Raw genomic sequence first — 57671 nt, 5'->3', positions numbered from 1 at the left:
ACATGTACGACGGCTTCCAGAAAGCCGCGCTGGCGACGCCGCTGGGCATTCCGCTGATCTACGGCGTCGACGCGGTGCACGGCCACAACGGCGTGTACGGCGCGACCGTTTTCCCGCACAACATCGGGCTCGGCGCGTCGCGCGATCCGAAACTGGTGGAGAAGATCGGCCGCGCCACGGCGGAAGAGGTGTCCGGCACGGGCATCGACTGGGACTTCGCGCCGTGCCTGTGCGTCGCGCGCAACGACCGCTGGGGGCGGACGTACGAGTCGTTCGGCGAGGTGCCGCAGCTCGCCACGGAGATGACGTCGATCATCACCGGCCTGCAGGGCCGGTCACTGGGCGGGCCGGCGTCGGTGCTGGCGACGGCGAAGCACTACGTCGGCGACGGCGGCACCACCGGCGGCGTCAATGAGGGCAACACGCAGCTCAGCGAGCAGGAGCTGCGCGCGATCCACCTGCCGCCGTTCAAGGAGGCGGTGAAGCGCGGCGTCGGCTCGGTGATGGTGAGCTACTCGAGCTGGAACGACGTGAAGCTGCACGCGAACAAATACCTCGTCACCGACGTCCTCAAGAACGAGCTCGGTTTCGACGGCATCGTCGTCTCGGACTACAACGGCGTCGACAAGATCGACGGCCAGACCGGCTTCACCCCCGACGAGGTCGAGGCGTCGATCAACGCCGGCATCGACATGGTGATGGTGCCCTACGACTGGCAGAAGTTCATCGACACCCTGCGCACCCTCGTGCAGGACGGCAAGGTGCCGATGTCCCGCATCGACGACGCCAACCGCCGCATCCTCACGAAGAAGTTCCAGCTGGGGCTTTTCGAACACCCGCTGACCGATCGGCGTTACCTCAGCACCATCGGAAGTCAGGAACACCGCGATCTCGCGCGCCAGGCGGTGCGGGAGTCACAAGTGTTGTTGAAGAACGAACACAACGTGTTGCCGCTCGACAAGAGCCGCAACAAGATCTTCGTGGCCGGCAAGAGCGCCGACGACCTGGGCAACCAGGCCGGCGGCTGGACCGTCGGCTGGCAGGGCACGTCGGGACCGGTCATCCCGGGGACGACGATCCTGCAGGGCATCGAGAATACCGTGAAGAAGTCTTCCACCGTCACCTTCAGCAAGGACGGCAGCGGGATCGACAAGTCCTACGACGTCGCCGTCGCCGTGGTGGGGGAGACGCCGTACGCGGAAACCAAGGGCGACCGGCCGGGGGACATGGGCCTCGACGCCACGGATCTCGCGACGCTGCAGAAGCTGCACGACTCGGGTGTGCCCACGGTGGTCGTGCTGGTTTCGGGCCGTCCGCTGGACATCGCGAAGCAGCTGCCGGACTGGGCCGGCCTGATCGAATCGTGGCTGCCGGGCAGCGAAGGCCAGGGCGTGGCCGACGTGCTCTTCGGCGACTACAACCCGACCGGCAAGCTGCCGGTCACCTGGATGCGCAGCGCCGACCAGCAGCCGATCAACGTCGGCGACGGGAAGCCCGCGCTGTTCCCCTTCGGCTACGGGCTGCGCTACCACCAGCGTTTCCCGTGGTGATGCACCAGAAGTAACCCTTCCTCCGCTCCCCATCCCCCACCGGAAGGATCGCCCATGTTCGCCAAACGACGCCCGTTCGGGCTGGTCGGGAAAGCACTGGTGTTCTTCGCCGCGTGCCTCGGCCTCGCGTACGGTTCGCCCGCGCTGACGCCGCACGCCGCTGCCGCGACACCGTTCAAAGTGCTCGCCTTCTACAGCGGCACGTACGACGCGGCACACATCAGCTTCGAAAACGAAGCGCGCCCGTGGTTCCAGCAGCAGGCGGCGGCCAACGGCTACACGTTCACGGCCACCAACAACTGGAACCAGCTCACGTCGCTGACCACCTCGCAGGCCGCGGTGGTGATGTTCCTCGACGACCAGCCGCAGTCGCAGGCGCAGTTCGACGGGTTCAAGCGCTACATGGACTCCGGTGGCGGGTTCTTCGGCTTCCACGTGACGGCGTACAACGACAGCTCGACGCCGTCGTACGCGAACTGGTTCCACAACGACTTCCTCGGCACCGGCCGCTTCGTCTCCAACTCGTGGGGCCCGACCGGTGAGACGCTGAAGATCGAGAACCGCACGCACCCGTCCACGGTGAACCTGCCGGCGACGATCCAGTCGTCGGTGAGCGAGTGGTACTCCTGGCAGAACGACCTGCGCCAGAACCCGAACATCTCGATCCTGGCCTCGCTCGACCCCGGTACGTTCCCGGTCGGCGACGACCCGTCCCAGACGTGGTACAGCGGGTACTACCCGATCATGTGGACGAACAAGAACTACAAGATGATCTACGCGAACTTCGGCCACAACAAGATGAACTACGACACGAACACCGCGCTGTCGTCGACGTTCGCCAGCCCCGACCAGAACCGCTTCGTGCTCGACGGCCTGCGCTGGCTCGGCGGCGCGACCGGTGACGGCGGCACCACGCCACCGGCCGGCGGGATCTCGCCCTCCGCGTGGTACCCGGTGGTGAACAAGGCCACCGGCAAGTGCGTCGACGCGGCCGCGGCGGGCACGGCCAACGGAACCGTGGTGCAGCAGTACACCTGCAACGCCACCAACGCGCAGCAGTACCAGTTCCAGCCGACCAGCGACGGGTACGTGCGCGTGAACAACCGCGGCAACGCGGCCGAAGTGCTCGACGTGCAGGATGTGTCCACTGCGGACAACGCCGGCATCCAACTGTGGTCCTACAGCAACGGCGCGAACCAGCAGTGGCTGCCGGTGTCCGAAGGTGGCGGCTACTACCACCTGACCGCCCGGCACAGCGGCAAGTGCCTGACGGTGCCCGGCGGCTCGACGGCCGACTCCGTGCGGCTCGTGCAGTCGACGTGCAACGGTGGTGCGGCGCAGTCGTTCAAGATCGCTTGAGTTTTCGGTACGTGCCGGGCCTTCGTTGACGCGGCGGTTGGACCGGCGCACGGCCGCCTCGGGGTTTCCTGCCCCGGGGCGGCCTTTCACGCCGGTCGCCAGGTGGTCTGGGCGCGGATCACGACCACGGCGAGCGCCAGGAGCGCCACGGCGATCACGACGGCGGCCCAGCGGCCTTGTTCGTTGGCAGACCACGCCGCGGCGACGGGGAGCAGGACGAGGGACGTCGTGAGGTAGGCGAGGTGGGTGCCGAGCTCGGCCGGGCGGTCTCCGGTGAGGAGGCCGATGACGTCGGCGACGGCCTGGACGATCAGGGCCAGCTCCACGACGGCGAGCGCGGGGAGGGTCCTGCCGCGGCGGTAGCGGCCGGCGAGCCCGGTGCCGAGCACGGCGAGCCCGCCGGCCACGCAGACCACCGTGGTGGCGAAGGCCAGGGTTTCGATCACGCCGTTGCCTGGCGTGTGTTCGGTTGTGCTTCGCGTTGTGCCCGGGCTTTGCGACGGCGGCGTTTCGAGCCGGAGCGGAACAGCCAGGTCGAGATCCCCGTGAGCATCAACGCCAGCGGCGCGAGCCCGAGGACGAACCAGACGATCCGCCACCAGCCACCGACGAGCCAGCCGAAGTGGGCGGGCTCGAAAACCTTGTCGTAGAACGAGTTCGCGCCCGGCTGGGGTTTCGCGTCCACATCGGACACGTGGGTGGCGTCGTGGCTGTCGACGTACACGGTGTGGTCGCCGCCGAAGAACGCGCGAGCGCCGTAGGGCTGGTAGCCCTCACTGGCGATGGAGACGGTGTAGTAGCCGTCTTGCGGTGTGGTCAGGTAGCGGATTTCCCCGGGGGTTTCGGCCAGGGCTGCCTTCGCTGCGCGGTCGATGCCGATCTCCGGCGTGCCGGGCGCGGCGGCGTTGGCGGTGAACGAGTACTTCTGCGGGTCGGCGGCCGTCCCGCCGGTGACCGCGAGCCACGCGTCCTTGACCGGCGGCAGGGAGAACGCGGCGCCCGTGACGCCCCACATCAGCACGAACGGCACCGCGACGATGCCGATCACGTTGTGCAGGTCGTAGTCGCGCGCGAAGCGGCCTTTGCCCGTGCGGACGCGGAAGCCGTGGGAGAAGCGCCGGAAGCCGGGCCACCACACGACGATGCCGGTGATCGTGAGCAGCACCATCAGCAGCCCGAGCACGACCAGGAGCAGCAGCCCCCAGTTCGTGCCGGGCGGCCAAGCGAACCCGACGGTCGGCACGGGTTTCGCGAGCCACGACACGTAGCCCGGGTAGCCCTCGCAGGTCAGGCCGCAGTCGTGGAGGTTCGCGAGGAATCCCATTACCCCGCTCTCGAGGCGGGCGCGGCCGTTGACGTGCCCGGTCCCGGGGTCGACCGCGTACGCCTCGGCGAAGTCCGGGTCGCCGACCGCGATCACGCCGCCGTCGTTGCTCACCCACGCGGGGGAGAAGCCGGGGTTCGCGGTGGCGACGATGTCCCGCGCCTGCTGGAGGCTGATGGGGTGTTCGGTGGGCGTCTGGTGGTAGAAGTCGTTGTGCGTCGCGCGGAAGTAGTCGCCGCGGTACAGCAGGATCGCCCCGGACGTCGTCTCGAGCACCAGGAACAAGCCCAGCACCAGCGACGTCCACCGGTGCGTCACGACCAGCCCGCGTCGCACGGGCTTGCGCCTCAGCCAACGTCGGAACCTGCCGGAGCGGGCAGGCGCCTGGGCGCGCGTCAGCTCGTCGGTGCTCATCCGTCCCCCTCGATCCGGTGATCGAAGTGAGGTTAGCCTTGCTTAAAGCTCACGTAAAGGGTCGACGTGAACTCGGGGTGTGACGAAGACTGCTCAAGTGGCTTTGCTCGTCCTCCGGGTTTGGACGGCGAGCGCGGTTCCGGTGATGGCAAGGGCTCCGATTACTGCCCAGGCGATCGGAACGAGGTGTCCGATGAGGCTGGGGAGGGTGGCCAGGATGGCGATCGTGACGATCGTCGCCGCGGCCAGCCAGGTCGCGCGTGCGGCCGGTCGGGCGGTGGTCAGCAGGATGAGGCCGGTGGCGACTGTCAGGACTCCGGCTACCGCGACTTCGTCCACGACTTCCAGCCATTGCACGGTGAACGCTGCGATGGCAGTGATTCCGGTGGCGGTCAGCCACTGTCGGGTGTGGACGGTCGCGGGTTTGGGGTAGGTGGCGATGGCCGCGAGTGTCGCGACTTGGAGCAGGATCATGCCCCAGCTTCCGGGGCCCAGAATTGTGCCGATGGTTGCCGCGGTGATGAACGCTGCGGCGGTTTTCCTGCGTCCGGTCAGTAGTGCGGCCAGTGCGGGTAACCACAGGAGTTCCAGGATGAGGGTGGTCGTCGGTGCGTCGCGCACGAGTGGTGGTGGCCAGGTGAGGCGGAGGATTCCGGTGATCAGTGCCAATGAGGCTTGGAAGACTGTGCCCGCCAGGGCCAGTCGTCGGACTACTTCACCGGCGAGTGCGTAGCGGGGTGGTCCTTCGCTGCTCAATCGCAGCCGTAGTGCGAGGGCGAGGATGCTTGCTGTCTCTCGGGCGTCTGGGCGGCCGTAGTCGAGTTCGTACTCGGGGTCTTCGGAGTGGGTGGTCGTGGCTTCGAGGAATGTGGAGACCATGTCGTCCTCCCACGCCTGGCGGTAGTGCGCCGGTAGTACGCGGGTGAGCCGGCGATACCTGAGTTCGAGGGGTTTCACGTCGTCACCGCCTTGCTCTTGGGGTTCGGCTCGGCGTGCTGCGCACACCGTTGCCGGTGATCGGTCGTGTGGCCGGTACCCCGATCTTTGATTGTCACGACGGTCTGGATCACCTTGTCAAGGCGGGAAAGCGTGCCTTGACAAGGTGATCCAGACCGCGTCAAAGCTGGGGATCGAGGTCCAGGGGGGGCTGGGTACGCGGTTGGCTTGGTGGTGTTGCCGGCGGTTGGGGGATGTGGTGACGATGCGAAATTTCGTGGACGGGGTCGGTTTCCGCGCTGACCCGGGTCGGTACGTGTGGGTGCGCAGCGCTGCTGGGCCGGCGTGGCCACTCACGACGAGCCCTCCCCGGCAAGGCCCAGTCCCAGCCGTCGGTGGGCCACGCGGGCATTGGCCGCCTGTCGTTCGGCCTCCAAGGACAGTGCGGTTCGGCCGTCCGGGGTCAAGCGGTAGTAGCGGCGCAGGCGGCCGTTGATGACCTCGTCGTGGTCGGGCTCGACGAGGCCCTCGGTGGTCAGGCGGTCGAGGGCGCCGTACAGGGTGCCGACGCGGAGGGTGAGGCGGTGGGAAGACAGGGTCTTGACCTCGCCGACGATGCCGTAGCCATGGAGCGGGGCGTCGACGAGGGCGGTGAGGATGAAAAACGCCTGTTCGGACATGCCGCGCGTGGTGACCATGACTCCAATGTATCGCAGGGCGATATATAACGCATCGCACGATCGAGGGACACGAAAAAGCGGGGCACCCGCCACTTGGCAGATGCCCCGCTCCGGCAGGACTCAGTCTCGCTCGATGGTGTGGCCCACGACGTCCGGGCCGGGGTGGGCGTGGCCGGAGCCGTCGCGGCGGAGGTCGACCTCGGGGAGCTCCACGGGGTCGCCGTTGCGGGCGGCGCCGGCGGGGCGGGGGCCGATCCAGGCGACGGCCACCGAGTCCTCGCCCTTGAGGAAGCGGTGGGCGCGCACGCCGCCCGTGGCGCGGCCCTTCGCGGGGTACTCGCTGAACGGCGTGACCTTCACCGACTGGCCCGTGGCCGTGACGACCATGGGCTCGCCGTGGTCGTCGTCATCGGTGCGGACGGCGCCGAAGAACACCACCGAAGCACCGGCGCCCAGGTTGATGCCGGCCATGCCGCCGCCCTTGAGACCTTGCGGCCGCACCAGTGAAGAGGGGAAGCGCAGAAGTGACGCTTCGGACGACATGAACGCCAGCGTTTCCTGGCCGTCGGTGAGCCAGGTGGCGCCGACGATCTCGTCGCCGGCCTTGAGCGTGATGATCTCGAACTCGTCGGACCGCACCGGCCACTCCGGCGCGACCACCTTCACCACGCCCGCGCGTGTGCCGATCGCCAGGCCCGGCGAACCTGTCGCCTGCTCGCCCAGCGGGGCGACGCCGACCACCGTCTCGCCCTTCTCCAACGGCACCAGCTCGCGCGCCGCCATGCCGCCGCGGAGCGAGACCGTGCCGGCTTGCTCCGGGAGCACGGGCAACGGCAGCACGTCCGTCTTGAAGGCGCGCCCGCGGCTGGTCACCAGCAGCACCTGGCCGCGCGCGGTCGTGTGCACGATGGCGGACACGGCGTCGTGCTTCACGCGGCCGTTGCGGCGGCGCACCTCGGACGACTCCTCGGACTCCGCCGCCGTCCGCGCGACCAGCCCGGTGGCCGACAGGATGACCTGGCACGGATCGTCGGCGACCTCCAGCGGCCCGGACGGCTTCGACGCCGCCAGCACCTCCTTGAGGTCACCGTCGATCAGCGCGGTGCGCCGCTCCGTCGGGAAGTCCTTCGCGATCTTCGCCAGCTCCGACGACACGAGCTTCTTCAGCACCGAGTCGTCCTCGAGGATCTTCGTGAGCTCCGCGATCTCCTCGCGCAGCCGCTCCTGCTCCGACTCCAGCTCGAGCCGGTCGTACTTGGTCAGGCGGCGCAGCGGCGTGTCCAGGATATAGGTCGCCTGGATCTCGGAGAGCTTGAACCGCGTCATCAGGCCGTCCTTGGCCGCCTGCGCGTTCTCGCTTTCGCGGATGAGCTTGATGACCTTGTCGATGTTCAGCAGCGCGATCAGCAGGCCGTCGACGAGGTGCAGCCGCTCCTCGCGCTTGCGGCGGCGGAACTTGGTGCGCCGCGTGACCACGTCGTAGCGGTGGCGGAGGAAGACCTCCAGCAGCTCCTTGAGCCCGAGCGTCTGCGGCTGGCCGTCGACGAGCACCAGGTTGTTGATGCCGAACGACTGCTCCAGCGGCGTCAGCCGGTACAGGTCCGCCAGCAGCGCCTGCGGGTTCACGCCGACCTTGCACTCGATGACCAGCCGCGTGCCGTTCTCGCGGTCGGTGAGGTCCTTGACGTCCGCGATGCCGGTGAGCCGCTTGGACTTGTTGACCTCGTCGGTGATCTTCTCGATCACCTTCTCCGGACCCACGCCGTAGGGCAGCTCGACGACCGTGATCGCCTGCCGCCCGCGGCTGCCTTCCAGCGGCCCCGTCTCGACGTTCGCGCGCATCCGCACCACGCCGCGCCCGGTCTCGTACGCGCGCCGCACCTCGTCGAGGCCGAGCAACTTGCCGCCCGTCGGCAGGTCGGGGCCGGGCACGAACTCCATCAGCTTGTCGAGCGTCGCCGTCGGGTGCGTGATCAGCCACCGCGCCGCCGCGATGACCTCGCCGAGGTTGTGGGGGATCATGTTGGTCGCCATCCCGACCGCGATGCCGGACGTGCCGTTCACCAGCAGGTTCGGGAACGCGGCGGGCAGCACCGAGGGCTCCTCGAGGGAACCGTCGTAGTTGGGCCGGAAGTCGACGGTGTCTTCACCGAGCTCGCCGACGAGCTGCATGGCTTCCGGGGACATGCGGGCTTCCGTGTAACGCGAAGCTGCCGGTCCATCGTCGGGGCTACCGAAGTTGCCATGCCCGTCGATCAGTGGAACGTTGAGCGAGAAGTCCTGCGCCAACCGCACCATGGCGTCGTAAATGGCGACGTCACCGTGTGGATGGTACTTGCCCATGACGTCGCCTACGACGCGCGAGGACTTCACGTACGCGTGCGTCGGGCGGTAGCCGTTCTCGTTCATGGAGTACAAGATCCGCCGGTGCACCGGCTTCAACCCGTCCCGTGCGTCCGGCAGGGCGCGGGAGTGGATGACCGAGTAGGCGTACTCCAGGTAGGAGTCTTCGATCTCCGTCTTGAGCGAGTTGTCGAAGACGTTGGCCCCGGCGGAGTCGAACGCGCTGGGATCGACCTTGGTGGTGGTGCCCTTGCGGCGTGCCACGGTAGAACTCCTTGGTAGCTAAGGAAAGTCAGACGTCGATGGCGTCGCGGTCGACGCGGTCGGAGGAGGCGACGAGCCAGTTGCGGCGGGGTTCGACCTTTTCGCCCATGAGCAGCTCCAGGGCGCTCTCGGCGGCTTCGGCGTCGTCCATGGTGATGCGGCGGACGGAGCGCGTGGAGGGGTTCATGGTGGTTTCCCAGAGCTCGTCGGCGTCCATCTCGCCGAGGCCCTTGAACCGCGGCACCGGCGTGACGATGCTCTTGCCCGCCTTTTCCAGCTCCGCGAACTTCGTCTCCATCTCGCGCTGCGTGAAGGTGAAGTGCGTCTCCGGGTTGCGGCCCTTCGTCACGAGCTTGTGCAACGGGGGCATCGCCGCGTACAGCCGGCCGTCTTCGATCACGGGGCGCATGTACTTCGCGAACAGCGTGATCAGCAGCGTGCGGATGTGCGAGCCGTCGACGTCGGCGTCGGCCATCAGGATCACGCGGCCGTAGCGCATCGTCGTGAGGTCGAACGTGCGGCCGGTGCCCGCGCCGAGGACCTGCACGATCGACGCGATCTCGGCGTTCTTCAGCGTGTCGCCCAGCGACGCCTTCTGCACGTTCAGGATCTTGCCCCGCAACGGCAGCAGCGCCTGGTACTCCGACACACGCGCCATGCGGGCCGAACCGAGCGCGCTGTCACCCTCGACGAGGAACAGTTCGCTGCGGGAGACGCCCGTGGTGCGGCAGTCGACGAGCTTCGGCGGCATCGCCGCGCCCTCGAGCGCGGTCTTGCGTCGCGCGGCGTCCTTCTGCTGCTTCTGGGTGAGCCGCACGCGCGCGGCGTCGACCACCTTCTGCAGCACGACCTTCGCCTCGGACTTGGTCTTGCGGTCGTCGACCCACGCCTTCACGTGCTTGTCGACGATGCCCTGGATCACCCGCGTGATGCCGGCCGTGGACAGCTCGTCCTTGGTCTGCGACGTGAACTGCGGCTCGGGCAGCCGCACGTGGATCACGGCGGTCATGCCCTCGAGCACGTCTTCGAGCGTCGGCGGGTCCTCCTTGGGCTTGAGCAGCCCGCGGGTCTTGCCGATCGCGTCCTGCAGCGCGCGCGTGACGGCGCGGTCGAAACCACGCCGGTGCGTGCCGCCGTGGACGTTGCGGATGGTGTTGGTGAAGCACTCCACCGTGCGCTCGTAGCCGGTGCCCCAGCGCAGCGCCACCTCGACCTCGGCGAGACGCTCCACATTGGACTGCATCACGCCGTTGGCGTCGGCCGCGTTCTCCTTGTACGTGCCCTCGCCGGTGATCACGAGGGTGCCGCACACCGGCTTCTCGCCCGACGGCGTGAGGAAGTCGACCATGTCCACCAGCCCGTGGGGGTAGTGGAAGGTCTCCTCGTTGATCGTGTCCTCGATGGCCGTGCGCAGCACGTATGTGACGCCGGGCACCAGGAATGCCGTGTTGCGCAGCTTCGCGCGCACGCCCTCGACGTCGAGCGCCGCGCCCGTCTCGAAGTAACGCGCGTCGTACCAGTAGCGGATCGATGTGCCGCTGCGCTCGCCGCGCTTCATCTTGCCGACGAGGTTCAGGCCGGAGTGGCGCGTGAACTTCGCTTTGGGCCCGGGCGCGTCGAACGTGCCGGGCACCCCGTGCGCGAACGACATCTGGTGCACTTTGCCGTTCTGCTTCACCGTGACGTCGAAGCGGTGCGACAGCGCGTTGACCGCCGACGCGCCCACGCCGTGGAGGCCGCCGGAGGTCTTGTAGCCGGAGCCGCCGAACTTGCCGCCGGCGTGCAGCCGCGTGAGCACGAGTTCGACGCCCGAAAGGCCCGACTTCGCGTGGACGCCGGTGGGGATGCCCCGGCCGTCGTCGTCGACCTGCACGCTGCCGTCGGCGTGGATGGTGACGACGATGCGCGTGGCGTGTCCTGCCACGCCCTCGTCGGTGGAGTTGTCCACGATCTCCGAGAACAGGTGGTTGATGCCACGGCTGTCGGTGGAGCCGATGTACATCCCGGGGCGCTTGCGGACGGCTTCGAGGCCCTCGAGGTGCGTGAGGTCGTCGGCCCCGTACAGAGTCTCAGCAGTCACGAGGTCGCTCTCCCGGATCTTGGCTCGCTGTACGGCGTTGTTCAGGCTGGTTGAGGCACGCATGTGGTCAGGGACCGTGCCTGCGGACGGTGGCGTCCCGGGCAGGCCCCGAGCCGACACCGTACTGCAGGATATCCGCACACCCCGACAGCTTCCGCGCGCTCGGGCCCCGGTGTGGCGAGAGTCCCGTGGTTCAGGGGTGCCGAGAGGGGAGTGCGCCGGGTCACCCGCATGGTCACTATGGAATACTTCTTTCCCGCGAGCAGTTGTGCAGGCAAGGAAGCAAGAACCACGAACTACCCGGCTGAGGAGCGGTCATGCAGTTCGGAATCTTCTCGGTGGGCGACGTCACGACCGACCCCACCAACGGCACCACGCCGTCGGAGCACGAGCGCATCAAGGCGATGGTCCGGATCGCCCTCAAGGCCGAAGAGGTCGGCCTCGACGTGTTCGCGACCGGTGAGCACCACAACCCGCCGTTCGTCCCCTCGTCGCCGACGACGATGCTCGGTTACATCGCCGCGCAGACGAAGACGATCACGCTCTCGACGTCCACGACGCTGATCACCACCAGCGACCCGGTGAAGATCGCCGAGGACTTCGCGATGCTGCAGCACCTGGCCGACGGTCGCGTGGACCTGATGCTGGGCCGCGGCAACACCGGCCCCGTGTACCCGTGGTTCGGGCAGGACATCCGCCAGGGCATCCCGCTCACCATCGAGAACTACGCGCTGCTGCGCCGCCTCTGGCGCGAAGAGGTCGTGGACTGGGAAGGCAAGTTCCGCACGCCGCTGCAGGGCTTCACCTCCACGCCGCGCCCGCTGGACGACGTGCCCCCGTTCGTGTGGCACGGGTCCATCCGCAGCCCGGAGATCGCCGAGCTCGCCGCGTACTACGGCGACGGGTTCTTCGCCAACCACATCTTCTGGCCGACGTCGCACTACCAGCAGCTGATCGGCTTCTACCGCCAGCGCTACGAGCACTACGGTCACGGCAAGGCCGACCAGGCCATCGTCGGGCTGGGTGGGCAGGCCTTCATCCGGCCGAAGTCGCAGGACGCGTGGAACGAGTTCCGGCCGTACTTCGACAACGCGCCGGTGTACGGGCACGGCCCCTCGATGGAGGACTTCACGTCGCAGACGCCGCTGACCGTCGGCAGCCCGCAGGAGGTCATCGACAAGACGCTGACCTTCCGCGAGCACTTCGGCGACTACCAGCGCCAGCTGTTCCTCATGGACCACGCCGGCCTGCCGCTGAAGACCGTGCTGGAGCAGCTCGACCTGCTCGGCGAGCAGGTGGTGCCGGTGCTGCGCAAGGAGCTCGAGTCGATGCGCCCCGCGCACGTGCCGGACGCGCCGACCCACGAGTCGCTGAAGGCCGCCCGCGACGCCGAAGAAGCGACTGAAGAAGCCGCCGAAGAAACCCGCGTCTGAACCCCTTTCCCGGAAAGAAGAAGGCAGAAATGACCGCACGCACCATCGCCGTGGTCACCGCCGGGCTGAGCCAGCCGTCGTCGACGCGGCTGCTGGCCGACCGGCTGGCGGACGCGACGCGCACCGCACTGGGTCCCGACACGGTGGTCGAGGTGATCGAGCTGCGCGACACCGCCGTGGACGTCACCAACAACCTGCTCACCGGTTTCCCCAGCCCGAAGCTGAAGGAAGTCATCGACACGGTGACGCACGCCGACGGTCTCATCGTCGTCACGCCGGTCTTCACCGCCTCCTACAGCGGGATGTTCAAGTCCTTCTTCGACGTCCTGGACAAGGAAGCACTCGACGGCAAGCCGGTGCTGATCGCCGCGACCGGTGGTACGGAACGGCATTCGCTCGTGCTCGACTTCGCGCTGCGGCCGCTCTTCGCTTACCTGCGCGCGATTCCCGTGGCGACGGGCGTGTACGCCGCTTCGTCGGACTGGGGCAGTGCGAGCGCGACCGGCACGCTGCAGCGGCGCGTCGAGCGTGCGGCGGGCGAGCTGGCGGCGGCCGTTTCGGCCGCACCCGAGGCGAAGGCTTCGGACGAGCTGACGTCGCTGCCGTTCGAGCAGCTGCTCGCCGGCGAGGGCTTTTAGTCGACCTTCCGTGAAGGGCGCCTCGAGGGATTTCCCCCGAGGCGCCCTTCACGGCGTTCCGGGGGAGATCTCGGTCAGCCGGCGGCGCAGGAAGCGGCGGTCGGCTTCGTTGCCGGCCAACGCGAGCGCCACGCGGTAGGCGTCCGCGGCTTCTTCGCAGCGGCCCAGCCGGCGCAGCAGATCGGCGCGCGTCGCCGGCAGCAGGTGGTAGCCGTCGAGGTCGCCCGCCATCGCGTCGACGAGCGCCAGGCCGGCGGCCGGACCGTCGGCCATCGCCACGGCCACCGCGCGGTTGAGCTGCACCACCGGCGACGGCACGCGCTTCGCGAGTTCCCCGTACAGCGCGGCGATCTGCGGCCAGTCGGTGTCCGCCGCGGTGGCGGCGGCCGCGTGGCAGGCCGCGATGGCCGCCTGGAGCTGGTACGGGCCGGGGGAGCCGCGGTGCAGCGCCGTGTCCACGAGGGCGAGGCCTTCGTCGATCGCCGCCGCGTCCCAGCGGGCGCGGTCCTGGTCCTCCAGCGTCACGAGGTCTCCGTCGGCGTCGAGCCGCGCGCCGCGGTGGGAGTGCTGGAGCAGCAGCAACGCCAGCAGGCCCTCGATCTCGGGCTCGGCGGGCATGAGCTCCAGCAGCGTGCGGGTGAGCCGGATGGCCTCGACGCACAGGTCGTGGCGTGCGGCCGCGTCGCCGGCGGTCGCGGCGTAACCCTCGTTGAACAGCAGGTACAGCACGCCGAGCACGGCCGCGGTGCGTTCCGGCAGCAGGTGCGCGGGTGGCACGCGGTACGGGATGCCGGCTTCGCGGATCTTGCGTTTCGTGCGCACGAGCCGTTGCGACATCGTCTGCTCGCTCACGAGGAACGCGCGGGCGATCTCCGCCGTCGTCAGGCCGGCGAGCGTCCGCAGCGTGAGCGCGACGCGGCCTTCGAGCGGCAACGCCGGGTGGCAGCACGTGAACATGAGCCGCAGCCGGTCGTCCTGGACACCGCTGGGGTCGGCTTCGGGTTCCTCCGTCGGCGCGAGGGCGGCGACTTCGCGCAGCTTCGCAGCTTCCGTCGCGCTGCGTTTGAGGCGCGTGAGGGCGTGGTTGCGTGCGGTGGTGGTGAGCCACGCCGCCGGCCGCCGGGGCACTCCGTCGCGCGGCCAGCGTTCCAGTGCCCGCGCCAGCGCCTCCTGCACGCACTCCTCGGCCAGGTCCCAGTCGCCCGTCAGCCGGATCAGCGTGGCCACCACACGGCCGCCCTCCTCGCGGAAGGCGGCCGTGACCGCGGCTTCGACGCTCAGGGCGTTTCCCCGGGCCAGAGCCACAGCGGGCGGACCTCGATCGGCCCGTACTTCGCGGCGGGGTGCTTCGACGCCACCTCGACGGCCTCGTCGAGGTTTTCGCACTCCAGCAGGTCGAAGCCGAGGATCTGCTCCTTCGTCTCGGCGAACGGCCCGTCGGACAGCAGCACCTCGCCGTCGTTCACGCGCACGGTGGTCGCCATGCTCGCGGGCCGCAACCGGTTGCCGGTCAGGCGCACGCCCCGCCCGTCCATCTCCTTCACCCAGGCCTCGGTGGCCGTGTCCATCGGTTCGTCGGGCACCGGCCGGGAGTCCTCGTGGCTCCGTCCGCAGATCAGCATCATGTAGCGCATCGGCTAGCCCTTCTCTCTGGTGGTTTCCTACCGCGCCGTGGGCGCGGGGTCGAGCTGTTTCGTCTCTGCGACCACCGGGGAGCGCCTGGACCGACAGGGCTCCGCGAGATTTTTAGTTAAGCATCTACTTGACTATTGGGCGAGCCGGGCGCATGGTTAAGCACATGGTTGACCATCAGCTCGACCGGGTGTTCCAGGCGCTCGCCGACGCGACCCGGCGCGAGCTCGTGGCGCGGCTGGTCACCGGACCCGCCGCGGTGAAGGAGCTGGCGCAGCCGTTTGCGATGTCGCTGCCCGCCGTGATGCAGCACCTGCGGGTGCTCGAGTCGTGCGGCCTGGTGGCTTCGGAGAAGGCCGGCCGGGTCCGCACGTACCGGCTGGAACCGGCAGGCCTGCGCTTGGCCGAGCAGTGGCTGGGCGAGCAGCGCACCGGCTGGGAACACCGGCTCGACCGTCTCGGTGGCTTTCTGACCACCGACCGACAGGAAGGGAACACGTCATGACCGACGTCAAACATTCCACGTTCACTTTCGAACGCCGTTACCCTGCGCCGCCAGCGCGTGTCTTCGCCGCGTGGGCCGATCCGGCCGCGAAGGCGAGCTGGTTCGGCGCGGCCGAGCACTCGCTGGACTTCCGCGTCGGCGGCCGGGAGACCAACCGCAGCGGCGACCTCAGTTTCACGGCCGACTACCACGACATCGTCGACGGCGAACGCATCGTCTACTCCGGGGCATTGAGTGGTCCCGCGGGCCTGGCGACGGTCTCGGTCACCACGGTCGAGCTCGTCCCGGACGGCGACGGCACGCGGTTGGTGCTCACCGAACAGGGCACGTTCCTCGACGGACACGAGGAGCCGGCGTGGCGCGAGCAGGGCACGGGTGACTGGCTCGACAAGCTCGGCGCGCACCTCGGCGCGCAGGCCTGACGCCGGGTCCTCGGCCGGTCCCAGCCGTTCACGGTCGGTCCACTTCGGACGCGTGCGCTGGGGCGGTCCGGAGTTTCTCCGGGCGCCCGGTCCGTGAGCCAGGCACACTGGCTGAAACGGACAGGAGGGGGCCGCGTGGAACTCGGCAAACCGGTGAAGCAGGCGTTCGCCGCGGTGGTGGGCGGCTTGCTGTTCCTCGTCGGGGTCGCGTTGCTGGTGCTGCCGGGACCCGGGTTGCTGCTGGTGCTCGCGGGTCTGGTGGTGCTGGCCTCGCAGTTCCCGGCGCTGGAACGGTTCGTCGACCCGGTGCGCACGCGGGCGATGAAGGCCGCCGAGGACAGCGTGGCCTCGCCGCTGCGGATCGCGGGTTCGGTGCTCGCCGGCCTGGCGCTCTTCGCCGCCGGCATCGTGTGGGGCACGGTCGACTGGCTGCCGTTCAGCGGCTGGAGCACCGGGTCGAGCATCATCCTCTCCGGGGTCATCCTGTTCGCCCTGCTGATCTGGAGCTACCGGCGGGTCAAGTCCCGTGAGGGGGAGGCGCGTCCGGCGCCCGCCGGGCAGAATCCGGGTATGACCACTTCGGACTCCCCGCAGGTGCCGGCCGCGATCCAGCAGTTCGTGGACGCCACCAACAAGGCCGACGCCGAGAGCTTCGTCGACGCCTTCACCTCCGACGCGTTCCTCGAGGACTGGGGACGCAAGTTCCACGGCCACGAAGGTGTGCTGAGCTGGAACGAAACCGACAACATCGGGGTCGGGGCGAACTTCACCGTGAAGGGCATCAAGCCCGGCAAGGGCGCGGACAACTACGTCCTCACGCTCGGCGTGAAGAGCAACCGCTTCAACGGCACCGGCACGATGACGATCGACCTGCGCGACGGAAAGATCGCCAGCCTCGTCATCTCCTGACCCGTTCTTACCCAGGCTCGCGGGCGTTCGGGAAGCCGGACGCCCGCGAGCCGGTGCGAGCTGGGCCACAGTGTCCGGCTCAACAGACCGATGGTTCTTTATCGCCCTCTCGGCGGGTTAACAGACTGCTGGGCTGCTAACCTCAGGCCTGTGAGCACCGGTTTTCAGCGCGCCCGCCGCCCCGAGCAGGTCGAGGCCCGGCGCGCCACGATCCTCGCGACGGCCACGGCGATGCTGCGCGAACGGCCGGTCGCCGACATCAGCCTGCGGGAGCTCAGTGACCGCGTCGGGCTCGCGAAGTCCAACGTGCTGCGCTACTTCGACAGCCGCGAAGCGATCTTCCTCGAGGTGCTCGACGAGGTGTGGCAGCGGTGGCTGGACGCCACTGCGCGGGCGCTCACCGCCGTGTCGGTCGACGGACCCGGTTTCGTGCGCGAGGAACGCGTGGCTGCGACGATCGCCCGCACGCTGCGGGAAGACCGGCTGCTGTGCGAGCTGGTCAGCTCCATGGCGTCCGTGCTGGAGCGCAACATCTCCGTGGACACCGCGCGCAGCTTCAAACACCGCGCGGCCGCCAACATCGACCGGCTGGCCGGCTTGGTGCGCGACGAGGTCCCGGAGCTCTCGCCCGCCGGCGCGGCGCACTTCGCGGGCGCGGTGTTCGTGATCGTCGCCGGTCTGTGGCCCTACGCCAACCCGACCGAGGCCGTCGCGACGGCCAGCGCGGAGCTGGGCGTCGCGCCGGGCGCCGACTTGTTCGCGGAGAACCTCACCGAGGGCCTGGCGAACCTCCTGGCCGGTCTCGTCGCCCGACGTCGTTGAGGTCGCGAGACTCCAGGATCCGCCGCGGGTAGCCGTCGGCCGCGACGGAGATCATCGCGCGCCCGAGCACCTCGGTCGTGATGAACATCGATGGGAACCGTTGGAGCAGTGGGAAAAGCGGCGTCGTGACGCGGTACATCACGCGGTACAGCGGCGTTTTCGACGTGATGCCGTGCTGCGGCTGGATGAACCCGGGCCGGAACGCGTACGCGTCGAGCGGCAGCCGCGCCAGCGCGTTTTCGGTGGCGCCCTTGACCCGCGCCCACCGCACGCGGCCGCGTTCCGTGCTGTCGGTGCCGGCGCCCGAGACGTAGATGAAGGTGGCGTCGGGCCGTGCCGTCGCGTAGGTGCGGCCGACGGAAAGCGTGAGCTGATAGGTGATCCGCTCGTACTCCTGCGCCGGCATCCCGGCCGAGGAGACGCCGAGGCAGAAGAAGCACGCGTCGTACTCCGCGAGCTGCTCGGCGTGCGGGCCGAGGTCGTCGAGATCGTCGGGCACCAGCTCCGTCACCTTCGGGTGCTCGGTGCCGGTCGCCGTCCGCCCGACGGTGAGCACCCGCTCCACGCGGTCGTCCAGCAGGCACTCCCGCAGCGCGCCCTGGCCGACCATCCCGGTCGCCCCGAACAGCACGACCTTCACGCTTCACGCACCGGCAGCAGCCCGCGCTCGCCGAAGACCTTCTTCGCCACGGCGGTCGCGTTGAGCGCCTTCGGGAACCCGCAGTACCCCGCCGACTGCAGCAAGGCCTCGACGATCTCCGCGGGAGTCAGGCCGACGTTCAGCGCCGTCCCGATGTGCAGCTCCAGCTGCGGCTCGCACCCGCCCATCGCGGTCAGCATGCCGATCGTCAGCAGCTGCCGGTCCCGCGGCGCGAGCGCCGGCCGCGAGTAGATCTCGCCGAACCCCCACGACACGATCTGCCGCGCCAGCTCGGGCGCGACGTCACCCAGCCCGTCCAGCACCTTCTGGGCACTGCCTTCGTTCACGGCGTTCATGGTCTCGAGGCCGAGTGCGTAACGCTCTTCTTCGGTCATGCTCCGACCGTATGGGATCGCCGGTTACCGCGCGGCGGATTGCACGGCGAGGTTCGCCCTCCGGGCCACCGCGAAGTCGAGCTTGCGGACGCGGCGGTCGTAGGTGAGGAAACCGTTGACTTCCTTCTCGACGTCGGTGAGCTGCGTGTAGACGGCGGCGGACAGGCCGCGGCGGACCTCGGTGCCGAGCCGCTGCTGGAGCTCGACGTAACGCCTGGTCAGGGCCGCGCTGTCGGGTTCCATCTCGTAGGCGAAGCTGCCGGGCGGGTCGAACTCGTGGCCGCGGACCTTCAGGCCCAGGCCGCCGTATTCGCCGTCGACGGTGGCGCGGACGGGGTCGAGCGGTGGGGTGCCGGGGCCGGGGTAGGTGTGGTCGTCGAGGAGGTCGCCGTGACCGGTGTCGGGTTGGGAGCGGCAGCAGTTGACGCCGGATTCGGCGTCGACGAGGCGCGTGGGGTCCCAGGCGGCGATCTCGTCGGCGACGCGGGCGACGTCGAAGTCGCCCCAGCCCTCGTTGAAGGGGACCCATGTGACGATGGACGGGAACGAGCGGTGCTGGTCGATCACCCGGTGCAGCTCGATCTCGAAGTTCGCGCGGGCCTGGGGTGCCGGGGTGACGTTCTCCGTCATCGCCGGCATGTCCTGCCAGACGAGGAGGCCGAGGCGGTCGGCGTGGTAGTACCAGCGGTCGGGTTCGACCTTGAGGTGCTTGCGGACCATCGTGAAGCCGAGGGCTTTTTCCTGCTGCAGATCGAATTCCAGGGCGGCGTCGGTGGGGGCGGTGTAGAGGCCGTCGGGCCAGAAGCCCTGGTCGAGCGGGCCGAGCTGGAAGAACGGCTTGCCGTTGAGCAGGATGCGGTGGTTTTCGACCGCGACGGACCGGGCGCCGAAGTAGGAGCCGACGGTGTCCCCTGTGGACAGTGTGACGCGCAGGTCGTAGAGGAACGGGTCGTCGGGTGACCACAGCCGGGGGTGGCCGACGGTGAGCGTGGTGGGGTGGCCTGCGGTGCCTTCGGCCTTGGCGACGACGTGGCCGTGGTCGGAGGCGGTGGCGCGGAAGGGCGTGCCGTCGGCGCCTTGGACGGTGAGGGTGACCTCACCGGTCGTGGTGTTCGAGGTGGTGTCCACGCGGGTGATGTGCACTGGTCTCACCGGTTCCAGCCAGACGGTCTGCCAGATTCCCGACGACGGCGTGTAGAAGACTCCGGCGCCCGGCGCGCGTTGTTTGCCGAGGGGCTGGCCATCACCGGTCGTGTCCGTGACGCCGACGACGAGCTCCTGTGGGCCGGTGGTCAGGGCGTCGGTGATGTCGGCGCTGAAAGAGTCGTAGCCGCCGGCGTGGCGAGTGACTTCGTGGCCGTTGACGTACACGGTGGTGTCGTAGTCGACGGCCTGGAAGTGCAGCAGGATCCGTTGGGAGCGCCAGGGTTCCGGGATGTCGAAGGTGCGGCGGTACCACATGTGGGTCTCGTGGCGCATGATGCCGGAGAGGGCCGATTCGACGGGGTAGGGGACGAGAATCTTCTCGTGCAGCTGCCGTCCGAAGGGTGGCTCGGCGGTGAGGGCCGGCTCGAATTCCCAGACGCCGTTGAGGTTCTGCCACGCGTCGCGGGTGAGCTGCGGACGCGGGTACTCGGGCAACGCATTGGTGGGGGAGACCGCGTCCGTCCACGGTGTACTCAACGGCGGCGCCTGCCGGTGCCACTCCGGTTGCGCGACGGGGGTGACGCCGGAAAGTCCGAACAGCAGCACCGCGAGAACTACGGCAGGACGCACCATCGTCGGAACCTCCGGGTCGCTTGATGATCATCTCTACCGGGCGCGGCCGCGGATGTAAATCGCTCAGTCCGGCACGACCAGCCGCACGGCCAGCACGACGATCACGACGCTCGACACCAACGCGGTCCCCAACCGTCCCCGACGGCCGGCGAGCACGCGGCCCAGCAACACCCCGCCACCCGCGAGCAGCAGCTGCCAGCTCGCCGACGCGACGAACGCGGCCAGCGCGAACACCGCGCCCGACGCCGTACCGCCGACCACGATGGCCGTGAAGTACACGATCGTTGCCGGATTCAGCAGGGTGAGACCGAGAAAACTCAGGTACGCACGAGCTGGTCCCGGCGGCGCGGCCTCGGCTTCAGGCGTTTCGCCGGCGCGATACCTCCGCCACCCGCCCACCGCGGTGTGCGCCGCGAGCACCACGAGCACCACCACCGACGCCCACCGCAACGGCCCCGCCACCGGCACCAGCACCGGAGCGAGCGCCGCCCCACCACTCACCGCGACGACGGCGTAGACGCCATCCGCACTGGCCACCCCGAGCGCCGCCGCGACGGCGACCCGCACCGACGTCCTCGCCGCCAGACCCACCAGCACCGCCCCGACCGCCCCCACCGGTACGGCGATCCCGTACCCCGCGAGCGCCCCGGCGACCAGCGCCGCCGTCACGACCGCGCCCGATCACACCCCCGTGGCGCGCCCTGCTGCCCACGCCGCACCCGGACGGGGCGAGGGGCGTGGCGTGCGGCGCGGTGGTTGTGGTCATGCGGGGAAGCCTGACCGTGGAGGGGGTGGTGGGCAACCGATTTTCACCGTGCAGGGCCACGATGGTGCCGGTGCCTGACGGGTGTGCGGAGCCAGAGATCGTTCCTGTGTGGGACTTTCCGCGGCTGCCGTATTACCGCTTCGGCCAGTTCCAGAAGGTGGTGAGCCCTGTGTTCGGAAAGGACGCTGGCGCCGGACCTCGCTGGTCGCTCGGGTATTCGGGCGGTGCGGGGGATCGGCCGATGATGTCGGAAGGTTGTGCTCGCTGCGAGCGGTGCTGGGCTGCTTACACCCGACGGCGTGCTTTGCCCGGCAGCGCTTCCGCTGCGACCAGTCCAGCGCGCCGTGATCGAAGCATCGACCGCCGAGGTGGCCGCCGCCTTACCGCTTCGGCCAGTGCCACGAGGGCCGGTCCAACCGCCCCTGTCCGGAAAGGACAGTGGCGCCGAAGTCCTTTTCCAGTTCCAGCAGGTCCGCGCCCGTGGAGTCCAGGGCGCGGACCAGTGGCTGGGAGTGTGACACCACCACAAGTTGCGCGCGGCGGGCTGTTCGGGTGATCAGCGCCGCCAGGGCCGGCAGGAGTTCCGGGTGCAGGCTTGTCTCGGGTTCGTTGAGGACCAGCAGTTCCGGCGGCCGTGGGCTCAGCAACGCGGCGACCCACAGCAGGTACCGCAACGTCCCGTCCGAAAGTTCGGCCGCCGTGAGGGGGCGAAGCAGCCCGTGCTGCTGGAACCGCAGTTCGAAACGGCCGTCGGCTGACGTGATGTCCACCGAGGCGCGGGGGAAGGCGTCCTGAACGGCGGACTCCAGGGCCCCGGCGTCGCCCGACTCCTGGATCGTACGCAGGGCCGCGGCGAGGTCGGCGCCGTCGTGGTCGAGGACGGGGGTGCGGGTGCCGATGCGGGATTCGCGGGCCGGGGCGGTGGCGTCGGTGCGGAAGTGGTCGTAGAAGCGCCACGCGCGGATGCGTTCGCGCAGCAGGAGGAGCTCCGGGGCGGGGAAGGAGCTCAGCATGCTGTCCGTCAGGCCGATGGGCTGCGGCTCGGGCGGCCACGCGCCGGTCGAGTCGCGGACGCGCAAGGTCGGGCCCGCGCGGTCGGCGAGGAGGGTGCGCGGGGACAAGGCCGGGCCGGACCACACGCATTCGCGCTTGAACTCCGGGTCGAGGGAGAACATCGACGAGCTCGGGATCGGCAGCCCGAGGTCCAGGGCGTAGCCGAACTCGTCGCCCGAGAACCCCAGCCGCAGGCCGACCGCCTGGGTGCGGCGCGTGCCCTGCACGGGAGAGCGCCCGGAACGGACCGCGCGCCCGATGGCCTCCGGGCCGGCCCACAGCGTGGAGGGCAGGCCGCCTTCGCGGGCCAAAGCGGCCACGGCGCCGTTGTGCGCGGCGTCGGCCAGCAGACGCAGGGCGCGGTAGAGGCTCGACTTTCCGCTTCCGTTCGCGCCCGTCACCACCGTCAGCTCCGACAGCGGCAGCACCAGATCACGCAACGACCGGTAGTTCTCCACGGCAAGGGTTTTCAGCACCCGGCCGACGCTATCCGCCGCCACTGACAGATAACGATCGTGACTACGAAGCGGCCGACCCCGGGTGCTCCCACCTGCGGCTCTCACGGTCAGTTGTCAAATTAATTCTGCCCGTGTTCGCGGCCGCTGGACTCCGGGGCTTATTCGTCAGATCTTTGTCCGCGAGCTCGTTGACACCGTCGAACCGCGAGGTAAGAATCTCGTTTCACATATCCTATAGGATCTGCGGTCCGGAAGAGGTGTCTGTGGTGGCAGCAAGGCGAAAGGTTGTCGTCCCGGGATGCGGGACGGCGATCGGTCACCGCCGCCGGCCGACCGGTGCTTCGCGAAGAACGCCGGCAACGAGTGACTTTCCGCGCCAGGACCTCCGATGTCTGGGCGCGCTCAGCGACTGAAGCCCACCCCCGAAGTGGCTGAAGTCAGCACGAACGCCGGGCGGCGCGCGGGCCGTCCGGTGCCAAGGTCCGACCTCGAAGGAGTGGTCATGCCAACATCGGGCAGAACCGGGAGACGGAAGTTCGCCGTGCTCACCGGGATCGCGGCCTCGGTGCTGACGCTTTCGGCGATCCAGATCCCCGCCTCCGCCGCACCCACGCAGAACACCCCGAACATCCAGAACACCCAGAACAGCACCCAGATCGCCCAGAAGCCCTACATGGGCTGGAGCAGCTGGAGCCTCGAGTCCACCAACTACCCCGGCGTGAACCCGACCGGCGGCGGCAGCTGGCTCAACGAGGCGCACGTGCTGCAGCAGGCCGACATCCTGGCCGCGAAGTTCAAGCAGCACGGCTACGAGTACGTCAACATCGACGCCGGCTGGGTGGGCTCCTTCGACCAGTACGGCCGGCCGGTCGTCGACGCGAAGAAGTTCCCCGACGGCATGAAGTACGTCGCCGACTACGTGCACAAGAAGGGCCTCAAGCTCGGCTCCTACCTCGCGGTCGGCCTGGACCTCAAGGCCTACAACGACGGCAACTCACCGATCTTCGGCACCACCGACTGCCACACGCGTGACCTGGTCTACCCCGACCTGCGCCAGACCAGCGGCTGGGACAACCAGTCGTACCAGATCAACTTCGCCAGCCCCTGCGCCCAGGCCTACATCCAGTCCGAGGCCGACGTGCTCGCCGGCTTCGGCGTCGACTTCCTCAAGCTCGACGGCGTCGGCCCGGGTTCGTTCAAAGGTGACGCGGCGCACGACAACACCCCCGACGTGAAGGCGTGGTCGGCCGCGCTGAAGAAGACCGGCCGCCCGATGCAGTTCGTGCTGTCGTGGTCGTTGTCGCACGACCAGATCGACACCTGGAAGGCCAACTCCAACGGCTGGCGCATCGACACGGACGTCGAGTGCTACTGCGACACCCTCGTCACCTGGAACAACTCGGTGAAGGGCCGCTGGAACGACGTCGTGCAGTACATCCCCGACGCCGGCCCGGGCCACTGGAACAACCTCGACTCCCTCGACGTCGGCAGCGGCAAGATGGACGGCATCACCGAGGCCGAGCGCCAGAGCTACATGACGTTCTGGGCCATCGAATCCGCGCCGCTCTACCTGGGTGACGACCTCACGCAGCTCGACGACTACGGCACCAAGCTGCTCACCAACGACGAGGTCATCGCCGTCGACCAGGCCGGGGTGCCGGCCAAGCCTGTGAGCCAGAAGAGTGACCAGCAGGTCTGGTACGCCCGCAACGCCGACGGCAGCTACACGGTGGCGCTGTTCAACCTCGGCTCCGCCCCGACGGCGGTCACCGCGAACTTCGGCGACTTCGGCCTCACCGGCGCGGCCAAGGCCCGTGACCTCTGGAGCCACCAGGAACTGGGGCTGAGCAACGGTTCCTTCACCGCGACTCTGCCCGTCCACGGCTCGAAGCTGCTGCGCCTGACTCCGGTCAACCCGGTGCAGGTCTCGGCTCCCGCCGTGGTCCACGGCACGGCCTCGACCCCGACCAGCGTCTCGCTGGCCTGGGACGCGTCGGCGAGCAAGCTCGCCCCGGTGACCGGCTACGACGTGCTCGCCGACGGCCGCAAGGTCGCCTCGGCGAGCGGCACCAGCACGACCGTCAACGGCCTCAAGCCCTCGACGTCGTACACCTTCACGGTGGTCGCCCACGACCGCCTCGGCCGCAGCTCCGCCGCGAGCACCGCGGTGTCCTACGTGACGCCCGCCGCGACCGGCCCCGTCGTCTACGAGGCGGAGAACGGCAGCCCCGGCGGCGGCGCGACGGTGTACGACTGCGCCTGCTCCGGCGGCAAGAAGGTCGGCTACATCGGTGGCAGCGGCTTGCTGACCATGAACAACATCAAGGTCGCCGCCGAAGGCACGTACCTGGTGAAGCTCGGTTACGTCGACGGTGACACCAGCCGCTCGGCCGTGGTCACGGTCAACGGCAGCTCGTTCCGGCTCCCCGCGCCGGGCACGAACGACAACGACTGGAACACCGCACGCACGATCACGGTGCCGATCTACCTGATGGCCGGCAACAACCAGGTCATCTTCGGCAACCCGAGCGACAGCGTGTTCGACGTGGACCAGCTGACCGTCTGACAATCCCGTGGGTGGCGGTGAAAGCCGCCACCCACGGACACGAGTGAGGAGACGCCGTGGTGGTGACCACGCACAACAACAGCCTTCCCGTGCGAGGCGCCGCCGCGGCGTCCCGGGTGGACAGACCGCGCAGGACCCGGCCCGGTGCGGCCGCGCACCGGCACGACGCCAAGATCGCGTGGCTGCTCGTGCTGCCGGCGATCCTCGGGTTCGGCGTGTTCTTCGCCTACCCGACCTTCCGCGGCATCTACCTGAGCTTCACCGAGTTCCACGTGCTGTCCGCTCCGAAGTGGATCGGCCTGGCCAACTTCACGGACCTCATCAGCGACGGTGTGTTCTGGAAGTCGCTGCTCGTCACGATCTACTTCGTGGTGCTGTCCGTGGTCCTCGGCATGCTCGTGTCGCTGCTGACCGCCGTGATCCTGCACCGGCTCGCGGCCTCCACGACCGTGCGCGGCCTGCTGATCCTGCCGTTCCTGATCTCCGGCGTGGTCACGGCGCTCACGTGGTCACTGCTGCTCGACCCGAGCCTCGGCATCCTCAACGTGCTGATCACCAAGATCTTCGGCCACCCCGTGCTGTTCCTCGGTTCCGGCGGCTGGGCCGTGCCGACGCTGGCCGCGATCAACGTGTGGAAGTCCATGGGCTACAACGCGGTGCTGATCTTCGCGGGCCTGCAGACGATCCCGGCCACGATCTACGAGGCCGGCCGCATCGACGGCGCGAGCGAGGTGCAGATGTTCCGCCGCCTCACGATCCCGTTGCTGCGCCCGATCCTCGTGATGGTCGTGATCCTTACGGTGATCAGCTCGTTCCAGATCTTCGACATCGTGGCCGTGACCACGCAGGGCGGGCCGGAGAACGCGTCCAACGTGCTGCAGATGTACATCTACAACAAGGCGTTCCGCCAGTTCGACTTCGGCTACGCGGCCACGATGTCGCTCGCGTTGTTCGTCCTCCTCATCGCCATCACGTTCACACAGCTGCGCATGGCGCGCGCCAACGAATCCGACACGAACTAGGGCAGGGACATGGTTACGCTGACTCGACCGGCACCCGCCCGCACACGCAAGCCCGTGTCCGTGGGCCGCATCCTCGCCTGGGCCTACGTCGTGGTGATCCTGCTGGTCACGATCTTCCCGTTCTACTGGATGCTGCGCACCGCGCTGTCCAACAACTACTCGCTCTCCACCGACCCGTCGTCGTTCTTCCCGGTCGACTTCACCTTCGGCGCGTTCAAGCGCGCCCTCGGTCTGGCGTCGCCGGCGGAAGCCGCGGCGCAGGGCGGTTCCGGCGCGTCGCTCGGCCTGACGCTGGCGCTGCGCAACTCGATCATCTACGCGGCCCTGCTCACCGTGTGCACGGTGTTCTTCTCCGCCATCGCGGCCTACGCCTTCGCGCGGCTGCACTGGCGCGGGCGCAACACGGTGTTCTCCATCCTGCTCACGGCGCTGATGGTGCCGCAGGTGCTCACGCTGCTGCCGAACTTCGTGCTGGTGAAGGACCTGGGCCTGCTCAACACGTTCGCCGGCCTGGTGCTGCCCAACGCGTTCTTCTCGGCGTTCAACATCTTCTTCCTGCGCCAGTTCATGCTCGGGCTCTCCACCGAGATCGAGGAAGCCGCGATCATCGACGGCGCCGGACCGCTGCGCGTGTGCTTCCGGATCGTGCTGCCGATGTGCTCGGCGCCGATCGCGACGCTCGCGTTGCTGACCTTCATCAACACCTGGAACGACTACTTCTGGCCGTTGCTCGTCTCCTCCGACACGTCCACGAGCCCGCTGACGCTGGCGCTGGCGGTGTTCAAGCAGTCGTCGCCGCAGGAGGCGCTCGACTGGTCGGGCCTGATGGCCGCGACCATCATCGCCGCGCTGCCGATGCTGCTCGTGTTCATGGTGTTCGGCAGGCGGATCGTGAACTCCATCGGGTTCACCGGGCTCAAGTGAGAGAACTGCTGTGACGAACGAAGATCTGTGCCTCGGCTGGGCCGCGCCCGCGGTCGAGTGGACCGAGGCGAGCCCCGTGGGCAACGGCCGGCTCGGCGCGATGGTGTTCGGCGGCGCCGGCCGTAGCCGCGTGCAGCTCAACGACGCGACGGTCTGGTCCGGCACTCCCGCCGGCCCGGTCGACGCGCTGGCGGACGTCGTCGCCGCCGGTGCCGGACCGCAGCGGCTGGCGGAGGTCCGCGAGGCCGTGCGAGCGCGTGACTACCGGCGGGCCGAAGCGTTGCTGATGTCGTTCGAGGGGCCGTACAGCCAGGAGTTCCTGCCGTGGGGCGACGTCTGGGTGACGCTGCCGGCCGGCGAGAGCCGCGGCCGTCAGCTCAACCTGGCCAACGGTGTGGTCACCGAACGACTGTCCGTTGGTGGGACCACTGTGGACCGTGCGGTGTGGGCGAGCCGGCCCGCCGGCGCGATGGTGATTTCCCTGACGGCGTCGGCGCCCGTCGACCTCGGCGTGGAGCTGAGCACGCCCCTGCGTGAGGTCACGCGGCTCGTCGAGGACAGCGGGATCACGCTCGGGATCGAGCTTCCCGTGGACGGCGCGCCCAAGCACGAACCGGAGGTCGCCGAGCCGCTGCGCTACGCCGACCAGGCGCGGCCGGGCTACGACCCGTTCGGCGCGCTCGCTCTGCGGCTCGACACGGACGGCACTGTGTCCACTGTGGATGGCACGGTCAGCGTGGCCGGAGCGACGCGGTTGCTGCTCACGGTGGCCAGCTCCACCAACGCCGCCGACGTCTGGTCCGGCATGGCACCCCGGTCCCGCGAACGCCACCAGGCCGTGGCCGCCGGAACCGCCGCGACCGCGTTGGCCGAGGGCGCCGATGAGCTCTTGCGAAAGCACGAAGCCGACCTCCGGCCGTTGCTCGCGGCGGCGAGCCTGCAGTTCGGGCACCACCGCGCCGGCACCTACGACGTGGCCACCGACGTCCTGTCCGGAAAGGACGAACAGCTCACCGCCACGGTGATGTTCGCCTACGGTCGCTACCTGCTGGCCACGTCGTCCCGGCCCGGTGCGCCGCCCGCGAACCTGCAGGGCATCTGGAACGAAGAGCTGCGCCCGGCGTGGTCGTCGAACTACACCGTGAACATCAACACCGAGATGAACTACTGGGCCGCCGAGACGACCGGGCTCGGCGAGTGCCACACGCCGCTGTTCGACCTGCTGGGCAAGCTCGCGGTGATGGGCGCCGACGTCGCCCGGGAGCTCTACGGCACCCGCGGCTGGGTCACCCACCACAACACCGATCCGTGGGGCTGGGCTCTGCCGGTGGGCATGGGCCACGGCAACCCGTCGTGGGCGATCTGGCAGATGGGCGGCGCGTGGCTCGTCCAGCACGCCTGGGACCACTACGACTTCACGCGCGACATCGCGTTCCTGCGCGAGACGGCGTGGCCGCTGCTCAAGGGCTGCGCCGAGTTCTGCCTCGACTGGCTCACCGAAGGCCCGGGCGGGTTCCTCGACACGATCCCCTCGACGTCACCCGAGAACCTGTTCGTCTCCGAGGCCGGGGAGCCGGAGTCGCTGACCTGGTCGGTCACGATGGACACGGCGCTGATCCGCGCGGTCTTCACCCGCACGCTCGCGGCGGCCGAAGCGCTCGGCATCGAGCACCCGGTGGCGGCCGAGATCACCGCGGCGTTGCCGCGCCTGCGTCCGCTGCGCGTGACCGACGGCGGCTGGCTCGCGGAGTGGGCCGAGGACCTGCCCGAGCAGGACCCGAAGCACCGGCACATGTCGCAGATGATCGCCGTGTACCCGCTCGACCAGATCACCGCCGGTACGGAGCTGGGCGCGGCGGCGACCGCGTTGCTGGACCGCCGTGGCCCGGGCGCGATGGGCTGGTCGTGGGCGTGGAAGATCGCGCTGCGCGCCCGGCTCGGCGACGGGGACACCGCGCGTTCGCTGCTTTCCGAGGCGACGCAGCCGTTCACCGGCGACCGCCACCGCGACGCGCCCGTGGACGGCTCCGAGTGGGGCGGGCTGCTGCCCAACCTGTTCAGCACCCACCCGCCGTTCCAGATCGACGGCAACTACGGCTTTCCGGCCGGGCTCGCGGAGCTCGTGGTGCAAAGTCACGCCGGCGCGATCGACCTGCTGCCCGCGTTGCCCTCGGCGTGGCCGGACGGCACGGCCTGCGGGCTGCGGGCGCGCGGCGGACTGGCGGTGGACGTCACCTGGCAGACCGGGAAGGTCGTGTCGGCTCGGGTGACGCGGTTGTCCGGCGATGCCGGCGACGACGTCGTGGTCCGGTGGCCCGGCGGCGGCACGACGGTCAAGGTCGCCGTCGGCGAAGTGTCCGAACTGGACGGTGAGTTCTGATGTTGACCGACCTGCCGCCGGCGCAGCTGCGGACGTACACGAGCGCGTACCAGGCCCCGGAAGACTTCGACGAGTTCTGGCGGGAAACCCTCGCGGAGACGGCGAAGTACGAGCTCGACCTCACCGTCACCCCGGTCGAGACCGCGCTGCGGACACTCGACGTGTTCGAGGTGACCTACGCCGGCTTCGGCGGCTACCCCATCCACGCCTGGCTGCGCGTGCCCAGGAACCAGCCCGGTCCGTTGCCCGCCGTCGTGCAGTTCCACGGCTACGGCAGCGGCCGCGGCAGCGCGCTCGAGGAGCTGGTCTGGGCTTCCGCGGGCTACGCGCAGCTGCAGGTCGACGTCCGCGGCCAGGGCGGCGCGCACGCGGGCGGCACGACCGGCGACCCGGTGGGCAGCGGCCCGTCGTTCCCGGGATTCCTGACCCGCGGGATCACCAGCCGGGAAACGTACTTCTACCGTCGCGTGTTCACCGACGCGGCGCGCGCGGTGGAGGCCGCGCGGGCGCTCGACGTCGTCGACCCGGACCGGGTCGCGGTGGCGGGCAACAGCCAGGGCGGCGGGATCGCCCTGGCCGCGGCGGCGCTCGTGCCGGACGTCGCGGCGCTCTACGCGCAGGCGCCGTTCCTGTGTGACCTCCGGCGCGCCTCGCTGATCGCGGGCAAGGCGCCGTACACCGAGCTCGCCGGTTACCTGGCCGCACAACGGCACGAGGTCGAGCGGACGTTCGAAGTGCTGTCCTATTTCGACGGTGTCGGCTTCGCGAGCCGCGCCGCCGCCCCGGCGCACTTCTCGATCGGGCTGATGGACGACATCGTCCCGCCGTCGACGGTTTTCGGAGCCTACAACGCCTATCGCGGCCCGAAACACCTCGACGTATGGGAGTACAACGGGCACGAGGCCGGCGGGGGCCAGGACCTGGAGAACGTGCTGGCCACGTTCGCGTCGCTGCTCAAGCCGGGCAGCTGAAAGTCAGTTTTGAAATCCCTCAAGTTTTAAATCCACAGTGGAGTGGAGAAGCGTCCCGAGTGGCGCGGAAGCGAGGAAACCCATGAAGATCCGCACTTGGGCCGCCACCGGGCTGGCGGCGGTGCTCGGAGCAGTGCTGGCCGGCTGCGGCGGTGGCTCGGCCGACGCCGGCGGCAACACCGTGAACTGGTGGACCTGGGACGACCACCAGGCCGCCGCCTACCAGGTGTGCGCCGACGCGTTCCAGAAGGCCAACCCCGGCACCACGGTGAAGATCTCCCAGTACACCGTGGCCGACTACTTCACCAAGCTCACCGCCGGCTTCGTCGCGGGCACTGCGCCCGACGCGTTCCAGGACAGCGTGCAGTACCTGCAGGCCTACGCGAGCCAGCACCAGCTGCTTCCGCTCGACGACTACATCAAGAAGGACAACTTCGATCTCAAGAAGTTCTCCGTGGGCGTCAACTCGTGGAAGTTCACCGACGGCAAGCAGTACGGCCTGCCGCTCGACTGGGCCTCGGCCGGTCTCTACTACAACACCGACGCCCTCACCAAGGCCGGCTACACCGCCGCCGACGTGCACAACCTCAGCTGGAACCCCGACGACGGCGGCACCTTCGACAAGATGGTGGCGCACCTGACCGTCGACAAGAAGGGCGTGCGCGGCGACCAGCCGGGCTTCGACAAGAACAACGTCGCCTCCTACGGGATGGGCCAGCTCGCGGCGAAGGACTTCATCGGCCAGGTGACGTTCAGCGCGTTCGCCTCGACGCTGGGCTGGCGTCTCGGTGACAAGCCGGAGTGGCCGACGAAGTTCAACTACAGCGACCCGCGGTTCGTCAAGACCGTGAACTACATCCGCACGCTGACCGACCGCGGTCTCGCGCCGAAGATCGGCACGTTCACCACCGGCGCCGGCCAGGCCACCGTCAGCGACGCCGACCTGATCGGCTCGGGCAAGGTCGCCATGGAGCTTTCGGGTTCCTGGTCCGCGCCGAGCTTCGCGAAGCTGCCGGGCGTGAAGATCGGGATCGCCGCGCCGCCCACCGGGCCCGACGGCAAGACCCGCGCGCTGACGTCGAACTCCAATGGCAACACGATCTGGGCCGGCACGAAGAACCCCGACCTGACCTGGAAGTGGGTCTCGTACATGGGTTCGCAGGAGTGCCAGACGGCGGCCTCGAAGACGGGCACGTTCTTCCCGTCGATCCCGGCTTCGATGGACGCGGCCACCGCGGCCATGAAGCCGCAGGGCGTGGACCTGTCGGTGTTCACCGCGATGCTGAAGAACGGCTCGCTCTACCCGGCCGAGGTGTACGCCAACGGCGCCGCCGTGCAGGCCGCGGAGGAGCCACTGCTCGAATCGTTCTATTCGCACAACCGCAACGACGACGTGTTCCCTGAAATGGAGAAGCAGAGCGTTTCGCTGCTCGCCAAGAACTAGGAACGCCCGGGAGTCAGGAGTGAGGACATGTCCAGCCCTACGGTGGTCGGCCTGCGGGCCGCCGGCACGAGTTTCGCCGTGGAACTCGGCCGGCCGGTGCCCCGCGTGCTGCACTGGGGCGCCGACCTCGGCGAGCTGTCCGAAGTGGACGCCGAGGCACTGCGGCTGACCGCCGGGGGCGCGGTGCTGAACAACGCGCCCGATGTGGCCCGTTCGTTTTCCGTGTGGCCCACGGAGGCGCAGACGTGGTCCGGCACCCCCGCGGTGTCGGGCCACACCGCCGGCCGCGGCGCGGTGCCGCGGCCGGTGCTGCGGGGCTTTTCCCAGGACGACAGTGCGTTGACGCTGGAGCTCACCGACGCGTCGTCCGGGCTGGACGTGGAGCTGACCTACCGGCTGACCCCTTCGGGGGTCCTGGAGGTGGCGACCAAGGTGACCCGGCACGTGGACGCGGGCACCGAACCGTACGACCTGGCCGGGGTGGTGGCCGTGCTGCCGCTGCCCCGGCGGGCCGCGGAAGTGCTCGACTTCACGGGCAAGTGGTGCCGCGAACGCAGCCCGCAACGGCAGCCGCTGGCGTTCGGTGGCCACGTGCGCGAGGTGCGCCGCGGCAAGCCGGGCGCGGACTCGCCGTATCTGCTGACGGTCGGCGAGCCCGGGTTTTCCTTCGCCTCGGGCGAAGTCTGGGGCATGCACGTGGCGTGGAGCGGCGACCAGAAGTGGTTCGCCGAGCAGCTGCCCGAAGGCGCGGGCGTGCACGCGAGTGTGCTGGGCGGCGGTGAGCTGCTGCGGCCCGGCGAGGTCCGGCTCGCGGCGGGGGAGTCGTACGTGGCTCCCGTGGTGTGTTTCGCCTGGTCGGACGAGGGGCTCGACGGGCTCGCCGCGCGGTTCCACGCGTACCACCGCGCGCGGGCCGCGCACACGGGCAAGCCGCGGCCGCTGACGTTGAACACGTGGGAGGCCGTGTACTTCGAGCACGACCTCGACCGCCTGCTGGAGCTCACGGAGCTGGCCGCGAAGGTCGGCGTGGAACGGCTCGTGCTCGACGACGGCTGGTTCCGCGGCCGTCGGGACGACACCGCGGGCCTGGGCGACTGGACCGTCGACCGTGCGGTGTGGCCGGAGGGTCTCACGCCGCTGGTGGACCGCGTGCACGCGCTGGGGATGGAGTTCGGGCTGTGGGTCGAGCCGGAGATGGTGAACCTCGACTCCGACACCGCCCGGGAACACCCTTCGTGGCTTCTCGGGCCCGCTGAGCTGGGTGCGCCTTCGCGCAACCAGTACACGTTGAACATCGCGCACCCCGAGGCGTACCAGTACTTGCTGGACTCGCTCGACGCGTTGGTGGGCGAGTACAGCGTCGACTACCTCAAGTGGGACCACAACCGCGAGCTGCACGAGGCGTACGACCGGGTCACGGGCCGGGCGGGCTCGCGCGCGCAGACGCTGGCGCTGTACCGGCTGCTCGACGAGTTGCGAGCCCGCCACCCGCGGCTGGAGATCGAGAGCTGCGCGAGCGGCGGCGGCCGCGTCGACCTGGGGATCCTGGGCCGGACCGATCGCGTGTGGGCGTCGGACTGCATCGACCCGCTGGAGCGGCAGGCGATCCAGCGCTGGACCGCGCAGCTGATCCCGCCGGAGGTGATCGGTTCACACGTCGGCGCGGAGCGCAGCCACACGACCGCGCGCGTGACGGACCTGTCGTTCCGGCTGGTCACAGCGTTGTTCGGGCACGCCGGGATCGAAGCCGATCTCACGCGCAGCTCGGCTTCGGAGCTGGCTGCGTTCACCGCGTGGGCGCAGCTGTACAAGGAGTTCCGGCCCCTGCTGCACGGCGGGCGCGTGGTGCGCGCGGACCTGCCGGACGCCGACGCCTACCTGCACGGCGTGGTTTCGGAGACGCGTGCCCTGCTCTGCTGGGCGCGGCTGGCGACGGGCGCGGCGGGACAGCCCGGACGCGTGCGGCTGCCGGGACTGGACCCGGCGCGGCTGTATCGCGTGCGGGTGCGGGCCGAAGCCGGGCTGCCGTCGTTGCGAGAGGTCACGGCGCCGGAGTGGTTCACGCGGGCGGTCGACGGGCCTGTCGAACTGCCGGGCACCGTGCTCGCGGTGGCCGGCCTGCCGATGCCGGTCCTGGACCCGGCGCAGGCGCTGCTGCTTGACCTGTCCACTGTGGACCGGTCATGAGGCCGGGCGCGGAGCGCGGGCTCGTCGCGCTGCCGGCCCGGCAGGTGCTCGCCGACGGTGTCTACGAGCAGCTCCGCGCCCTCATCATGAACGACGGCATCGCGCCCGGCGCCCGCGTGAACATCGACGAGATCGCGCGGGAGCTGGGTGTCTCGGGCACGCCGGTGCGGGAAGCGTTGGCGCGCCTGGAATCCGAGGAGCTGGTGAGCCGCCTGCCGTTGCGCGGCTACCGCGTGACCGAGCTGCTGACGCGCCGCGAGGTCGACGACATGTACTCGCTGCGGATGCTGCTGGAGCCGCCGAGCGCCGGGCTGGCCGCGAAGGCGATGTCGGACGATCATTCAGCGGCGCTGCGCGCGGAGCTGGCGACGTGTCCCGCCGCGCCCGCGCACGACGCGTACAGCGACTACAAGGCGCTGACCGCGCACGACGCGCGTTTGCACGAGCTCGTGCTGCGCATCGCGGGGAACGCGGCGGTGGAGCAGGCGTTCGCGCGTACCCACTGCCACCTGCATTTCTTCCGGCTCAACTACAACCAGCCGTTCGGCGAGCAGACGATCTCGGAGCACCGCGCCATCGTCGAAGCCCTTGTGTCGGGCAGTGCGGTCGCGGCGCGCAAGGCGATGGCCGCGCATCTGGACGTGGCGCGCGACCGGCTGTTGTCCCGCATGTGACGCACCCCAATGTGGCGTTCGGTGCGTTGAGTGCACCGAACGCCACATTGGGGTGCTTGAAGCAGGCAGGGTCAGTGGGTGAGGACTGGCAGCGTCTCGTAGATGCGCTGCTGCGGTCCGCCGGCGCCCAGCGTGCGGAAACCGTTGGCCCACAGGGAGTTCACGCGGGAGCGTTCCTGCGCGTTGGGGTTGGCGTTGGTGCACGACGGGCCGGGGCCGCCGCCCGACATCAGCTCGGAGCACGGGCCGGAGTAGTGGTCGGGCAGGCCGAGCACGTGGCCGGTCTCGTGGGCGGCGATGCGGGTGTTGTCGTACTGGCGGGCCTGGGCGTAGTCGATGAAGACGGTGCCGGTGCCGTGGCCGTCGCTCTGGGCGTAGGAGCCGCGCGGGTCGTTGCCCTCGACGTAGCGCAGCGAGGCGCCCGAGGAGCGTTCGGCCAGCTTGACGTTGGTGACCGAGCGGTTCCAGTTGGCCGCGCCGGCGTTGATCGCCGCGCGGAAAGTCGGCGCGCCGGAGGTGCTGTAGTACACCGTGGTGACGGCCGCGGCCTGGTCGGTGGCGGCCGTGGCGGCGGTGGCCGTGCCGCCGACGAGCGGGGCGGCGGCGACGGCCAGCGCGATGGCGCCGGACAGCAAGAACTTCCTCGACATCGGAAAGCTCCTCGGGTGGGTGAGGGGAGTTTTGCCTGATTTGCGCGCGCTGCACCGAATCTAGGCAATCAAGCCCTGTTTGTGACCCGACTTTCGTACTGTCCGGAAAGTGGTGATTTACCAACACCATCCACGGGTTGACTCAGGCGACGGGTTGGGCCAGCGGCACCTGCTCGTGCGTGTCCTTGGTGAACCGGCGGAGCTCGGTTCGGTGCACGTCGCCGCCGCAGTGGTCGCACTTCTCGCCGGGGCGGGTGAGCTCGCCGCACGGGGTGTGGACCAGTTGCATCGGCTCACCCGGCGCGGGGGAGTGCGTGTACGTGTCGCCCCAGGCGCCCAGCGCGTGGATCACCGGCAGCGTGTCGGCGCCGGCCTGGGTGAGGCGGTATTCGTCGCGGGTGCGGCCGCCGTCGCGATACGGGACGCGCGCCATCAGGCCGGTCTCGACCATCCGCGCGAGCCGTGAGGACAGCACGTTGTCCGCGATGCCGAGGGTGGTGCGGAACTCGTCGAAGCGCGTGGTGCCCGCGTGGGCTTCGCGCAGGATCACCAGCGTCCACGGCTCGCCGAGCACGTCCGCGCCGCGGGCGATGGGGCAGGGCGTGCCTTCCCAGCTTGACCTTCGGCCCATGGTTTCCTCCCGTGCTGGCTTGCTTGAAGCAAGTTTACCCCGTACTGTCGGTGACGGCTAGCTTGCAGATAACAAGTCAGGTGTGTTGGGAGTTGGTTTTGATGGAGATCAAGGGTTCTGTCGCACTGGTGACGGGCGCGAACCGTGGGCTGGGCCGGGAGCTGGCCGCCGCTCTGCTGGAGCGCGGGGCGGCGAAGGTCTACGCCGCGGTGCGTCGCCCGGAGTCAGTTGACCTGCCGGGTGTCGTGCCGCTCGCGGTCGACGTCACCGACCCGGCCTCGATCCAGGCCGCCGCGGCAGCAGCAGGCGACGTGACGCTGCTGATCAACAACGCCGGCGTCTCCACGGGAGCCTCATTTCTCGGCGGTTCTCTCGACGACGTCCGCCTCGAGATGGAGACCCACTACTTCGGCCCGCTGCAAACGGCGCGCGCCTTCGCCCCCGTGCTGGCCCGCAACGGCGGCGGCGCGATCCTGAACATCCTCTCGGTGCTGTCGTGGTTCACCGCGCCCCACGTCAACGCCTACTCCGCGGGCAAAGCGGCGGGCCTCCAGCTGACCAACGGCCTGCGCCTCGCCCTCCACGACCAGGGCACCCTCGTGTCGGCCCTGCACGTCGGCTACATGGACACGGACATGGCGGCAGACATCACGGCCCCCAAGTCGGCCCCCGCGGCCATCGCCGCGCTCGCCCTGGACGGCCTCGAGAAGGGCGACTTCGAAATCGTCGCGGACGACATCAGCCGCACCGTGCGGGCCAGCCTGTCGGGAGACATCGCGGGGCAGTACCCGCAGCTGGTTTCCTGACGGTCGCCTTTGGCTGGTTCGGTGAAGCACCGTGCCCCTGGCGGCCTTGTTGGCTGCCAGGGGCGCGGTGGTTTTCGGTGGCGGGCTAGTGGCCGCCGTCTGCTGGGGCTGGTCGCCGCTGCCGGTGTTGGCGTTGGCGTTGGCCCAGCCGGTTTCGGTGATCTCTGCTTGTGAGGGACCGGCTTTTCGTTGGCCGCTGCGGGGCAGTTGCCCTAGTGGCGGTCGCCGGCCGCGGGGCCGTCTTGGCGGCTCGGTGGTCTGCCGAGGGGCGAAGCGCCGAGCGGCCTGGCCAGGTGGCTCACCTGGTTTTCTTGGTGTGTGGGCAAAGCGCTGCACCCCTGGTGGCCTTGTGGGCTGCCGGGGGCGCGGTGGTTTCGGTGACTTCGCCGGTGGCTGCTTGTCGGGCGTCGAATTTTCCTTGGCCGCTGGTCGTTTCGGTCGGTTGCTCCGGCAGCGGTGTCCGGCCGTGGGGCGCGTGTCGGCGGCTCGGTGGTCTGCCGAGGAGCGAGCGCCAAGCAGCGCGGGCGCGTCGGCACGCTTTTGTTGGTGTGTGGGTGAAGCACCGCGCCCCTGGTCGCCTTGTTGGCTGCCAGGGGCGCGGTGGTTTTCGTGGCGGGCTAGTGGCCGCCGTCTGCTGGGGGCTGGTCGCCGCCGCCGGTGTTGGCGTTGGCCCAGCCGGTTTCGGCTGTTTTCTGGATGTCGAGCATCTGCTTCATGATCTCCTGGCCGCCCTTGACCGGCCACGCCCACATTTCCTTGGCGCTGTCGGAGTCGGCGACCCACTGCTTGAGGATCGAGAAGGCCTGCGGGTGGTTCGCCTTCAGCTGGTTCTCGAGGTACTTGTACTTGGCGTAGGCGTCCGGCTGGTGCTGCTTCAGCCAGTCCTCGTGAGCCTTGGTCCACGGCGTCTTCGGCGGCTGGTTGGCCGGGGGTGCGGCGGCGTCGTCGCCGTGGTGACTGGCGGGCGGGGTGCCATCGTCTCCGTGGTGGCTGCTGCCTGGAGGTGTCCCGTCGTCGCCGTGGTGGCTGCCTTGGGTGCCGCCGTGGCTGCTGTCCGAGGCCGCGTCGTCGCCGTGGTGACTGCCGTGAGTCCCGGCGTCGGAGGCGGCGTCGTCGCCGTGGTGACTGCCGTGAGTCCCGGCGTCGGAGGAGGCGTCGTCGGAGTGGGTCCCCGGCGGGGGAGCGTCGTCCTTGGGTGGGACGGGCGGCGGGGCGTCGTCACCGGCGTGCGAGGCCGGGGGCGGGGTGGCTGCGTCGTCGCCGTGGGTTGCCGGCGGCGGGACGTCGTCCTTCGGGGGCACGGGCGGTCGGGCGTCGTCGCCCGCGTGGCTGCTCGGCGGCGGGGTCGCCGCGTCGTCGCCGCTGTGGCTTGCGGGCGGCGGCGTGGCGGCGTCGTCACCGGCATGGGTCGCCGGCGGGGGAACGTCGTCCTTGGGTGGGACGGGCGGTGGAGCGTCGTCGCCCGCGTGGCTTGCGGGCGGCGGCGTGGCGGCGTCGTCGCCGGCGTGGCTGGCCGGAGGCGGTGTCGCGGTGTCGTCGCCGGCGTGGCTTGCGGGCGGCGGCGTGGCGGTGTCGTCGCCGGCGTGGCTTGCGGGCGGCGGCGTGGCGGCGTCGTCGCCGGCGTGGCTGGCCGGAGGCGGTGTCGCGGTGTCGTCGCCGGCGTGGGTTGCGGGCGGCGGGGCGTCGTCCTTGGGCGGAACCGGAGGCGGCGCGTCGTCGCCGGCGTGGCTGGCCGGAGGCGGCGTGGCGGTGTCGTCGCCGGCGTGGGTTGCCGGGGGCGGGACGTCGTCCTTCGGGGGTACGGGTGGCGGCACGTCGTCGCCGGCGTGCGAAGCGGGCGGGGGAGTGGCCGCATCGTCGGTGTGGGTTGCCGGTGGGGGAACGTCGTCCTTCGGCGGAACCGGAGGCGGCACGTCGTCGCCCGCGTGGCTGGCGGGAGGAGGTGTGGCGGCTTCGTCGCCGGAGTGGGTGCCGCTGCCAGAACCGGAGCCACTGCTGCCGGCGGGCGGTGGGACGTCGTCCTTCGGTGGGACTGGGGGTGGGACGTCGTCGCCGGAGTGGGAGGCCGGGGGTGGGGTCGCGGCGTCGTCGCCGCTGTGGGTCGGGGGCGGAGGTGTGGCGGCGTCGTCGCCGGAGTGGGTGCCCGAGCCAGAACCGCTGCCGGAACCAGAGCCGCTCCCCGAGCCCGAACCGCTGCCACCCGCGGGCGGGGGCACGTCGTCGCCGGCGTGGCTGGCGGGAGGCGGTGTGGCGGCGTCGTCGCCCGAGTGGGTGCCCGAGCCGGAGCCAGAACCGCTGCCAGAACCCGAACCGCTGCCAGAACCCGAACCGCTGCCACCCGGGGGCGGGGGCACGTCCTTCGGCGGCGGAGGTGTGGCGGCGTCGTCGCCGGAGTGGGAGCCCGAGCCAGAACCAGAGCCGCTGCCCGAACCAGAACCAGAGCCGCTGCCCGAACCTGAACCAGAGCCGCTGCCCGAGCCAGAACCAGAGCCGCTGCCCGAGCCCGAACCTGAACCACCCGCGGGCGGAGGCACGTCATCCTTCGGCGGCACCGGCGGGGGAGTGGCCGCATCGTCGCCGCTGTGCGCACCGGAAGAGCCGGCGCCCGAGGAGCCCGCGCCGCCGCCGGAGCCGCCGCGGGCCGGGGTCGGGGTCATGGGGATGTCGTCGCCGGCGTGGGCCGCGCTGCCGCCGGCGGCGCCGCCGGCGCCGGGGCGGGTTTTGAGGCCCTTGACGATGTTGCCGATGCGCGCGGCGGAGCGGGTGGCCTGCGCGACGACCGCGGCGAGCTTCGCGCCGAGGGAGGTGGCGGTGAGCGTCGCCTGCGTGACGCACCAGCCGACGCCCGCGACGATGGACGCGCCGAACGTCGGGATGGCCGCCGCCAGGGCGATGAGCATCGTGGAGATCATGTCGCCGAGGACCGTGGTGATGAGGTCGCGGAACAGACCGCGCACGGCGGCGATGATGGCCATGTTCGTCTGGATCAGGTACGCCACGATGTCGGTGCCGTGGGCCTTGCTGTCCAGGTCGGCGGCGAGCTCCTGCATGCGCTGCCGGAACGTGTCGGCGGCGTTGCCCTGCCAGTCCTTGACGGCACCGTCCAAAGAGGACTTCTGGTCCTCGCCGATCTGCCGGATGGTCTCGGCGATCGTGTGCACTTCCTGGCTCAGCAGCTGGATCTGGTCCGGGTCGCCCATCAGCATGTCGAGCGGCTCGCGCAGGAAGCTCACGTGCTCGATCAGCCAGCCGAGCCCCGCGGAGATCAGGCTGCCCAGCGGGTTGAGCGCGAACTTCACCGTGTCCACGGCCGAAGCCACCACACCGAGCCCGATCGAGACGCCCAGGGCCGCCTTGTCGGAGTCGTCGGCGGTCTTCATGTCTTCGCAGCTCTTGATGAGGAACGAGTACGAGTCGAGGAAACCCGCGCCGGAGAACTTGTTGGAGTCGGTGATCACCACCCCGGCACCGAAGTCGGGCTTGGCGTTCGGGTCGAACGTCGTGGTCAAGTCGGGGTCCCCGCTGTCGTGATGGCCTGCGCGTGGTTGGTTTCCGTGGTGCGGTACTGGTCCGCGGCCGTGCGCGTGTTGTTGGCCTGGTCCGTGATCGCCTTCGCGGCGCCGTTGACCTGGTCGTGCAGCACACCGAGCGCGATGCGCGTCGGGATCCCCAGCACCTGGCCGACGACCACGCCGAACGCGTTGATGTCGCCGCCGTTGACCTCCTGGACGCGGTTGGCCGCGGCCGTCACCTTGCCGCCGCGCTCGTCCAGACCACTCGCGTACGTCGTCAGCACGTCGGGCTCGACGGTGTACCCGTCCATCAGCGCATCTCCCTCGTCACCACGGCTGCATCTCGTCGTCGTCGCCGTCCATACGGCGGCGGTGCGGGCCCGACTGCGGCCTCGGCTGCTGGTCCGGCCGCGGCTGCGGCGGCGCGGGCGGACCCGACTGCGGCGCCGGCGGAACGGGCGGCGGAGGCATCCGCGGCGGCACAGGCGGCGGAGGCGCCTGCGGCGGCATTCCAGGCCGCCCGGGCGGCATCCCCCCGGCCGGCGGCATCCGCGGCGGCACGGGCGGCGGAGTGCGGTCCTCGGCCTCGGGCTCACCGGGCTGACGCGGCGCGTCCTGCGGCTCGTCCTCCTCGGGCTCCGGGGCAGGCAGGAAGGACCGGACCACGTCCATCATCTCGGTGCCGCCGGCCAGCGGCTCGAGCGCGTCGGCGACCTCGCGCGACACCTGCCGCTGGGCCTTGCCGTAGGTCTCCATGATGGCGGCGGTGAGCTGGGCGCCGCCGGACGAACGCAGCGCCCGGTCGTCGATGTGCAGGTTCTTGAGCGCGCCGTTGGGGGTGACGGTGACCGTGACCAGTCCGTCCGACGAACGGGCCTTGCCCTCGGCCTCGGTGAGCTTTTCTTGCAGCGCAACGCTTTTCGCGCGCATCTCGTCCACACGCCGCTGGAAGTCGTCCAGCCACTCCTGCTCGTCCACCAGGAAAAAAATATCGAGATGTCCGGCCTGCCGGGGTGAACCGCAGATGACGGGTCGACGACGAAACGAGGCGGCCCATCCGACGCTCGGGCAGGTCAAGCGGTAAGAATGGGCACGTGCCGGAAGAAGTCGAGGTCAGCGCCGGACGCACCCGCAACAGGTGGGGCGAGGGTGATCGGCTGCGCGGGGAGATCCTCGACGCGGCCAGCCGGCTGCTGTCCGAGCTCGGCGGTGAAGACGGCCTGACGATCCGCGGCGTCGCCCGCGCGGTCGGCATCGCGCCCGCCAGCATCTACCAGCACTTCACGGACCGCTCCGCCCTCGTCGCGGGCTTGCTCGACTACGAGTTCGCGCGGCTGCGCGCCGCGATGGAGGCGGCCGAGGCGAGCGAGGACCCGGACGACGTCGTCGGCCGCGTGCGCGCGCTGATCCACGCGTACTGCCGCTTCGCCATGGACAACCCCGGCCACCACCGGCTGATGATGGCCAACGGCGCCACTCGCGCGACGCCCGACGCGTACCCGCAGGGGCCGTTGCCCGATCTCATCGAACTGCTCACGACCGGCTTCGCGCGCTGCGACGCCGCGGGTTTCTCGCTCAGAGTGCCGCCCGAGCGGGCCGGCGTGATCGCCTTCGTCGGCGCCCACGGCCGCGTCGCGCTGTTCCACAACTCGCCCGCTCGGGGCGGCGCCGACTCCGTCCTGCCGTTCGTCGACGAGCTCGTTTCGCTCGTTTTCGCCTGAGCCACGGGCGTTTTCTCCCGTTTCCACCCGGCTGCTCTCGGCCGTCCCGGTGATCTTGTCCACGAAGGTGGCCAACTCTCCACGAGATTGCCTAACATGTGTTCAGTAAGTATCCGAACAATCGTTTGGTAACTCTCCGTAGGAGGGATTTTCGATGACGGAGGCCCTCTCGTCCTCGTCGCCGGCCGTGTCCGCCGCCCCTGAGCCCGAGTTCCCGATGTCGCGCGGGCGCTGCCCGTTCGACCCGCCGCCCGAGCTCGAACGGCGGCTGCACGACGAGCCGGTGTCCCGCGTCCGGATCTGGGACGGCAGCGAGCCGTGGCTGTTCACGCGCTACGAAGACGTCCGCGCGCTGCTTCGCGACTCGCGCGTCAGCGCCAACACCGACCTGCCGGGTTACCCGCCGCAGTCGCCGGGCGTCGCGGCCCGGCGCAAGCGCGCCAAGGCGTTCATCAGCATGGACGACCCCGACCACGCTTCCCAGCGCCGGATGCTCACCGCCGACTTCATGGTCAAGAAGGTGGAGCGCCTGCGCCCCCGGATCCAGAAGATCGTCGACGAGCTGATCGACGACATGCTGTCCGGCCCGAAGCCCGCGGACCTCGTGCAGGCCTTCGCGCTTCCGTTGCCGTCGCTGGTGATCTGCGAGCTGCTCGGTGTGCCGTATGAAGACCGCGCGCTGTTCCACCGCCTCAGCAAGGTGCTGATCTCGCAGGAGGCCACGCCGCAGCAGTCGCTGGACGCGATCGAGGAACTGCTGGCCTACCTCAGCCGGCTGGTGGAGCAGAAGCTGAAGGACCCGGGCGACGACGTGCTGAGCCGCCTCGCGACCGAGCAGGTGGCCACCGGGGCCATGACGGCCGACGACGTCGCCGCGATGGGCCAGCTCCTGCTCGTGGCCGGCCACGAGACCACGGCCAACATGATCGCGCTCGGCACCGTGGCGCTGCTGGAACACCCGGACCAGCTCGACCTCGTGCGCGACGGTGACGCACCGCTGATCGCCAACGCCGTGGAGGAGCTGCTGCGCTACCTCACGATCGTCCACACGGGACGCCGGCGCGTCGCGTTGGAGGACATGGAGATCGCCGGCCGGCAGATCCGCAAGGGTGACGGCCTCATCGCCGCTTCGGACACCGCGAACCGCGACGCCGACGCCTTCCCCGACCCGGACAAGCTCGACGTCACCCGCAAGGCCCGCCACCACGTGGCGTTCGGCTACGGCGTGCACCAGTGCCTCGGCCAGCCGCTCGCGCGCGTCGAGCTGCAGGTGGTCTACAGCACGCTCTACCGGCGGATCCCGACGCTGAAACTGGCGGCACCGTTGGCGGAGCTGGACTTCAAGCACGACATGCTGGTCTACGGCGTGCACTCGCTGCCCGTGACCTGGTGAAACTCCCGCGAAAGGACTGTTGAGATGAAGGTGGTCATCGACCAGGACCGGTGCGTCGGGGCGGGCCAGTGCGTGCTCGCGGCGCCGGAGGTGTTCGACCAGCGCGAGGACGACGGCATCGTCGTGCTGTTGGACGAGAACCCGCCCGAGGAGCTGCACGACCAGGTCCGGGAGGCGGCGCAGATCTGTCCTGCGCTGTCGATCGAGCTGGCCGGGTAGTTCCCGTCCGTTGTTGGTTGTCCATTGTGGAACCGGTCGGGCGCCACACGGTGGTGTGACGCCCGACCGGGGAATGTCGTGGTCGGCGCGGTGCTGGCTAGGGTGACTCGTCCTGGTTGCCGGGGAAGGGAAACCCGTCGTGTCGTTCCGCCGTCTCGTGTCCGTGCTGATCGCCGCGCCGGCCCTCCTCGGGGCGGTCGCCGTGCCCGCCTCGGCGTCCATCGCGCCGATCCCGCCGTCGCCGCTGCGGTGCGCGGCGGTCGGTGACGTCGTGGCCAAGCTGGATTCCCGCGTCGAGGCCATCGTCGCCGAGATGGGCGCCAACCCGAACGCGACGGCGAACCCGGTGGCGACGGCATTCAACGACGCCACCGCCGGCCTGCCTGCCGCACCCGCCACGGGCTGCACGACCGACTCGGCCGCGGCCGACACCGTCGTGCACTCGGTCTTCACGTACGTGCGCGCCGTGAACCGCTTCTCGCCCACGCTCACGCCGACGATCAGCCTCGTCGTGGACCCGAGCGTGAGCAACTTCGTGTACGCCGTGCAGACCGCTTCGCCGGGCACCTACACCGACACGTCGAACGCCATCACGCCGGAGATGCGCGGTGAGCTGCTGCAGGGCAAGTACGTGCTGACGGTCACCGCGCTCGGCTTCTGACCCTTTATACTGTAAGGAGTCGCCTTCACAGGGGGTTCCTTCGTGGTCGTCTTCGCCGGGCAAGGGGACGCCCGCCGCTCGATGGAGCTCCTGTGGCGCAAGGACGTCGCACCCCGCGGCGGCGGGCCCGGCCCCAAGCCCGGGCTGAGCGTGGACGCCATCGTCGCGGCGGCCGTGGAGATCGCCGACGCCTCGGGCATGGCCGCGCTGTCCATGCGCGCGGTCGGCGAGCGACTCGGCCGCACGGCGATGGCGCTGTACACCTACGTGCCGGGCAAGTCCGAGCTCATCGACCTCATGTACGACCACACGCTCACCGAGCTGCGCGACGACTACGACCTGTCCGGCGGCTGGCGCCCCGCGATCGTCGCCCTGGCGCGCGAGCTCTGGGACTTCCACCTGCGGCATCCGTGGCTGCTGCAGGTTTCGTATGCCCGGCCGGTGCTGGGGCCGGGGGAGTTCCGGATGCAGCAGCTGGTGCTGCGGGTCCTCTTCGCGACCGGCCTGCCCGCGGCCCGGGTGCGGTGGATCGTGGGCGCGTTGCTGAACACGGTCCGTGGCTCGGTCCAGATCGCCGCCGAGTCCCGCCAGGCCTCGCGCGAGACGGGACTGTCCGAAGAGGACTGGTGGTCCGCACGGGCGGCGGTGCTGGGGGAGCTGGTGCCGGACTTGGTTTCGCGGTACCCGCTGGTGGGGCAGCTGGGTTCGGAGCAGCCGCCGGTTCCGTCGGATGAGCCTTACCTCGAACGGGAGGCCCGGCTGAGCCTGGAGTCGGGTTTGGATCTCCTGCTGGACGGCATCGAGGCGGCCATCGCCCGCGAGCGCTGATTCAGGGCTTGCGCGTTTTCGGTGCTGCGCCGGGTAAGGGCACTGACCGTCACGAATCCCCGGGTGGCGGGCCGCTCGATTTCGGGCGGCGGCGTGCCGGGGCAGGCGGCACCGGCTTCGCCGCGACGACGTCGGACAGGGGCACCACCACGAGGCCCCGCTTGGTTTCCACGGTGCACGAGGAAGAATCGCGGTCTCGCAACTCGCCGAGGGCGTCGGTGAAGCCGCCCTCGACGCGGTAGCGGACGACGACGCGGGTGCCCAGCGGCAGGTCCAGCAGGATCACAGGCGCGCCGAGAGTTCGGTGTCCGAGGGTTCCACCAGGTGGGTGCCGTCGGCGAAGACGATGGTGGGGATGCGGCGCGCGCCGTCCTGAAGCGAGCGCACCAGGGCCTCGGCGGCGGGGTCCGCCTCGACGTCCACGTAGTCGTACGCCACGCCGCGGGAGTCGAGCAGCGCGCGGCTGCGCTTGACGTCCGGGCACCAGCTCGCGCCGTACACGATCATGAAGCCACCTCCGAAACCTCGACCGGCGTAGCCGCAGCGGGCTCACCGTGGCCCAGGAACGTCAGCCAGTCCTTGAAAACGTGGTGCACCGCCTCCGCCCCGACGGGTTCGCCGGGCGCCGGGAACGAGCGTGGGTGCAGGATGAAGCCGCGCTGCTGCGGGCCGCCGAGGGCGCCGTGGGAGCCGACGTGCCGTTCGAACGGCGACGACTGGTCCGACTCCGGGTCGTAGCGGCTGTTGATCATGATGTCCGCGCAGTGCGGGAACGTGTCGACGCGCTTCACCAGCTCGTCGGCGTACGGGCCGTAGTCCGCCAGTGGGTCCTCGCCGATGACAACGCCCGTTGCCAGGCGCTTCAGGCCGTCGCGGCCGAGGACGACGGGGCCGAACTCCGAGCTGTGCACCAGCATGAACCCGACGCCGTCGTGGTCGACCAGCGTCGGCAGCAGGTCCGGGTACTCGCGCTCGATCGTCTCCAGGTTCACGCGGCCCTCGTGCTCGGTGAAGGACACCATCGCCAGGTGCCCGGACACCACGCAGACCACGCCGGGCGCCACGCGCGTGACCTCGCCGGGCGAGCCGCTCGTGGTGCGCGGCCGGTTCTCGGCGCACTCGGCGTCCTCGACGCGCGAGCGCAGCCGGCGCGCGATCAGGCCGCCGGTGTTCGTCGCCTCGGCGAGCGCCGCGTTGACCTGCCAGCTCTCGGCCTGCCGGCGCTTGCCGTGCTCGGCCACGGGTGCGCCGCCGCACAGGCGTCCGACCAGGGCTTCCATCGTCTCGCCGAAGCGGTCGACGAAGGCCTGGCCCTGGGTCTGACCGTGGTCCGACAGCCCGACGATGTGGTAGCGCCGCGGCGCGATGCGACTCGTGCGCAGCAGGCGCGCGAACTGCTGGTCGATCGAGCGCAGCACCTCCAGCGTGTCGAACCGCTCGATGCCGGAGTGGTGCGCGACCTCGTCGTAGCCGAGGAAGTCCGCGTACACCACCGGCCGGCCCGCCAGCATGTCGCCGATGATCGCGGAGACGACCACGTCGCGCGCGATCACCGTGGTGCCCGGGCGCGCGAGCGGGTAGAAGCCGCCGCGCGGGATCCGCGGAACCACGCCGGCGCGACGCTGCTTGGCGGCCGCGGACAGCTCGCGGAACACGTCGATGAGGGCCACCCCGAACGTCCGCAGCACGTTGACGGGGTTCGCGAAGTACGCGCGGTAGCCGGCGCCGACGGAGTCGTGGCGCGGGCCGCGGACCTTGCGCGGCACCAGGACCGGGATGGAGCTCATCGTGAGGCTCACGTGCTCGGCGTCACCGGAGAACAGGTTGCCGTGGCTGGCGCCGTCGCCCGCGAGCAGGCCCTGCCCGTTGGTGTGGCGGCGCTCGATCTCGGCCGCGTCGCTCGGGTGCGCGCACGCCATCACGTGGTCGCGGTCCTTCTCGTACCAGCGGAACCCGAGGATGTCGTGGTTGGAGCCGTGCAGAATTCCGCACACGCTGGCGCCGGTCTGCGAGCTCCAGTCGGTGTGCCAGCGCGTGAGTGAATGCGTGCCCTCGGACAGCCACGCGGCGAACGTCGGCATGTCCCCGTCCCGCACGGCGCGGCGCACAGTGTCGTAGCCCAGCCCGTCGATCTGCAGGAACACGACGCCGGGCGGCTCCTCGGCGAGGTCCTCACCGGGCGCGTGCTTGCGCCGGCGGCGGGCGGCCCGGCGGAAGAAGATCTCGTCCTCGTCGACGGCGAGCGCGCTCGAGATCAGCGCGCCGACGGCCGACATCACCACCGTGATGATCACCGCCGTCCCGAACCCGGACAGCTCGACGCCCGGCACGGCCTGCAGGATCGCCAACGTCGCCGCGCCCAGCAGCAGGTACGTGCCCACGCCGAGCGTGAAGTACGCGATCGGCCACGCGACCCGCACGACCCACGGCCACACCACGGACGTGAGCAGCCCGAGGATCAGCGCGCACACGGTGGGCTGCCACCACGACTGCATGCTGAACCCGTCGAGCCACATGTCGAGCAGCCGCAACGCGCCCGTCACCGCGGCCCACACCAGCACCACGCGGGCGACGACCCGGCCGCCGCCCAGCAGGCGCCCCTTCGACGGAGCGGGTGTCGTCACTGATGTCCTCCAGTCCGTTCGGCCGCCCTCGCGCGCAGCTTGCTGATCACCGTCAACAACACGGTCACCAGCAGCACGAGCACCGTGGCCAGCAGCGTCGCGATCAACGGCGAATCGAAGATGCCGCCGCTCACGATGCCGAGCAGAGAATAGGCAACGGCCCACAACACGCAGGCCACGAGCCCCGCCGGCAGCAGCTTGCGCCACGGGTATCCCAGCGTCCCGGCGGCCAGCAACACCGGGATGCGCCCGGCCGGCACCAGCCTCCCGATCACCACCAGCTGCCAGCCCCGGCGCGCGAACTGCTCCCGGCCCTTCGCCAGCCGCTCGGCCTGCTGGCGCTTCTCCACCCAGCGCAGCAGGGGCTCGCTCCCGAGCCGGGGCACGGCGAACGTCAACACGTCCCCGAGGTACGCACCCGCGATCGCCAGCACGATGACCAGCGGGAGCGACAGGTGATCCGTCGTCGTCGCGACGGCCGCCGCCGCCCCCACGAGCGCTCCCGTCGGCACGATCGGGATGACCGACCCCAGCAGCACCCCGCCGAACAGCGCCGGGTAGCCGATCGCCGACGGGTCCGACCAGTTCACGCCCGTTCCTCGGGGGCGGGCAAGGTCACTTCGGCACCGGGCCGCATGATCAGGACGTCCGTCGGCAAGCCCGCTTCCACCACGTGCTCGGCGAAGATTTCCGGCGGTTCCACGAGGAGCTTCTTCATCTGCTTCGTCAGGTGGATCCCGGGGACGGCCAACGTCCCCCAGTGGACTGGAACGACCGCCGCGGCTTTGAGTAGTCCGGCGGCGACGGCGGCCCGCTCGGGCGTGAGGTGCCCGGGGCCGAGGTTGGGGCCCCAGCCCCACACGGGGAGGAGAGCGACGTCTACGGGGCCGAGCTGCTTCATGCCTTCGAAGAGGTCCGTGTCCCCGGCTGAGTAGACCCTGGTGCCGTCGGCTTCGAGGAGGTGGCCGAGCGCCGGGCTCTGCGGTCCGTGAGTGAGCCGCGGTCCCCAGCGGTGGCCGGAGTGGACGGCCTCCGTCGCGGTGATGCGGAGGTCGCCGTCCTGGACGGCTTCTCCGGGGGCGATTTCTTCGACGTTGCGGACGCCGTGTTTCTCGAGCCACGCGCCCGCACCCCTCGGGACGACGATCCGGGCCTCGCTGAGCAACCGGAGCGAGGGGAGATGCAGGTGGTCGCCGTGCAGGTGAGAGATGAGGACGGTGTCCACTTCCGCCCAGGCCGACGAATCGGGCAGCGGCACCACTCGCGTCAACGGCCCGACACGTTTGGTGAGCACCGGGTCCGTCAGCACCACCCGTCCACCGAGCTCCACTCGCGTCGTCGCGTGGCCGAGGAAGTGCAGGTTCAAGCCTCTCACGCTTCGAGTATCACCTGATGAGGGCGAAAACGCCCGGAGGAGTGGTGGGTTGCACCCTGATCGGGTTGATCTCTGCCTGGGTGGGGTCCTCGCCGCAGCTCGGCCACCACACAGCTCGCCGGGCTCACCGGCTCAACCACCTACCCAACGGCCACCTCAACACCGTTACGCAGCTCAACCACCCACCACGCGCATCGGCAAAACCGCCAATCATCTACGCAATGGTCACCTTTCCACCGTCACGCGGCTCAGCCACCCACAACACGCATCGGCGAACCGGCCAACCATCTACCCAATGGTCACCGATCGGCAGACACGATTCCCAACCCAACCATCTGACAAAGCCGCCGGTATCCCCGGCTAACCTTCCCCCGGCCGGCCCCCGGCGAAGCACTTTCTTCTACGGGACTTGCTTTGTGTCAAGGTACTCTTTCCAGCCTTGACACAAAGCAAGTCCCGTAGAACCATTGAGCGCAGCGGGGGCTAGCCATGCTCATGTCTTTTAATCTTTTGTCTTTCTCTTTAAAGATCAAAAGATTGGTTGCGATTAACTCCCCGAAGTTCAATTGTCACGACGGCTCGGGGTAGCTTGTCAAGGCGGGAAAGAGTACCTTGACAAGCTACCCCGAGCCGTGTTGGTTCACCTTCGTCGGGGGCCGGCCGGGGAAGGGTCGGGGGGGGTTGGTTGAGAGGGTCTTGGGTTGGGTAGACCCGCTGTCTCCCGTGTGGGTGGGTTTGGGTGGCCGACAGTGGGTGGTTGAGTGGTAGGTGGTTGGTCTTGGTGGGTTATCTGGCGGCGGGGAGGATGGAAGAGATGCGCAGTGCGCCCGTGCCCAGTCCTGTCGGGCCTGTCGAGAAGGTTGGGGTGGCAGGGGCGGCTTCTGCTGGAATGCCTGGGCGGCGGCGGATTTCCTCCTCTGTGTACCTGGCGCAGCCCTCGTGCCAGTTCAAGATGCCTGCCATCCAGTCCTTCAGTTCGTCCGTGTAGGCCGTCAGTGCGGCGCGGACGTCGTCGTCGAGGGAGAAGTCCGAGAACAAGCCCGGTAATCCCACGTTGACGGCGTGTTCGAATTCCTTCATGCGGGCCGTCATCAGCTCGTTGACGATTTCGAATGCCGTCTGCTCATCCACGTCGAGGAAGTTGCGGACCACCAGTACTGAGTTGTGAAGCTCGCCCTCGTACTGAATTTCCTTCTTGTACGAGAAGACATCATTAAGCAGGCAGGCATAATCCATGGCGGAGTGCTCGATGGCCTGGATCGTCCGAGTCCGGTAGATCTCCGGCGGAACCAGCCGGCCGTGAGAGATCCGGGACAGGCTCATGGTCAGGTCCGAGCCGAAGGTCTTCCGGCGCATCTCGACGTAGTCAATCGGATCGGGAATGCGGTTCTCGGCCTGGTTTGCCAGTTCCCAAAGCCAGCTTTCGCACATGTCGACCACCGACTTGCGGAACGCGCGGCGGGACTCCGGGCTCATCGGGCCCGCTGTCCGCAGCCATAGGTCGGCGAGGCCGGTCTCCAGCGGGCTCTCCGGAGTGGGCATGGGTTCGTCCGCAAGCGGCATGAAGAGTTTGAAGCGCTCCGTCGCCGCCTTTGCGCCGCCGAGGTTCCGGGGAGCGCCGAAGACCACGGGGTAGTAGTCGTCGCCATAAGTGCCCCAGGCCAGCCAGGCGCTGGTGAGGTCGAGTTGCTCGGGGGAGGCGTCCGGGTGGATGCCGGCGGAGCACAGGGGGAGGTCCATGGCGCGCATCTTGTGGTCGTCCCAGACGACGCCGTCGAGGAAGCCCATGGAGGTGCACCAGGTGGCGAGGTGGTCGCGGGCGGTGGCGAGGTGGGGGCTGAGGCGGAGCTCGAACGGCAGGTAGATCTCGGGCCGGACGTAGGGGCCGACGGTCTCGTGGGGCTGGTGGGAGAAGGAGCGCAGGCGCTGGGGAGCGGTCGCCACCAGGGAAGAGAAGATGCGGGCGGCCGAGGTGCCCAGGCCGGTGGGGCCGCCCAGCAACTCGGGGCCGCCGCGGGAGTCGAGGGCGCCTTCGTTCATGTAGCGGCTGGAGCGCAGGTGCCATTCGTGGCCGCCGGACTGCCAGTCCTGGAGGCCCTTGACGTAGGCGAAGGTCTCGGCGCGGCCGGACGGATCGACGGCGTGCTCGTCGAAGAGAGCCGGGACCTCGGTGAGGGCGGTGTGTTCGAACTGGTGCAGCCGGGAAGTCAGGAGGTCGTTGACGGCGTCGGCGGCTTCCTGGGTGGTGCAGCCGAGGAACTTCTCGAACACCAGCACGCCGTTGGAGAGCTCGCCTTCGTCTTCGACCTCGCGCTGGTACGAGAACAGGTCGTTGCGGAGGTGGACGGCGTCGGCGAAGCAGTCGCGCAGGACTTCCATGGGGCGGGAAGCGGCGATGGCGTCGGGGACCTCCGCGTGCACCGAGTGCTCGATGAGGTTCGCGGACCAGGGCGCGCCGCCGACCTTGCGGCGCATTTCGATGTACTCGATGGGGTTGGAGACGCGGCCCTCGTTGATGTTGGCCAGTTCCCACAACGACTCGTCCAGCAGGTTGCGCGTGCTTTCGACGAAGCGGCGGCGCCAGCCTTCCGAGCGGTGGGGCACGGTGCGGTTCCACAGGTCCTCGAGGCCGCGCTCGACGGGGTTCTCCGCGGTCGCCGTGATGGCGCCCGTGACCGGCATGAACAGGGCGATCCGGTCGAGGTACGCGCGGGCGCTGTCGATGTCGCCGGTGCGCTTGAACAGCTCCAGGAAGTGGTCGTCGAAGTAGAAGACCCACACGTACCAGTCGGTGATGAGGTCGAGCTCCGTGGCGCCGGCGTCCGGGTGGGTGTAGGCGCAGAGCAGCGCGTAGTCGTGGGAGTCGAAGTCGTGCTCGTCCCAGATCACGGTGCCGTGCTGGGGGACGTCGATCATGTCCATCGTGTACGCCCACGCCTTGCTGTGCTCCCGCGCACCGTCCAGGTGCGGGTTCAGCCGGGCCGGGTAGGGCATGTAGAACTCGGGCAGAGCGAACGGCTGCACAGCGCGGTCCTGGCCTTCCCAGTGGTGGTCACCGACCCAGAGAATCAACCAAACGCGCCCGGCGCCCCGGAAGGTCCGCACGGGCGTTCCACCCGATCGCCCGCACCGTGTCGCCCGGGCGGCCCAGCCCGGATCACCTGTGGGTCGTTTCCCGCGCCGCGGCGTCATTCTTCGGTGAAGATCACGGGGACATCCGGAAGTACGGCAGGCTGTCCGGCGTTCACCTGAATGCCTGGACTTTGAGGAGCGACGAATGAGCGACGAGACCCGCGTGGTCCGCAACGACGAGAAGCACCGCTACGAGGTGTACGCGGACGGCCAGCTGGCCGGCTTCACGCAGTACCTCGTGCGCGGCGACCAGACGGTGTTCACCCACACCGAGATCGACAAGGCCTTCGGCGGCCGCGGCCTCGGCACCACGCTGGCCACGTACGCGCTCGACGACGTCGTGGCCAACGGTGGCGTGATCGTGCCGGTTTGCCCGTTCATCGCGGCGTTCCTGCGCAAGCACACCGGCTACGAAGAGCACGTCCAGTGGCCGGAAGGCACTTCCGCCGCGAGGTGAGTCCTTTGTGGACTCAGCCGAGCCGCTCGGCGAGGATGCCCGCGCGGGCGAGTTGCACCGCGCGGGCCCGTGAAGCGGCGAAACGAAGCAGGCCCGGCGGCGCGTGCAGCCGCAGCGTGTCGGTGACGCGCGTGCCGCCGCCGTCGGGCTCGAGGTCGAACCGGTAACCCATCCGCACGCCGCCGGGCGACACCACGTCGCCGTGCACCGCCGTCGAACCGGTGGTGCGGAGCGTGACGACGATCGGGTTGTCGTGCCGCAGGAAACCGAAGAAACGGAACCGCTCCACCGCGGTGTACCGCGTCAGCCCGTCTTCCCTCGCGACATCGCGCACCTGGACCACCAGCGGCGACAAACCGACGTAGTTCGCCGGCTCCGCGAGGTGGGCGACGACGTCCGCGGGCGGTGCGGCCACGGTGAACGCGTGGCTCAGCTCGGTGTCGGGCACGCGCCGACCTTAACCGGAAGCCCCGCTCCGCGATTGGCTCGTGGCACCCGGCGGGTAACCCATCCCAGTGAACGGTGCGGTCGCACGGCTGTTCGGCCTAGCGCACCTGCGCCGAACGGGTGCGGACGGTCCGATTTGCCCGGATGAATTGGTTATTAACCAACCTTCGTCGGTGGTGCGTTGGTTGCCTGGCAACAAAAGTGTGGGGAGTCCCACCGTGGTCGCGCGAGCCGTTCGCGCAGGATCCGTCCAGCTCAACTGGAGGAAGATTCGATGACTTCCCGGAAAACGTTCGTCGCCGGTTTCACCGTGTTCTCGGCGGCGGCGCTCACCGCCGGCCTTTGCGTGAACGCCGCTTCGGCCAGCCCGCTCGCCTTCGCGCAGATGCAGGCCCAGGCCATCACCCAGGCGACGCAGGTCGTCGACAGCCTCGGACTGTCGGGTGGTGGCATCTACCTCGACAACGGCAAGGCCATCGTCAACGTCACCGACGCGGCCGCCCAGCAGAAGGCCGAGGCCGCCGGCTTCGCCACGAAGCTGGTGAAGCACAGCTTCGCCGCGCTGACCAACGCGAAGAACTCGCTCGACGCCGTGAAGAACGTGCCGCAGACCGCGTGGGGCATCGACACCAAGAACAATCAGGTCGTCGTGAAGATCTACGACGCCGCCTCGAAGGCCACGGTCGACAAGGTCACCGCGGCCGCCGCGAAGCTGGGCGACTCCGCCCGCATCGAGCACCGCGCCGGCAAGCTGTCGACCTACATCGCCGACGGCGACTCGATCAACAACGGCCAGTTCACCTGCTCGCTGGGCTTCAACGTCACCCGGGGCGGCGAGCCGATGATGCTCACCGCGGGCCACTGCACCAACGAGGGCGGCACCTGGTCGGGCGGCGACGTCTCCGGCGCCCGCGTGGTGGAGAGCGACTGCCCCGGTGCGGACTCCGGTCTGCTGACCCGCCCGAACGGCTCGGGTGACGGCGCCATCAACACCGGCCAGACCATCAGCAGTGCCGGCACGCCGACCGTCGGCGAGCAGATCCAGAAGCAGGGCCAGACCACCGGCGGCGGCAGCGGCGAGGTCACCTCGGTCGACGAGTCCGTGAACTTCGACGTGGGCGTGCTCAACCACGAGTTCGGCACCACCGCGCACACCGACCACGGTGACTCGGGCGGCCCGGCGTACGACGGCTCGAAGGGCCTCGGCACGCTGTCCGGCGGCGACACCGTGACCAGCTACTTCTACCCGCTCACCCTCGAGCTGCAGTCCTACGGGCTCGAGCTCGCCTGACCCCTGCGCCACGGAAGGCCCCTCCACTCATCAGGTGGAGGGGCCTTCTTCGTGCGTACGCTGATCGTCATGGAGCCGAATTCGAGCCTGGCCAGGCGGTTCTGGGTCGCGCTGGAGCCGCTGCACGCCGTCGTCTACTTCGCGCCCGAGCCCGCTGCGGCGGCGAAGGAAGTGGGCCTGCGCGGCTGGTGGATGGGCTATTTCGCGGGCCGCGCGGCGCCGCTGGGCCCGATCGGACCGGGACCGGTCACGTCGATGTTCTACGGCTTCGCACCGGGGATGGTCGCGCGCGCCCTGCCCGACGCGTGGACGTTCGCGAAGCCGGAAGACGTGCTGCAGAGCCGGATTCTCGCCGTGGAAGCCGCTTTGACGCGGTTGCTGCCGCCGGACGCCGAACTCACCGAGCTGGCCGAGCTGCTCGAACGCGCCGTCGCCGGCTGCCGGTTCGACGGCCGTCCGCTCGCCGCCGCGTGGGCGTCGGCCGAACGCCCCGACCGGCCGCCGGCCCGCCTCTGGCTCGCCACCTGCGCCCTGCGGGAACACCGCGGCGACGGCCACGTGCTCGCCGGCGTCTCCGCCGGGCTGTCCGGCCTCGACGCGAGCCTCACCCACATCGCCGCCGGCGCCACGACCCGAGAGCTCGTCCAACGCGCCCGCGGCTGGACCGACGAGGAGTGGGACGACTCGACGGCGCGCCTGCTCTCCCGTGGCCTGCTCGACTCCGCGGGCCGGCTCACGGCGAGCGGCGCCGCCGTCCGCCGCGACGTCGAGGAGATGACCGACCGCCTGGCCACCGACCCGCTCGACGCCCTCGGCCCGGACGCCGTGGACCGCGTGCTGGAGCTGGCCGAACCCCTCAGCCGCGCGGTCGTCGACGCGGGTGGCCTGCCGATCCCGAACCCCATGGGCGCGGTCCGGCCGTAAGACACGGAAAACCCGCGGCTCGGTTCTCGAGTCGCGGGCAGTGCGGTGTCCGCCGGCGGTCTCGCCTGATCGCGCCGTCGAGGTGACGACCTGGTCATGTCGATTGTTTCCTGCCTCGACGAAGCGGGTCTGCCGACCGATCTGGTCAAGCAGACGCCCGGCGCGAAAACGCCGACCACGGCAGTGCTCGTCACCCAGAGTGGTGATGGCAGTTACGTGGACTGGATGAACGAAACGCAGGTCGGACTGTCCACAGCGGATCTGCACAGCCGCGCGAGCCGCGAGGCCCTGGCGAGCGTCGTCGCTCTGCTGGTGACCTTTGAGCCTGCCGTCGAGGTCGTGAAGTGGTCGTTGGCCACTGCGGGACCCAGCAACCGATGACATGCCCGGTTCTCGCGAAAGATTCTCGGCAGCGCTGATACACCAGCTATTGAACATGGGTCGCGACTTCACGGTCGGCGGGCGCGTTCAGCGCGTAAGTGCTCGATGGCCACCGTTACCTCGAAGCCGAAGAACGACACGGCCACGCGATCCTCACCGCTGGTAGTTTCGCCTGAGTGAAGGCTGCGTTCGTCGGGAAGCCCGGCCCGGTCGAGGAGATCCGCTTCGGCGAGCTCCCCGATCCTGTGCCGGCGCTCGGGGAGGTGCTCGTCGACGTCGTCGCGGGCAGTGTGAACCCCGTGGACACGTTCGTGCGCAACGGGATGTGGCCGGTGCCCGGGCCGTGGCCGCTCGTGCTGGGGCGCGATTTCGTCGGTCGCGTCGTGGATTCGGCGAACGGCTTCGCGGCCGGGGAAACGGTGTGGGGTAACAGCCTCGGGCACGGGGGCCGGCAGGGTGCGGTGGCCGAGCGCGTGGCCGTGGCGGCGGATCGGCTGTACCGCCTGCCCGCCGGGGTGGATCCGTTCGACGCCGTCGCCGTGGTGCACCCGGCGGCCACGGCGTACCTGGCGTTGTTCACGCACGGCGGGTTGCGCGCGGGGCAGACCGTGCTGGTCGTCGGGGGTGGTGGCAACGTCGGGACCGCGTTGATCGAGCTCGCCGCGGCGGCGGGTGCGCGCGTGGTGGCCACCGCGTCAGCGGCGGATCTGGACCACTGCGTGACCCGCGGGGCCGACGTGGCGCTGGACTACCGCAGGACCGACCTGCCCGACGGCATCGACCTCTACGTGGACACCTCCGGCACCAACGACCTCGAAACCGCCGTGGCGCACCTGGCTTTCCGCGGCCGGATCGTGCTGCTCGCGGGGCCGCGCAGCCGCCCGGTGCTGCCCGCCGGTGAGCTGTATCTGAACGACCAGTCCGTGGTCGGGTTCGTCATCTCCCGCGCGAGCGCCGCCGAGCTGGCCGACGCGGCGGCGGCGCTGAACGAGCGGTTTGCCGCCGGTGGCCTGCGGCCGCGCGCCGTGGAGCGGGTGCCGTTCGCCGAAGCCGCCGATGCGCACGGCCGGATGGAGCGTGGTGAGCTGCACGGGCGCCGGATCGTGCTCGTCGTCCGAAATGACGGAGATCCTGTCGATTCCTGAGCACCTCGTTCGACGCACGGGTGGAAGCGGAAACCCGACGAACGGAGAGCCCATGCTGCTCGAAGGCAAGAACGCAGTGGTCTACGGCGGTGGCGGAGCGATCGGCGGCGCCATCGCGCGCGCGTTCGCGGAGGAGGGCGCACGCGTCTTCCTGGCCGGCCGCACGCGCGCGAAGCTCGAGAAGGTGGCCGACGAGATCCGCGCGACGGGCGGGCGCGCCGACGTCGAGGAGCTCGACGCCCTGGACGGGCAGGCCGTCGACAAGCACGCCGACGCCGTGGTCGCCGCGGCAGGCAGCCTCGACATCTCGGTCAACGTCATCACCCACGGCGACGTGCAGGGCACCCCGTTGCTGGAGATGTCCTTGGCCGACTACGAACAGCCCGTGGTCACCGCCGTGCGCACCACGTTTCTCACCATGCGCGCGGCCGGCCGCCACATGAAGCGCCAGGGCGGCGGCGTCGTGCTCGTTTTCGGCGGCGACGGGGACCCGGTGCGCACGCACCCGGTCGGCGGTCTGCAGGTGGCGTTCGCCGCGCTCGAGGCGATGCGCCGCCAGCTCGCCGCTGAGCTGGGCGGCTACGGCGTCCGCACCGTCACTCTGAGGTCCGGCGGCGTGCCCGAATCGCTGCCCGCGGATTTCGCGCACGCCGACCTGGTCACGGACGAGATCGCGAAGACCACGATGCTCGGCCGGCCCGCGACGCTCGCGGACGTCGGCGCGGTCGCCGCGTTCGTGGCCTCCGATCGCGCCCGCACCATGACCGCCGCGACGGCCAACATCAGCTGCGGCGCGCTGGTGGACTAGCTGTGATGTCCAGGGAGGTTGGTCAGCCGGGTGATCGGTGGGTGGCCTCCGACGGCGCTGTGGGGTCGGTGGTGATTGTAGAAGTGGAGCCAGGCT

The 57671-nt window shown here is 69.7% G+C and carries 52 protein-coding genes and 1 pseudogene (1 of these 53 running past the window's edge); 28 read left to right on the top strand and 25 right to left on the bottom strand.

Annotated elements, in window-relative coordinates; genetic code table 11:
- Positions 1 to 1550, top strand: partial view of a glycoside hydrolase family 3 N-terminal domain-containing protein gene (locus AB0878_RS34530; protein WP_366584457.1) — the 3' portion only. It extends 295 nt beyond the left edge of the window; the window shows 1550 of its 1845 coding nt (coding positions 296-1845); its start codon lies beyond the left edge, outside the window; the stop codon is at positions 1548 to 1550.
- Positions 1551 to 1604: 54 nt separating this feature from the next.
- Complete coding sequence (locus AB0878_RS34525) at positions 1605 to 2909, top strand: RICIN domain-containing protein (RefSeq protein ID WP_366584455.1); 1305 nt, start codon at positions 1605 to 1607, stop codon at positions 2907 to 2909.
- An 86-nt stretch (positions 2910 to 2995) separates the two neighbouring features.
- On the opposite strand, the gene AB0878_RS34520 is transcribed toward AB0878_RS34525, so the two are convergent.
- From AB0878_RS34520 to AB0878_RS34495, 6 genes are all read right to left on the bottom strand, one after another.
- Complete coding sequence (locus AB0878_RS34520; protein WP_366584453.1) at positions 2996 to 3355, bottom strand: hypothetical protein; 360 nt, start codon at positions 3353 to 3355, stop codon at positions 2996 to 2998.
- On the bottom strand, positions 3352 to 4647 hold the full coding sequence (locus AB0878_RS34515) for a PepSY-associated TM helix domain-containing protein (protein ID WP_366584451.1): 1296 nt from the start codon (positions 4645 to 4647) through the stop codon (positions 3352 to 3354). Before AB0878_RS34515 ends, AB0878_RS34520 begins: the two co-directional genes overlap by 4 nt.
- Positions 4648 to 4740: 93 nt before the next feature.
- On the bottom strand, positions 4741 to 5604 hold the full coding sequence (locus tag AB0878_RS34510; protein ID WP_366584449.1) for a hypothetical protein: 864 nt from the start codon (positions 5602 to 5604) through the stop codon (positions 4741 to 4743).
- Positions 5605 to 5936: 332 nt separating this feature from the next.
- A complete protein-coding gene (locus AB0878_RS34505) occupies positions 5937 to 6281 on the bottom strand; it encodes a helix-turn-helix transcriptional regulator (RefSeq protein WP_366584447.1) in 345 nt (114 codons plus the stop codon).
- A 102-nt stretch (positions 6282 to 6383) separates the two neighbouring features.
- Complete coding sequence (locus AB0878_RS34500; protein WP_366584445.1) at positions 6384 to 8870, bottom strand: DNA topoisomerase (ATP-hydrolyzing); 2487 nt, start codon at positions 8868 to 8870, stop codon at positions 6384 to 6386.
- 28 nt (positions 8871 to 8898) lie between these two features.
- Entirely contained in the window at positions 8899 to 10950 is a 2052-nt protein-coding gene (locus tag AB0878_RS34495) for a DNA topoisomerase IV subunit B (RefSeq protein WP_366584442.1), read from the bottom strand.
- A 317-nt stretch (positions 10951 to 11267) separates the two neighbouring features.
- Here AB0878_RS34495 and AB0878_RS34490 point away from each other — a divergent pair, with 317 nt between their 5' ends.
- Together AB0878_RS34490 and AB0878_RS34485 are read left to right on the top strand one after the other, a co-directional pair.
- Entirely contained in the window at positions 11268 to 12383 is a 1116-nt protein-coding gene (locus AB0878_RS34490; protein ID WP_366584440.1) for an LLM class flavin-dependent oxidoreductase, read from the top strand.
- 29 nt (positions 12384 to 12412) lie between these two features.
- The gene (locus AB0878_RS34485) at positions 12413 to 13021 is read left to right on the top strand and encodes an FMN reductase (RefSeq protein WP_366584438.1); all 609 of its coding nucleotides are present in this window, start codon (positions 12413 to 12415) and stop codon (positions 13019 to 13021) included.
- Between the two features lie 48 nt (positions 13022 to 13069).
- Here AB0878_RS34485 and AB0878_RS34480 read toward each other — a convergent pair whose 3' ends face one another.
- A complete protein-coding gene (locus tag AB0878_RS34480; RefSeq protein ID WP_366584436.1) occupies positions 13070 to 14326 on the bottom strand; it encodes an RNA polymerase sigma factor in 1257 nt (418 codons plus the stop codon).
- Positions 14299 to 14655, bottom strand: coding sequence for a YciI family protein (locus tag AB0878_RS34475; protein ID WP_366584434.1), 357 nt, complete (start codon positions 14653 to 14655; stop codon positions 14299 to 14301). The genes AB0878_RS34480 and AB0878_RS34475 overlap by 28 nt, the downstream gene beginning before the upstream one ends.
- Before the next feature lie 164 nt (positions 14656 to 14819).
- On the opposite strand from AB0878_RS34475, the gene AB0878_RS34470 reads away from it, so the two are divergent.
- The 4 genes and pseudogenes from AB0878_RS34470 (at position 14820) to AB0878_RS34455 (ending at position 17311) form a co-directional block, all read left to right on the top strand.
- Positions 14820 to 15158, top strand: a complete 339-nt coding sequence (locus tag AB0878_RS34470; protein ID WP_366584431.1) for a metalloregulator ArsR/SmtB family transcription factor — start codon at positions 14820 to 14822, stop codon at positions 15156 to 15158.
- Positions 15155 to 15580, top strand: coding sequence for an SRPBCC domain-containing protein (locus AB0878_RS34465; protein ID WP_366584429.1), 426 nt, complete (start codon positions 15155 to 15157; stop codon positions 15578 to 15580). Before AB0878_RS34470 ends, AB0878_RS34465 begins: the two co-directional genes overlap by 4 nt.
- A gap of 135 nt (positions 15581 to 15715) precedes the next feature.
- A pseudogene (locus tag AB0878_RS34460) lies at positions 15716 to 16108 on the top strand (PGPGW domain-containing protein); the annotation flags it as partial.
- Between the two features lie 531 nt (positions 16109 to 16639).
- Positions 16640 to 17311, top strand: coding sequence for a TetR family transcriptional regulator (locus AB0878_RS34455; protein ID WP_366584428.1), 672 nt, complete (start codon positions 16640 to 16642; stop codon positions 17309 to 17311).
- Here AB0878_RS34455 and AB0878_RS34450 read toward each other — a convergent pair.
- The 5 genes from AB0878_RS34450 to AB0878_RS34430 form a co-directional block, all read right to left on the bottom strand.
- Complete coding sequence (locus AB0878_RS34450; RefSeq protein ID WP_366584426.1) at positions 17259 to 17951, bottom strand: epimerase; 693 nt, start codon at positions 17949 to 17951, stop codon at positions 17259 to 17261. The two genes, AB0878_RS34455 and AB0878_RS34450, sit on opposite strands and share 53 nt — an antisense overlap.
- Entirely contained in the window at positions 17948 to 18346 is a 399-nt protein-coding gene (locus AB0878_RS34445; protein WP_366584424.1) for a carboxymuconolactone decarboxylase family protein, read from the bottom strand. Before AB0878_RS34445 ends, AB0878_RS34450 begins: the two co-directional genes overlap by 4 nt.
- Positions 18347 to 18370: 24 nt before the next feature.
- Positions 18371 to 20125, bottom strand: coding sequence for a sugar-binding domain-containing protein (locus AB0878_RS34440; protein ID WP_366584422.1), 1755 nt, complete (start codon positions 20123 to 20125; stop codon positions 18371 to 18373).
- A gap of 63 nt (positions 20126 to 20188) precedes the next feature.
- Positions 20189 to 20794, bottom strand: a complete 606-nt coding sequence (locus tag AB0878_RS34435) for a LysE family transporter (protein WP_366584420.1) — start codon at positions 20792 to 20794, stop codon at positions 20189 to 20191.
- A 477-nt stretch (positions 20795 to 21271) separates the two neighbouring features.
- The gene (locus tag AB0878_RS34430; RefSeq protein ID WP_366584418.1) at positions 21272 to 22420 is read right to left on the bottom strand and encodes an AAA family ATPase; all 1149 of its coding nucleotides are present in this window, start codon (positions 22418 to 22420) and stop codon (positions 21272 to 21274) included.
- Between the two features lie 484 nt (positions 22421 to 22904).
- Between AB0878_RS34430 and AB0878_RS34425 the strand changes: the two genes are divergently transcribed.
- The 8 genes from AB0878_RS34425 to AB0878_RS34390 all read left to right on the top strand — a co-directional run bounded on the left by AB0878_RS34425 (position 22905) and on the right by AB0878_RS34390 (position 34570).
- Positions 22905 to 24968, top strand: coding sequence for a fibronectin type III domain-containing protein (locus AB0878_RS34425; protein ID WP_366584416.1), 2064 nt, complete (start codon positions 22905 to 22907; stop codon positions 24966 to 24968).
- 56 nt (positions 24969 to 25024) lie between these two features.
- Positions 25025 to 25990, top strand: coding sequence for a sugar ABC transporter permease (locus AB0878_RS34420; protein ID WP_366584414.1), 966 nt, complete (start codon positions 25025 to 25027; stop codon positions 25988 to 25990).
- 9 nt (positions 25991 to 25999) lie between these two features.
- On the top strand, positions 26000 to 26914 hold the full coding sequence (locus AB0878_RS34415) for a carbohydrate ABC transporter permease (RefSeq protein ID WP_366584412.1): 915 nt from the start codon (positions 26000 to 26002) through the stop codon (positions 26912 to 26914).
- A gap of 10 nt (positions 26915 to 26924) precedes the next feature.
- Entirely contained in the window at positions 26925 to 29294 is a 2370-nt protein-coding gene (locus AB0878_RS34410; protein ID WP_366584410.1) for a glycoside hydrolase family 95 protein, read from the top strand.
- On the top strand, positions 29294 to 30265 hold the full coding sequence (locus AB0878_RS34405; RefSeq protein WP_366584408.1) for an alpha/beta fold hydrolase: 972 nt from the start codon (positions 29294 to 29296) through the stop codon (positions 30263 to 30265). Before AB0878_RS34410 ends, AB0878_RS34405 begins: the two co-directional genes overlap by 1 nt.
- 82 nt (positions 30266 to 30347) lie before the next feature.
- Entirely contained in the window at positions 30348 to 31709 is a 1362-nt protein-coding gene (locus tag AB0878_RS34400; protein WP_366584406.1) for a sugar ABC transporter substrate-binding protein, read from the top strand.
- Between the two features lie 27 nt (positions 31710 to 31736).
- Positions 31737 to 33896 carry an alpha-galactosidase gene (locus tag AB0878_RS34395; RefSeq protein ID WP_366584404.1) on the top strand — a complete coding sequence of 720 codons (2160 nt, stop codon included), beginning with the start codon at positions 31737 to 31739 and terminating at the stop codon, positions 33894 to 33896.
- Complete coding sequence (locus AB0878_RS34390; protein ID WP_366584402.1) at positions 33893 to 34570, top strand: GntR family transcriptional regulator; 678 nt, start codon at positions 33893 to 33895, stop codon at positions 34568 to 34570. Before AB0878_RS34395 ends, AB0878_RS34390 begins: the two co-directional genes overlap by 4 nt.
- Before the next feature lie 71 nt (positions 34571 to 34641).
- Here the strand turns inward: AB0878_RS34390 and AB0878_RS34385 are convergent, their stop codons facing one another.
- Positions 34642 to 35220, bottom strand: a complete 579-nt coding sequence (locus AB0878_RS34385; protein ID WP_366584400.1) for a snapalysin family zinc-dependent metalloprotease — start codon at positions 35218 to 35220, stop codon at positions 34642 to 34644.
- 142 nt (positions 35221 to 35362) lie between these two features.
- Complete coding sequence (locus tag AB0878_RS34380; protein ID WP_366584398.1) at positions 35363 to 35851, bottom strand: helix-turn-helix domain-containing protein; 489 nt, start codon at positions 35849 to 35851, stop codon at positions 35363 to 35365.
- A 101-nt stretch (positions 35852 to 35952) separates the two neighbouring features.
- Between AB0878_RS34380 and AB0878_RS34375 the strand changes: the two genes are divergently transcribed.
- Positions 35953 to 36657: an SDR family oxidoreductase gene (locus AB0878_RS34375; protein ID WP_366584396.1), complete on the top strand. Its 705-nt coding sequence runs from the start codon at positions 35953 to 35955 to the stop codon at positions 36655 to 36657.
- 617 nt (positions 36658 to 37274) lie between these two features.
- On the opposite strand, the gene AB0878_RS34370 is transcribed toward AB0878_RS34375, so the two are convergent.
- The 3 genes from AB0878_RS34370 to AB0878_RS34360 are packed head-to-tail and all read right to left on the bottom strand — an operon-like array spanning position 37275 to position 41147.
- Positions 37275 to 40166: a hypothetical protein gene (locus AB0878_RS34370; RefSeq protein ID WP_366584394.1), complete on the bottom strand. Its 2892-nt coding sequence runs from the start codon at positions 40164 to 40166 to the stop codon at positions 37275 to 37277.
- A complete protein-coding gene (locus tag AB0878_RS34365; RefSeq protein ID WP_366584392.1) occupies positions 40163 to 40480 on the bottom strand; it encodes a type VII secretion target in 318 nt (105 codons plus the stop codon). The genes AB0878_RS34370 and AB0878_RS34365 overlap by 4 nt, the downstream gene beginning before the upstream one ends.
- A gap of 16 nt (positions 40481 to 40496) precedes the next feature.
- A complete protein-coding gene (locus AB0878_RS34360; RefSeq protein ID WP_366584390.1) occupies positions 40497 to 41147 on the bottom strand; it encodes a YbaB/EbfC family nucleoid-associated protein in 651 nt (216 codons plus the stop codon).
- Between the two features lie 116 nt (positions 41148 to 41263).
- On the opposite strand from AB0878_RS34360, the gene AB0878_RS34355 reads away from it, so the two are divergent.
- The 5 genes from AB0878_RS34355 (at position 41264) to AB0878_RS34335 (ending at position 44991) form a co-directional block, all read left to right on the top strand.
- Complete coding sequence (locus tag AB0878_RS34355) at positions 41264 to 41890, top strand: TetR/AcrR family transcriptional regulator (RefSeq protein ID WP_366584388.1); 627 nt, start codon at positions 41264 to 41266, stop codon at positions 41888 to 41890.
- A 154-nt stretch (positions 41891 to 42044) separates the two neighbouring features.
- The gene (locus tag AB0878_RS34350) at positions 42045 to 43283 is read left to right on the top strand and encodes a cytochrome P450 (protein WP_366584386.1); all 1239 of its coding nucleotides are present in this window, start codon (positions 42045 to 42047) and stop codon (positions 43281 to 43283) included.
- Positions 43284 to 43307: 24 nt separating this feature from the next.
- Positions 43308 to 43502, top strand: a complete 195-nt coding sequence (locus AB0878_RS34345; RefSeq protein ID WP_366584384.1) for a ferredoxin — start codon at positions 43308 to 43310, stop codon at positions 43500 to 43502.
- Between the two features lie 139 nt (positions 43503 to 43641).
- Positions 43642 to 44163, top strand: coding sequence for a hypothetical protein (locus tag AB0878_RS34340; protein ID WP_366584382.1), 522 nt, complete (start codon positions 43642 to 43644; stop codon positions 44161 to 44163).
- A 42-nt stretch (positions 44164 to 44205) separates the two neighbouring features.
- Positions 44206 to 44991 carry a TetR/AcrR family transcriptional regulator C-terminal domain-containing protein gene (locus AB0878_RS34335; RefSeq protein WP_366584380.1) on the top strand — a complete coding sequence of 262 codons (786 nt, stop codon included), beginning with the start codon at positions 44206 to 44208 and terminating at the stop codon, positions 44989 to 44991.
- Positions 44992 to 45040: 49 nt separating this feature from the next.
- Here the strand turns inward: AB0878_RS34335 and AB0878_RS34330 are convergent, their stop codons facing one another.
- The 6 genes from AB0878_RS34330 to AB0878_RS34305 form a co-directional block, all read right to left on the bottom strand.
- Positions 45041 to 45277 carry a ferrous iron transport protein A gene (locus AB0878_RS34330; protein ID WP_366584378.1) on the bottom strand — a complete coding sequence of 79 codons (237 nt, stop codon included), beginning with the start codon at positions 45275 to 45277 and terminating at the stop codon, positions 45041 to 45043.
- Positions 45274 to 45498, bottom strand: a complete 225-nt coding sequence (locus tag AB0878_RS34325; protein ID WP_366584376.1) for a glutaredoxin domain-containing protein — start codon at positions 45496 to 45498, stop codon at positions 45274 to 45276. Before AB0878_RS34325 ends, AB0878_RS34330 begins: the two co-directional genes overlap by 4 nt.
- Entirely contained in the window at positions 45495 to 47615 is a 2121-nt protein-coding gene (locus tag AB0878_RS34320) for a phage holin family protein (RefSeq protein WP_366584374.1), read from the bottom strand. The genes AB0878_RS34325 and AB0878_RS34320 overlap by 4 nt, the downstream gene beginning before the upstream one ends.
- Entirely contained in the window at positions 47612 to 48205 is a 594-nt protein-coding gene (locus AB0878_RS34315; protein ID WP_366584372.1) for a VTT domain-containing protein, read from the bottom strand. The genes AB0878_RS34320 and AB0878_RS34315 overlap by 4 nt, the downstream gene beginning before the upstream one ends.
- Entirely contained in the window at positions 48202 to 48990 is a 789-nt protein-coding gene (locus AB0878_RS34310) for an MBL fold metallo-hydrolase (protein WP_366584370.1), read from the bottom strand. Before AB0878_RS34310 ends, AB0878_RS34315 begins: the two co-directional genes overlap by 4 nt.
- Positions 48991 to 49776: 786 nt before the next feature.
- The gene (locus AB0878_RS34305) at positions 49777 to 52014 is read right to left on the bottom strand and encodes a germacradienol/geosmin synthase (RefSeq protein WP_366584368.1); all 2238 of its coding nucleotides are present in this window, start codon (positions 52012 to 52014) and stop codon (positions 49777 to 49779) included.
- A gap of 253 nt (positions 52015 to 52267) precedes the next feature.
- On the opposite strand from AB0878_RS34305, the gene AB0878_RS34300 reads away from it, so the two are divergent.
- Positions 52268 to 52579, top strand: coding sequence for a GNAT family N-acetyltransferase (locus AB0878_RS34300; RefSeq protein WP_366584366.1), 312 nt, complete (start codon positions 52268 to 52270; stop codon positions 52577 to 52579).
- Positions 52580 to 52592: 13 nt separating this feature from the next.
- On the opposite strand, the gene AB0878_RS34295 is transcribed toward AB0878_RS34300, so the two are convergent.
- Entirely contained in the window at positions 52593 to 53027 is a 435-nt protein-coding gene (locus tag AB0878_RS34295) for an SRPBCC family protein (protein ID WP_366584364.1), read from the bottom strand.
- A gap of 273 nt (positions 53028 to 53300) precedes the next feature.
- Here AB0878_RS34295 and AB0878_RS34290 point away from each other — a divergent pair, with 273 nt between their 5' ends.
- From AB0878_RS34290 to AB0878_RS34270, 5 genes are all read left to right on the top strand, one after another.
- Entirely contained in the window at positions 53301 to 54317 is a 1017-nt protein-coding gene (locus AB0878_RS34290) for a S1 family peptidase (protein WP_364058096.1), read from the top strand.
- A gap of 69 nt (positions 54318 to 54386) precedes the next feature.
- Positions 54387 to 55241 (top strand): hypothetical protein, encoded by an 855-nt coding sequence (locus AB0878_RS34285; protein WP_366584362.1) that lies wholly within the window; start codon positions 54387 to 54389, stop codon positions 55239 to 55241.
- A gap of 96 nt (positions 55242 to 55337) precedes the next feature.
- Positions 55338 to 55622, top strand: coding sequence for a hypothetical protein (locus AB0878_RS34280; RefSeq protein ID WP_366584360.1), 285 nt, complete (start codon positions 55338 to 55340; stop codon positions 55620 to 55622).
- A gap of 176 nt (positions 55623 to 55798) precedes the next feature.
- Positions 55799 to 56767 carry a zinc-binding dehydrogenase gene (locus AB0878_RS34275; RefSeq protein ID WP_366584358.1) on the top strand — a complete coding sequence of 323 codons (969 nt, stop codon included), beginning with the start codon at positions 55799 to 55801 and terminating at the stop codon, positions 56765 to 56767.
- A gap of 52 nt (positions 56768 to 56819) precedes the next feature.
- Positions 56820 to 57575, top strand: coding sequence for an SDR family oxidoreductase (locus AB0878_RS34270; RefSeq protein WP_366584357.1), 756 nt, complete (start codon positions 56820 to 56822; stop codon positions 57573 to 57575).
- Positions 57576 to 57671 lie beyond the last annotated feature (96 nt).

Source organism: Amycolatopsis sp. NPDC047767 (assembly GCF_040704195.1).
GTDB lineage: Bacteria > Actinomycetota > Actinomycetes > Mycobacteriales > Pseudonocardiaceae > Amycolatopsis.
Note: the sequence above shows the minus strand (reverse complement) of the source record. Positions and strands in the feature narration are given on the sequence as shown.

What these genes read in the sequence shown, in the direction of transcription:
- AB0878_RS34525 (WP_366584455.1), top strand. Translation starts at nt 1,605, where the DNA reads ATGTTCGCCAAACGACGCCCGTTCGGGCTGGTCGGGAAAGCACTGGTG.
- AB0878_RS34515 (WP_366584451.1), bottom strand. Translation starts at nt 4,647, where the DNA reads ATGAGCACCGACGAGCTGACGCGCGCCCAGGCGCCTGCCCGCTCCGGC.
- AB0878_RS34505 (WP_366584447.1), bottom strand. Translation starts at nt 6,281, where the DNA reads ATGGTCACCACGCGCGGCATGTCCGAACAGGCGTTTTTCATCCTCACC.
- AB0878_RS34490 (WP_366584440.1), top strand. Translation starts at nt 11,268, where the DNA reads ATGCAGTTCGGAATCTTCTCGGTGGGCGACGTCACGACCGACCCCACC.
- AB0878_RS34485 (WP_366584438.1), top strand. Translation starts at nt 12,413, where the DNA reads ATGACCGCACGCACCATCGCCGTGGTCACCGCCGGGCTGAGCCAGCCG.
- AB0878_RS34475 (WP_366584434.1), bottom strand. Translation starts at nt 14,655, where the DNA reads ATGCGCTACATGATGCTGATCTGCGGACGGAGCCACGAGGACTCCCGG.
- AB0878_RS34470 (WP_366584431.1), top strand. Translation starts at nt 14,820, where the DNA reads ATGGTTGACCATCAGCTCGACCGGGTGTTCCAGGCGCTCGCCGACGCG.
- AB0878_RS34465 (WP_366584429.1), top strand. Translation starts at nt 15,155, where the DNA reads ATGACCGACGTCAAACATTCCACGTTCACTTTCGAACGCCGTTACCCT.
- AB0878_RS34445 (WP_366584424.1), bottom strand. Translation starts at nt 18,346, where the DNA reads ATGACCGAAGAAGAGCGTTACGCACTCGGCCTCGAGACCATGAACGCC.
- AB0878_RS34440 (WP_366584422.1), bottom strand. Translation starts at nt 20,125, where the DNA reads ATGGTGCGTCCTGCCGTAGTTCTCGCGGTGCTGCTGTTCGGACTTTCC.
- AB0878_RS34425 (WP_366584416.1), top strand. Translation starts at nt 22,905, where the DNA reads ATGCCAACATCGGGCAGAACCGGGAGACGGAAGTTCGCCGTGCTCACC.
- AB0878_RS34415 (WP_366584412.1), top strand. Translation starts at nt 26,000, where the DNA reads ATGGTTACGCTGACTCGACCGGCACCCGCCCGCACACGCAAGCCCGTG.
- AB0878_RS34405 (WP_366584408.1), top strand. Translation starts at nt 29,294, where the DNA reads ATGTTGACCGACCTGCCGCCGGCGCAGCTGCGGACGTACACGAGCGCG.
- AB0878_RS34400 (WP_366584406.1), top strand. Translation starts at nt 30,348, where the DNA reads ATGAAGATCCGCACTTGGGCCGCCACCGGGCTGGCGGCGGTGCTCGGA.
- AB0878_RS34395 (WP_366584404.1), top strand. Translation starts at nt 31,737, where the DNA reads ATGTCCAGCCCTACGGTGGTCGGCCTGCGGGCCGCCGGCACGAGTTTC.
- AB0878_RS34390 (WP_366584402.1), top strand. Translation starts at nt 33,893, where the DNA reads ATGAGGCCGGGCGCGGAGCGCGGGCTCGTCGCGCTGCCGGCCCGGCAG.
- AB0878_RS34385 (WP_366584400.1), bottom strand. Translation starts at nt 35,220, where the DNA reads ATGTCGAGGAAGTTCTTGCTGTCCGGCGCCATCGCGCTGGCCGTCGCC.
- AB0878_RS34380 (WP_366584398.1), bottom strand. Translation starts at nt 35,851, where the DNA reads ATGGGCCGAAGGTCAAGCTGGGAAGGCACGCCCTGCCCCATCGCCCGC.
- AB0878_RS34375 (WP_366584396.1), top strand. Translation starts at nt 35,953, where the DNA reads ATGGAGATCAAGGGTTCTGTCGCACTGGTGACGGGCGCGAACCGTGGG.
- AB0878_RS34365 (WP_366584392.1), bottom strand. Translation starts at nt 40,480, where the DNA reads ATGGACGGGTACACCGTCGAGCCCGACGTGCTGACGACGTACGCGAGT.
- AB0878_RS34350 (WP_366584386.1), top strand. Translation starts at nt 42,045, where the DNA reads ATGACGGAGGCCCTCTCGTCCTCGTCGCCGGCCGTGTCCGCCGCCCCT.
- AB0878_RS34345 (WP_366584384.1), top strand. Translation starts at nt 43,308, where the DNA reads ATGAAGGTGGTCATCGACCAGGACCGGTGCGTCGGGGCGGGCCAGTGC.
- AB0878_RS34325 (WP_366584376.1), bottom strand. Translation starts at nt 45,498, where the DNA reads ATGATCGTGTACGGCGCGAGCTGGTGCCCGGACGTCAAGCGCAGCCGC.
- AB0878_RS34300 (WP_366584366.1), top strand. Translation starts at nt 52,268, where the DNA reads ATGAGCGACGAGACCCGCGTGGTCCGCAACGACGAGAAGCACCGCTAC.
- AB0878_RS34290 (WP_364058096.1), top strand. Translation starts at nt 53,301, where the DNA reads ATGACTTCCCGGAAAACGTTCGTCGCCGGTTTCACCGTGTTCTCGGCG.
- AB0878_RS34285 (WP_366584362.1), top strand. Translation starts at nt 54,387, where the DNA reads ATGGAGCCGAATTCGAGCCTGGCCAGGCGGTTCTGGGTCGCGCTGGAG.
- AB0878_RS34280 (WP_366584360.1), top strand. Translation starts at nt 55,338, where the DNA reads ATGTCGATTGTTTCCTGCCTCGACGAAGCGGGTCTGCCGACCGATCTG.
- AB0878_RS34270 (WP_366584357.1), top strand. Translation starts at nt 56,820, where the DNA reads ATGCTGCTCGAAGGCAAGAACGCAGTGGTCTACGGCGGTGGCGGAGCG.